We start from the raw sequence: 57,671 nt of genomic DNA, 5'->3' as shown, positions 1-57,671 counted from the left end.
CCTGCTCTCGGCAGATCCCGACTGCCGTACCAGGATCTTCTTCGGCGTCGGAGCCGGTGGGCTCTTCCGGCTGCGCGACGGCGTCTGGCAGGACCTCGAACCGGAGGCCCCGGACACCGGTGGTGCCGGGGACGTCATCGGCGAAGCCGTGGTCGGATGCGGCCCCCCGCCCACCGTGAGCGACCCCCGGAGAGGTTCCGAGAGCCGATCCGAGAGCGGCCCCGGAGGCGTCCGCTGCGGTGATTCCGGCAGTGAGGGCCTCACCATGGATCCGGGGACCACCGCACACCCGCCCTCGTACGCGGAGAGCCTGATGCCGTCGCCCGTGGAACCGTTCCGGTTCCGGGCCTCGGTGGCCCGGCCGGGCGACACGCTGTTGCTGTGCAGCACCGGGTTCGCCGAGCCGCTGCGCGGCGAGCCCGCGCTGGCCCGGGAGCTCGCCGAACGCTGGAGCGACGGCCCGGCACCCGGGCTCGCGACCTACCTCGCGGACACCCAGCTCAGAGTGAAGGGGTACTCCGACGACCGTACGAGTGTCGGCGTCTGGGAGGCGTAACCGCCCGCGTCATGGGTTGATGGATGCGGAATCCGGAAGCCGAAGCGCGGAAAGGGTACGCACCCATGGCCAAGCAGAACGTGTCGGAGCAGTTCGTCGACATCCTCGTCCGGGCGGGCGTCAAGCGTATGTACGGCGTCGTCGGCGACAGCCTCAACCCGGTCGTCGACGCCATCCGCCGCAACTCGGCCATCGACTGGATCCAGGTCAGGCACGAGGAGACCGCCGCGTTCGCCGCCGGGGCCGAGGCCCAGATCACCGGCTCTCTGGCGGCCTGTGCCGGATCCTGCGGCCCCGGAAATCTGCACCTCATCAACGGTCTCTACGACGCCCACCGCTCCATGGCACCGGTCCTCGCCCTCGCCTCGCACATTCCTTCGAGCGAGATCGGTCTCGGCTACTTCCAGGAGACCCATCCGGAGCTGCTCTTCCAGGAGTGCAGTCACTACAACGAGATGATCTCCAACCCGCAGCAGATGCCCCGGCTGCTCCAGACCGCCATTCAGCACGCGATCGGACGAGGCGGGGTCAGCGTCGTCACCATGCCGGGTGACATCGCATCGCAGCCTGCCCCGGAGAAGTCGATCGAGCACGCCCTGGTCACCTCGCGGCCGACGGTACGGCCCGGGGACGAGGAGATCGAGAAGCTCTGCAGGATGGTCGACGAGGCGAAACGTGTGACATTGTTCTGCGGCAGCGGCACCGCGGGCGCCCACGCCGAGGTGATGGAGTTCGCCGAACGGGTGAAGGCTCCGGTCGGGCACGCACTGCGCGGCAAGGAGTGGATCCAGTACGACAACCCGTACGACGTCGGAATGAGCGGGCTGCTCGGCTACGGCGCCGCCTACGAGGCGACGAACGAGTGCGATCTCCTCATCCTGCTCGGCACCGACTTCCCCTACAACGCCTTCCTCCCCACCGATGTGAAGATCGTCCAGGTCGATGTGCGCCCCGAACACCTCGGCCGCCGCTCCAAGCTGGATCTGGCGGTCTGGGGCGATGTCCGCGAGACCCTGCGCTGTCTGACCCCGCGCGTGCAGGCCAAGACCGACCGCAAATTCCTCGACCGGATGCTGAAGAAGCACGCCGACGCGCTGGAGGGCGTCGTCAAGGCGTATACCCGCAAGGTCGAGAAGCACATCCCGATCCATCCGGAGTACGTCGCCTCGGTGCTGGACGACCTGGCCGACGAGGACGCCGTGTTCACCGTCGACACCGGTATGTGCAACGTGTGGGCCGCGCGCTATCTCTCACCCAACGGCAAGCGCCGAGTCATCGGATCGTTCAGTCACGGCTCGATGGCCAACGCGCTGCCGCAGGCCATCGGTGCCCAGTTCGTCGACCGGAACCGGCAGGTGGTGTCGATGTCCGGCGACGGTGGATTCACCATGCTGATGGGGGACTTCCTCACCCTCGTGCAGTACGACCTCCCGGTGAAGGTCGTGATGTTCAACAACTCCTCCCTGAGCATGGTCGAGCTGGAGATGCTGGTCTCCGGTCTGCCCTCGTTCGGTACGACCAACAAGAACCCGGACTTCGCGGCGATCGCCCGAGCCGCCGGGGCGTACGGCGTACGGGTGGAGAAGCCCAAGCAGCTCGAAAGCGCCCTCAAGGACGCCTTCAAGCACAAGGGCCCGGCACTCGTCGACGTCGTCACCGACCCCAACGCGCTCTCCATCCCGCCGAAGATCAGTGCGGAGATGGTGACCGGCTTCGCGCTCTCCGCAAGCAAGATCGTGCTGGACGGGGGAGTGGGCCGGATGGTCCAGATGGCCCGCTCCAACCTGCGGAACGTGCCCCGCCCCTGATGAACGGACCCGCGGGCCGGGAGGGGGCGCGAGGGGGGTGGTATGTCACGCCTCACGCAGGGGTCAGCCGCACCGTCAGGATCTGGAACGGCCGCAGTGACAGTACGAGACCGCGCTCATCGGTGTCCGCCTCGTGCAGCGGCCGTTCCAGCAGGTCGGTGATCCGGGCCCGCACGACGGGGAACCCGACCCGCATCGTCGTACGGGCGCGCCCGCCCGCCGACTCGTACAGTCGCACGACGACGTCGCCGCTGCGGTCCTCGGCGAGCTTCACCGACTCCACCGTGACCGCCGGATGCCCGGTGCTGAGCAGTGACGGCAGCACGGGCGCCACCGCCGCTCGCAAGGGCAGATTGAGTGCCAGCCCCTCCTGCACCGCATCCGTGACCTCGCTGCCCGGGGCCAGCGCGTATCCGAACCGGTGCCTGCCCAGGTCGGCCTCCGGGTCCGGACTGCGCGGGGCACGGAGCAGCGTCAGCCGCACGGTCGTGCCGAGGCCCGCTGCGTGCGGGGTCCGGGTCACGTCGTGCCCGTACGTCGAGTCGTTGAGCAGGGCGATGCCGTAACCCGGCTCGGCGACCCGGAGCCAGCGATGGGCGCAGATTTCGAAGCGGGCCGCGTCCCAGCTGGTGTTGTCGTGCGTGGGCCGGTGGATGTGCCCGAACTGGATCTCGGCCGTGGACCGTTCGGCATGCACATCGAACGGGAACGACGCCTTGAGGACCTTCTCCGACTCCTGCCAGTCCACCTCCGTGTCGATGTCGATCCGTCGGCTGTCCGCGGTCAGTCGGATCTCCTGCACGAGGTGCGACGCCCCGAACGACCGCGTCACGCGGACGGCGGCTCGCAACGGCCCCTCCTCGATGAGTTCGACGGAGTCGGCCTCGGTGAGATCGGTGCGGGTGCGGCGGTAGTGCCGGTCGATGTCCCACGCGTCCCAGTGATTGGGGTGATCCGGGTGCAGCTGGAGGAGGTTGGCGCGATGGCCGGGGACGAGCACGTCCCGCCCCGCGCCGAGATCGCGCACGGCGGCGATCAGCCCGTCGCCGTCGACGACGACGCGCAGCAGTCCGTTGTCGAGCACGAAGCCCTTGCCTGCCGGGCCGCCCTTCGGCCTGTCTGCCGCCCCGTCGACCGGCCGATCCACCGGCCGGCCCGATGCCCCGTCCACCGGCCGATCCACCGGTCGGCCCCATGCCCCGTCCACCGGCTCGTTCGTCGGTTGCTGTGCCGTTTCGGTCGTCGGCCCGCTCCCGGGACCGGAATTCGTGGGCTCGTCCGCCCGCTCCGTCGCAGGCCCGCCCGTGTACCGGGTCGCCATGACCGCGTGCTCGGGAACTGCCGAGCCGTCCAGTCGGCCCGCGCCCAGGCCGGGGGCCTGCGCCAGCACCGCCGTGCGTCCGTCGCCCAGCGGCTGTGCGTACGCGCCCGAGGGCAGAACCGCACTCGCCTCCGCGTCCAGCTCCATCACCTGACTGCGCTGATAAGGAGAGCAGTTGAGCGCTACCAGGTCTCTTGTCCCACCCAATGCCGCCACCGCGTCCGCCACCACATCGGCAAGTTCCCTCCGCACCGATTCATAGGTCTCGCGCGCCTCGCGGTGCACCCAGGCGATCGACGAGCCGGGCAGGATGTCGTGGAACTGATGGAGCAGTACCGTCTTCCACAGCCGGTCCAGCGTCTCGTACGGGTAGCGGTGGCCGGGCGAACGCAGCGTCGCCGCCGTCGCCCACAACTCGGCCTCACGCAAGAGGTGTTCGCTGCGTCGATTGCCCTGTTTGGTCTTGGCCTGAGTGGTGTACGTGCCCCGGTGCAGCTCCAGATACAGCTCGCCCGACCAGACCGGCGCGTGCGCTCCGTACTCCGCCTCGGCCGTCGCGAAGAACGCCGACGGACTCTCGATCCCGACCCGGGGCGAACCCTCCAGATCTCTGAGTCTGCGCGCCTTCTCCAGCATCTCGCGCGTGGGACCGCCCCCGCCGTCGCCCCAGCCGAACGGCACGAGGGACCGGGTCGCGAGGCCCTTCTCCGCGAAGTTCTTCTCGGCGTGGGCGAGTTCGTGGCCATGGAGCTGTGCGTTGTAGGTGTCCACCGGCGGGAAGTGGGTGAAGACCCTGGTCCCGTCGATGCCCTCCCACCAGAAGGTGTGATGTGGCATTTCATTGCTCTGGTTCCAGGACAGTTTCTGGGTCAGGAACCACTTCACCCCCGCCAGTCTTGCCAGCTGAGGGAACGCGCCGGTGTGGCCGAACGAGTCCGGCAGCCAGATCTCCTCGGTATCCACCCCCAGCTCCTGTGCGAAGAACCGCTTGCCGTGCACGAGCTGCCGGGCCAGCGCCTCGCCGCCCGGCATATTCGCGTCGGACTCCACCCACATCGATCCGACGGGTGTCCACCGGCCTTCTGCCACGGCCTGCTTGACGCGCTCCCAGATGTGCGGCTGATGCTCCTTCACCCATGCGTACTGCTGAGCCTGTGACGCGGCGAAGACGAGCTCCGGATAGTCCTGGGCCAACGCGGTGACATTGGCGAAGGTGCGCGATGCCTTGCGCACCGTCTCGCGCAGCGGCCACAGCCAGGCCGAGTCGATGTGGGCATGACCGATGGCCGAGATCCGGTGCGCGCCGGCCGCCGCCGGACGGGACAGCGTCTCGGCCAGCTCCGCCCGGCCGGCCGGCGCCGTGCCCGTCACGTCGTGCAGATCCACCGCATCAAGCATGCGTTCGAGCGCCCGCAGGATCTCGTGCCGCCGGGAACGGTCCACGGGAAGCTCCCGCATCAGCTCGGTGAGCACCTCGATGTCCAGCACGAGATGCCAGACCTCCTCGTCGAGCACGGCGAGGTCCGCGGAGGTGAACCGGTACAGGGGCCGGTCGCCCGCCGTCGTCACGTCCCCGAGCGGCGACGGCACGAAACCGTGCTCCAGCACCGACGGGTTGGCCGCGGCCTCCAGCAGCAGTGAGACCGGTTCGCCGCCGATCGCCGGGGACGCGACCGTCAGATGCCGATTGCGCGGATGGACACCCTTGAGGGGGACCCCGGCCGCGTCGTACAGCATCCCCTCGGCCTGGAATCCGGGCCCTTGGCCGGAGAAGCCCGGGTCGACGACCACCTCGACCCGTCGCCCCGCCCATTCCCGGGGCACGCTTCCCTCCAACCGGAACCAGCTGGTGGACCACGGCTCCCCCCACTCCGTGCCGGTCCTGAACGGTTCGAACGTTCCTGCCAGTGCCTGATCCACCGGTACGGGCTCACCGGGGATGTGCCGCACGGACAGCGCGAGCGGGGTCCGGTCCGGGTACTGGGCGGGGCGGATGAACTGGTGAAGGGCCCGTTCGAGCCGGTCCTCCACCTGGGGGCGGTCGTCATGCATCACGGCTCCTCGGGATCGGTGCCTCGGGGTGTTCATGGCTCCACTTCCCCGAAGGGCGGGCAGGCACCCGTGCGAGCACGCCGACGGGGTGACGACTGATCAACTGCCCACGCACACACCCTTGGCGCCCCACAAGCAATGTGACATATTACTGCCGTGCTCATGAGACAGCCCTTGGATGTCGTCATCGTCGGGGCCGGAGTGGTCGGTGCCGCCTGCGCCTACTACGCCTCCCGGTCCGGACTGTCCGTAGCCGTCGTCGACCGCGGGCCGGTCGCCGGAGGCACCACCGGAGCCGGGGAGGGCAACCTCCTGGTCTCCGACAAAGTGCCCGGACCCGAACTCCAACTCGCCCTGCTTTCAGCAGCGTTGTGGGGCCAACTGGCGCAGGAACTGCCGCCGCGCATCGAGTACGAACTCAAGGGCGGCCTGGTCGTGGCGGCGTCCGAGGAATCCCTGGCCACCCTGTCGGCGACCGCGGACGGACAACGGGGAGCGGGGGTCGAGGCGTACCACGTCACATCCGATCGGCTCCGCGATGTCGAGCCACACCTCGCGCCGAGCCTTGCCGGAGGCTGTCACTACCCGCAGGACGCCCAGGTCCAACCCGCCCTGGCCGCAGCCGAGTTGCTGCGGGCAGCCGGTCGGGCCGGGGCGCGCCTGTGCCTGGGGCAGGAGGTCGTCGGGATACTCAGGGGCCGGGACGGGGCGGTGCGGGGGGTGCGCACCGCACGGGGCGAACTGATCGCCTCCGTCGTCGTCAACGCGGCGGGCACTTGGGGCGGTGAGCTCGCGGCGCTGGCGGGGGTGGACCTGCCGGTCCTGCCACGCAGGGGGTTCGTGCTCGTCACCGAGCCGTTGCCCCGGCTGATCCGGCACAAGGTCTATGCGGCGGAGTACGTGGCCGATGTGTCGAGCGGGTCCGCCGCGCTGCAGACCTCGCCCGTGGTGGAGGGGACGCCCTCGGGGCCGGTCCTGATCGGCGCCAGCCGCGAGCGGGTCGGCTTCGACCGGACGTTGTCAGTGCCGGTGGTCGCCCGGCTGGCTGCGCAAGCCGCGGCCCTGTTCCCGGTACTGGCGGACGTTCGGGTGTTGCGCGCCTACCACGGGTTCCGCCCCTATCTGCCCGATCACCTGCCCGCGATCGGCCCGGATCCCAGAGTGCCCGGCCTCTTCCACGCCTGTGGTCACGAAGGAGCCGGGATAGGCCTGGCCCCTGCGACCGGTCGGCTGATCGCCGACGCGATCCACGGGCGGCGGCCCGTACTCGATCTCGGTCCGTTCGCGCCCGACCGGTTCGACACCGCATGCCATGTCACATGACGGCAGAGGCGGCGCGGATGCTCCGGGAGGGGGCGCCGCGTCCTGCGCGAGCACCCGCGCGGCGCGGGGGAGGGCTCCCGGTGCGCGGGGAAGCCCACTGTGCGCCCGAAGAAGCCCCGTGTGCCCGAGGAAGAGAAAGCGTTCTGCCCCAGGAGAGGACCCTGTGAGACGCACCCGAGCGCGTACCCCGGCCGAACTTGTCGGGGCCGAGCCCGAACCGGAATTCCAGCTGACCTTCGACGGACGCCCGATCCGGGGACTGCCGGGTCAGAGCATCGCCGCCACACTGTGGTCGGCGGGCATCCTGACCTGGCGCACGACCCGGGTCCACGGTCGGCCGAGGGGAGCCTTCTGCGGCATCGGTGCCTGCTACGACTGTCTGGCCACCGTCAACGGCAGCCCCAACCAGCGCGCTTGCCTGCTTCCCGCCCGCCCGGGCGACGCCATCACCACGCAGGAGGGCGACGGCCATGCCTCGATCGATGGATGACCGCCGGCCGCGGGACGCGGACCGTGCCGAACTCGCCGTGGTGGGTGCGGGTCCGGCCGGCCTGGCCGCAGCAGTCATGGCGGCCGACCACGGCTTGGACGTGCTTCTGCTGGACGCGGCCGACACACCGGGCGGACAGTACTACCGCAGCCCGGCCGAGGGGCTCGGCGCCACTCGGCCCGATGCCCTCCACCACGGCTGGTCCGTCTTCGCCGGACTCGCCGCGCGGCTCGCGGCGCACCGCGCATCGGGCGCGATCAGGCATCTCGCCGGGCACCAGGTGTGGTCGGTCGAACGAGCGCGTGACGGCGACTGGATCCTGCATGCGGTCACCGGACCCGAGGGGGAGCGCCGGCATGCCGTCACGGGGCGCCGACTGCTGCTGGCGACGGGCGCCCATGAACGGCAACTTCCCTTTCCGGGCTGGACACTTCCGGGTGTCGTCGGTGCGGCCGGAGCCCAGGCCATGCTCAAGTCGGGCCTGACGCTGCCGGGCCGCCGGATCGTGGTCGCGGGGAGCGGACCGCTCCTGCAGGCCGTCGCACTGTCGCTGACGCGTGCCGGTGCGAGCGTTCCGGCACTGATCGAGGCGTCCGGTTACGCGGCCTATGCGCGCGCTCCCCACGTGCTGGCAGCCAACCCCGGCAAGGCGGCGGAGGGAGTCCGGTACGGTACGGCGCTGGCCCGCGCCGGGGTCCGGGTCCTGACGCACAGGGCGGTCACCGAAGTGCACGGCGACACGCGGGTGGAGGCAGTGACCGTCAGCCGCGTGAACCGTCGTTGGAGTCCCGTGCCCGGGACCGGACGCGAGATCCCCTGCGACGCACTCGCCGTGGGACACGGGCTCGTCCCTCAGCTGGAACTCGCCGTGGCGCTCGGCTGCACCACGCGCGTCTGTGCCGACGGTACGCATGCGGTCGCTCTCGACGCACAGCTCCGGACCACCGTGCCGGGGGTCTGGGCAGCCGGCGAGACCGGCGGCATCGGTGGCGTTGAACTCGCCCTGTGCGAAGGAGAGCTGGCGGCACTGTCGATCGTTCGCGAGGTACGGGGCGGGGTGCGGAGGGAAGCGGCGCGCAGGGCGATCGCCCTGCGCCGGTCCCGGAGTCGTCTGCGCGCCTTCGCCGCAGTGATGGGCGCCGTGCACCGGCCGGGGGAGGGGTGGAGCGAATGGCCGGCCGACGACACGGAGGTCTGCCGTTGCGAAGAGGTCACGGCGGGCCGGATCCGAACCGCTTGCGAGGAGCTCGGGGCCGGTGACGCCAGGACCGTCAAGCTGCTCACCCGTGCGGGAATGGGGTGGTGCCAGGGCCGGACCTGCGGATTCGCCGTTCGGGAACTCGCCACTGCGCACGGCACCGGACGCGGCGCCGGAGCAGAGCAGGACGGCCCCGACCGGCGCCCGCTGGCCTGTCCCGTGAAACTGTCCGCACTCGCCGATCTCGCCGACCCCGGGTAGGCCCGCGGCACCCCGACTCCCCCGGTACTGCCGGCACGCCCCTGCCACTCCACGGCACCGCGCGTCGCCGATCGCTGCCCACTCATTCACCACACCGTGACATGTCACACCCTTCAAGGAGACACGATGCAGACGAACGCTCACCCGCGCACACGACCCTGGCACGGCGTCATGGTCGCCACCCCTCTCACCCTGCGCGACGACTGCACGATCGACTACGACGCCTATGCCGAGCACGTCCGACAGCTCATCGCTGCGGGCTGCGACGGTGTGGTGCCCAACGGGTCACTGGGGGAGTACCAGACCTTGACCGACGGCGAACGCGAGCAGGTGGTCCGGGTGGCCGTCGAAGCAGCGGGCGACGGCAGCCGCGTCATGCCGGGCGTCTCCGCCTACGGCAGCGCGGAGTCACGGCGCTGGGCGGAACAGGCCGCGGAGGCGGGCGCCGGTTCCGTGCTGCTCCTGCCGCCCAACGGCTACCGCTGCGAGGACGCGGCGGTCCGCGCCCACTACACGGAGGTCGCCCGGGTCGGGGTTCCGGTCGTGGCGTACAACAACCCCTACGACACCAAGGTGGATCTGACCCCCGGCCTGCTCGCCGCGCTCCACCAGGACGGCAGCGTCGTGGCGGTCAAGGAGTTCAGCGGTGACGTCCGCCGGGCGTACGAGATCGCCGAACAGGCGCCCGGTCTCGATCTGCTCGTGGGTGCCGACGACGTGCTGCTGGAACTGGCACTCGCCGGGGCCGTCGGCTGGATCGCGGGCTGCCCGAACATGCTGCCGTCCTGCTGCGTAGAGCTGTACCGAGCCGCTGTGACAGGTGATATGGCAACAGCGCTGCCGCTGTACCGGGAACTGCACGCCCTGCTTCGGTGGGACTCGAAGCCGGAGTTCGTCCAGGCCATCAAGGCATCCATGGATGTCGCCGGACGGCACGGCGGGCGCACCCGTCCGCCGCGCCTTCCCCTGCCCGACGAGGACGCGGCCGCCGTACGTGCCGCGACGGAGAAGGCACTGGCCGCAGGCCACGGGTGACCGCACGATCGCCTGACCGTCGTTCCGTACGCGTACGCCGGATCGCCACCTGACCCGGCCACGTTCCGTACGCCGACGTCGGGCCGCGGCTCGCCCCGGCCCCGTTCTCTCCGCGTACTCCGCGTACTCCGCGTACTTCTCGTTCATCGTTTTCGTCGTGACGAACCAGGGAGAGCCTTGCAGACACGTCATATCTTCCATGCGGTCGACTCACACACCGAGGGCATGCCCACCCGCGTCATCACCGGCGGCATCGGCACCATTCCCGGCGCCACCATGGCCGAACGGCGCAGATACTTCCAGGAGCACCGGGACGCCGTGCGCACCCTGCTCATGTACGAACCGCGCGGCCACGCAGCCATGAGCGGCGCGATCCTTCAGCCGCCCACCAGGCCCGACGCGGACTTCGGCGTCCTCTACATAGAGGTCTCCGGCTTTCTGCCGATGTGCGGTCACGGAACCATAGGGGTCGCGACCGTTCTGGTGGAGACCGGCATGGTCGAGGTCACCGAACCCGTCACAACCGTGCGGCTGGACACCCCGGCCGGACTCGTCGGTGTCGACGTTCACGTGCGGGACGGCGCGGCGACGGCTGTCACCCTGACCAACGTGCCCGCGTTCAGCGTCGGTCTCGACCGGACGGTGGACGTACCCGGTTACGGAAAGGTGCGGTACGACCTCGCCTACGGTGGCAACTTCTACGCGATGGTGCAACTCTCCGACTTCGGGCTGCCCTTCGACCGGGCGCGCAAGGACGACATCCTGTCGGCCGGACTGGCTCTGATGGACGCGGTCAACGCCGCTGATCGGCCCGTCCATCCGGAGGATCCCGGGATTCATGGCCTCAAGCACGTGCAGTTCATCGCACCCGGTTCCGACGCGCGCCACTCCCGGCATGCGATGGCGATCCACCCCGGCTGGTTCGACCGGTCGCCCTGCGGAACAGGCACCTCGGCACGCATGGCGCAGTTGCACGCCCGTGGTGAACTCCCCCTGGACCGCGACTTCGTGAACGAGTCGTTCATCGGCACCTCGTTCACCGGGCGACTGGTCGAGCAGACCACCGTGGGCGGTCTGCCGGCCGTCGTCCCGACTGTCACGGGCCGCGCCTGGATCACCGGTACCGCACAATTCTTCCTGAACCCGTCCGATCCGTTCCCAGAAGGATTCCTGCTGTGAAGCTGCCCCTGCTCGGCGCCGACGACATCGAGGCCCTCGGACCCACCGGAGCCGTGAACGCCCTGGAGGCGGCGCTGAGCGGGGGATTCGATCCGGAGACGTCACCGGCCCGGCACCATGTCACGGTGCCCGGCGGTGAACTGCTGATCATGCCTGCCACCACGCAGCGGATGACCGGGGTGAAGATCGCCGGAGTCGCTCCCGGCAATCCGGCACGCGGCCTGCCCCGGATCACCGGAAGCTACTTGCTGCTCGACGGTTCCACCCTGCTGCCGATCGCCCTGCTCGACGGTGCCGCGCTCACCACGCTGCGCACACCGGCCGTGTCCGCACTCGCGATCCGACACCTCACCGAGCCCGTGCTGCGTCACGCGGTGCTCTTCGGAACCGGCCCCCAGGCGTACGGCCACCTTGCCGCGTTGCTCGCCGAACGGCAGGTCGAACGGCTCTCCGTGATCGGTCGTACCCCGCAACGCGTCGCCGCACTGGTCGAGCATGCCCGCCGACTCGGCGTGGACGCCCGTGCGGGCGGGGCGCACGGGGCGCAGGAGGTGGCCACGGCCGATCTTGTGCTCTGCTGCACCACCTCCGCCACCCCGCTCTTCGACGGCACCCTCGTGCCGGACGGGGCGACGGTCGTCGCAGTCGGCTCGCACACCCCGGATGCCAGGGAGGTCGACACCGCTCTGGTGTCACGCTCCGCCGTGTTCGTCGAATCGAGGGCGGCCGCCCTGGCGGAGGCGGGAGACCTGCTGATCCCGCTGGCGGAAGGAGCCTTCAGCGTCGAGGACATCGCCGCCAACCTCGCCGAGCTGGTGACCGGGGGCGAACTCGTCGGACGACCGGTCGGATGCGTGGGCCCACGGTTCTTCAAGAGCGTCGGCATGGGCTGGGAAGACCTCGCGGTCGCCGCTGCGGTGCACGGGGGGCCGACGCCCTGACCGAGTTGTCCACAGGCCGGGAACGACGGGCCCGAGCGGAAACGTGACATTGTATTCTGAGGGCCCGTACGGCGCTGGAGGAACACATATGGCCCGCCTGACGACGCTCAACGCCATCTCGGCGCAAGAGCATTTGCGCGACAGAGTGGCGAACGCCCTCCGAGCGGCCCTGATCGCCGGCGACCTCCGTCCGGGCATGATCTACTCCGCTCCCGCGCTCGCCGCCGAGTTCGGGGTGTCCGCCACCCCGGTGCGCGAGGCCATGCTCGACCTGGCGCGTGAGGGCCTGGTCGAAGCCGTCCGCAACAAGGGCTTTCGGATCACCGAGTTGACCGAGCAGGACCTGGACGACTTCACCGAACTCCGCGCCATGATCGAGGTACCCACCGTCGGCCGCATCGCCAGAATGGGCAGGACCAGGGAGCTGAAGGCACTACGGCCGCTCGCCCTGGCGATCGTCGACGCGGCGGCCGACCACGACATCATCGGCTACCTGGAGGCGGACCGTCGCTTCCATCTCGAACTGCTCGGGCTGGCCGGCAACCGCCGGCTGGTGGAGGAGGTCAGCAGCCTGCGCAAGCGATCGCGCCTCTTCGGGCTCAACCGGCTCGCCGCGACAGGGCAGTTGACCGTATCGGCCGAGGAGCACGTCCAACTGCTCGATCTCATGATCGCCGGTGACGCCCAGCGCGCCGAGACCTGCATGCTGACCCATATGTCACATGTCAGATCGCTCTGGGCCGAGGAGGAGGGCGGTGATCCCGGCGAGGGCGGCATCCGGATCAGAAGGGTGTCGATGCCGGTCGCCGAGGTCTGAACCGCCTGACCGGCTCCGGGGCCCCAGGTGGTCTCTCCGCCCCCCGGCCGACCCACGGCAGGGGCGGCCGTCGAAGGGGACCTCCCTGCTCAACCGTCCAGCAGGGAGCCCATCCACCCCTCGACTCCGTCGGCGGTGCGCGGCAGCGCGGACGACATGAGCCGGGCGCCGTCGGCCGTCATCACGAGGTCGTCCTCGATCCGCACCCCGATTCCACGCAGTGACGGGGGCAGGGTCTCGTCGTCGGGCTGAAGATAGAGCCCGGGTTCCACGGTCAGTACCTGGCCGACTTCCAGGCGCCCGTCCAGATAGCTGCCGGCCCGTGCGTGGGCGCAGTCGTGAAGGTCCATACCGAGCATGTGTCCGCTGCTGCAGAGCGTGTACCGGCGGTAGAGGCCGTTGTCGGATTCGAGTGCCTCATCGGCGGACATCGGCAGCACGCCCCATTCGTGCAGCCCTTCGGCGATGACCCGCATGGCGGCCAGATGGAAGTCACGGAACCGTGCCCCGGGGCGCAGGGCCGCGATGCCGGCCTCCTGAGCGGCCAGCACCAGTTCGTAGACGCTGCGCTGCACGGGGGAGAAGCGGCCGGACAGCGGCAGGGTACGGGTGATGTCGGCCGTGTAGAGCGAATCGGTCTCCACTCCGGCGTCCAGGAGAAGCAGTCGGTCGCTCTCCAGTGGCCCGTCATTGCGGATCCAGTGCAGGACGCAGGCGTGCGCACCGGCCGCGGCGATCGTGGAGTAGCCCGGACCGTTCCCCTCCAGCCGGGCCCGCAGATCGAAGACGCCCTCGATCCAGCGTTCTCCTCTCGGGTGTCGCAGCGCCTGTGGAAGGCTTCGCACCACATCCTCGAAGCCGGTCACCGTCGCATCGACGGCATGCTGCAACTGATCGATCTCCCAAGGGTCCTTGACGAGGCGGAGTTCGCTGAGCACTGCCGCCAGTCCGGCCGGGGCCGACCGCCGGGGCGCAAACGGACCACGGATGCACAGCAGTTCGTCGACGGACGGGTCTACGCCGCCCAGCACCCGTACCGGGGGTTGCCGCCCGGTCAGCAGCTTCTCCCACGCGTCCAGGTGCGCGCAGCGGATACCGGTCATCCGGGTCGCCTCCGCCAGGTCGGGCCTGCGCCCGACCCAGAACTCCCCGTACCGGCGGTCACGGTAGAACTCGTGGCCGGTGCGTGGTGACCGGGGCCGCAGGTACAGCACCGCCTCGTGCCGCTCGTCACCGTCGGGTTCGAGGACGAGGACATGGCCGGCCTGGTCCTCGCCGGTGAGGCCGGTGAGCCAGGCGTAGCCGGTGTGCGGACGGAACCGGTGGTCGGTGTCGTTGGAGCGGACTGCGAGCGCACCCGCCGGGATGATCAGGCGCTCGCCCGGGAAGCGGGCGGCGAGCCGGGCGCGGCGGGCGGGTGTGACGTCGTACGCGGCGACGCGGATGTCCGCCGGTAGCGGGGTGTCCGCCCATGCCGTGCCCATGAAGGCGTCCAGCGCAGGAGACACCGGCAGGTCATGACTGCTGGTGCGGGGTGCGGAGAGGGAACGGGGCACGGGCATGACTCCTCGGTGCTCTGTCGGTGGGCCACTGAAATCTGTTGCTGGGGCGACGAGTTGGCGCGGAGATGAATGTGCGTCAGAGGGCTTCCAGAGAACATGTGACATGTGCCATTGTACAGCGCGCAGCGAGGAAGAGGTCGTGTCCATGCCATGACCTATGGATGAACGCGGTCCGGCCTCACCCCCCCCGCGCATCCCCCACATCCGCGCGTCATCGCGCGGTCATCACTCCGCTGGGAGGCGGCACGTGAAGAACCGAACGGTTCGACAAAGACTGACGGGACTGTCAACTGCGGTCCTGGCGGCATGCCTGGGCGTGGGCCTGCTCTCCGCACCGGGCCAGGCTGTCGAGCGACACCCCACCGCATCGACAGCGACCGGCCACACCCGGACCGGCGACACCGGTCCGGGCCGTACGGGCAGCGGACCTGCCGCAGAGCCCGGCGGCCCCTCCGCCGAGGCGCAGACCGCACCCGTGGACGACGCCGACCACTTCGGCCGCAAGGCCCTCAAGGCCGCCGACCGCCCGCCGTTGTCCGCATCCAAGGACGCACTGCGGCGGGACTACGACGACCCCGGCGCCTCGCTCCCGAGCCACCTGGCGCCTTCGATGAAGGCCGACCTCAAGGCGAAGGCCAAGGCCGGCTCCAAGGCCCTGACCACGGCCGCGTGCAATGTCGGCGACTTCACCAGCCGCACCGGAAGCGACCTGGTCCAGCAGATCAAGTCATCGACGACCGACTGCGTCAACACGCTGTTCCGCGTCAAGGGCAACGACGGCAATCTGGCCTTCCGTGAGGCGCAGATGGTCACCGTCGCCAACGCCATGCGCGAGGGTTCGGCCGCCTACCCCGGCGACAGCAGTACCGGCATGCCCCAGCTGGTCCTCTATCTCCGAGCCGGGTACTACGTGCAGTATTACGACCCCGACACGGTGGGCAGCTACGGGCCGGAGCTGCGTACGGCCATCCAGGGCGCGCTCGACGCGTTCTTCGCCTCCTCGCACGCCTTCGACGTCACCGACGCCAACGGGGAGACCCTGTCCGAGGCCGTCATATTGATCGACAGCGCGGTCGAGAACGCCCGCTACCTGTCCGTCGTCAAGCGGCTGCTGGCCGACTACGACTCCTCGTACAACAGCTCCTGGTACATGGTCAACGCCGTGAACAGCGTGTACACGGTGTTCTTCCGCGGTCACCAGGTGCCGGAGTTCATCGCCGCGGTGGAGGCCGACCCCAGCCCGCTGGATGCCCTCAGCGACTTCGCTTCGCGCCATCTCGACCTGCTGGGCACCAAGCAGTCGTTCCTCGCCTCCAACGCGGGACTTGAGCTCGGCCGCTTCCTTCAGGAAGACTCCCTGCGCCCCAAGGCGAGCCCGTTGGCCGCCGGACTGCTCGGCAAGAGCTCCATCACCGGCCCCACCGCCCCGCTCTGGGTCGGCGTGGCGCAGATGGTCGAGGCCTACGACAAGGCGAACTGCTCGTACTACGGCACCTGTGACCTCGCTCAGCGCCTGAAGAGCGCGGTCCTCCCCGTCAGCCACACATGCAGCGACAGCATCCGCATCCTGGCGCAGCAGATGTCCGCCGAGGACCTCGAGGCGAGCTGTACCAGTCTGCGCAACCAGGACGCCTACTTCCATGACGTCGCGCGGGACAACGGTCCGGTCGAGGGCGACCGCAACACCACCATCGAAGTCGTGGTCTTCGACTCCAGCACCGACTACCAGACCTACGCCGGTGCGATCTACGGCATCAACACGAACAACGGCGGCATGTACCTGGAAGGCGACCCCGCCGCGGAAGGCAATCAGCCCCGGTTCATCGCGTACGAGGCCGAGTGGGTCCGCCCCGAGTTCCAGATCTGGAACCTGAACCACGAATACACGCACTACCTCGACGGCCGCTTCAACATGCACGGCGACTTCGAGGAGGGACTGACCACGCCGACCGTCTGGTGGGTCGAGGGCTTCGCGGAGTACGTCTCCTACTCGTACCGCAAGGTCGACTACGACGCCGCCGCAGCCCAGGCCGCGAACCACACCTACACCCTGCGGACCCTGTACGACACCACCTACGAGAACGCCGACCAGACCCGGGTCTACAACTGGGGTTATCTGGCCGTCCGTTACATGCTGGAGTCCCACCGCGGGGACATCGACACGCTCCTCGGCCTCTACCGCAAGGGTGACTGGAACGGGGCGCGCACCCTGCTCACATCGACCATCGGTGACCGTTACGAAACCGACTGGAACACCTGGCTGACCGCCTGTGCGAGCGGTGGCTGCAGTACCGGCACCAACCCGCCCACCGACCCCCCGGCCGAGTGCACCGGAAGCGACACGAGGGAGCTGGGCAAGAACTGCAAGCGCAGCGGTCTGACAGCCACCAAGGGCAACTACGCCTATATGTACCTGTACGTACCGGCCGGCACCACCTCGTTGGAGATCAGGGCAACGGGCGGCTCGGGCGACGCCGACCTCTACTACAGCGCGGACGGCTGGGCGATGACCGATCACTACACCAGCCGTGACAGCGGGGCCGGCAACGAGCACACGCTGACCATCGACCACCCGGCGGCCGGACCCCACTTCATCAGCATGTACGCCGTCGAGAACTTCGACGGCGTGACCGTCTCCACCAAGTACTGAGCATTCCGGACGCACGAAAACAGCCGGCCTGCGGAGGGATCCTCCTCCGCAGGCCGGCGCCGGCGAACCTCACCGGCTCACAGAAGCCGCAGCGTGCCGGGTGCCGTTTCGTCCGTCAGGATCTCCACGAGCAGATCGAACAGCGTCGGCCCCCGTCCGGCCAGGGCATCGTCCAGTCGCCTCTGGACCGAGGGCCTGTTGGCGGGGTGCACCCTGCTCAGGCTGTGCCGCAGATAGCGCGCTGTCTCCTCGTGTGCCAGGGCCTGCGCGGAGAGGGCGTGGTCCCGCCACTCGAAGACGAAGTCGCCGTCGTCCGGAGTGCCCATCCCGCCGCCGAGGCAGTCGGCGAGGGCATCGAAGTTGCGGCCGAAGTAACCGCCGGGGCCGTTCACCGCCTCGCCGATCACACTCCAGAACTGCTCCAGGCCGGTGACCCGGGAGCCGTCGATCACATAGGTCACGGTCATGGGTGGAGGGTACAAGCCCGGCTGCTTCGGCCGGCCCGTGATCCGCGCCGCAGGTGGGGGGCTACGGCGCGGATCGGTCCGGAGGGTTGAGCCTTCAGCAGCTCTGGTTGATCAGGTCGAATGTGGCGTAGTGGTCGCTGGTGTAGTAGTCCTCCCGTACCTTTTCGCCCGTGACGATCCGACGGGCGCCGCGGGTCGGGGAGCCGGGGGTGATGACCGTGTACTCGTGGTAGTAGCCGGTGCCCTGACTGGGCAGGACGCCTTCACGGTTCTGGAAGACGGCACCGTCCTGCGAGTACGGAAAGGGTCCGCCGGCGTCGATCAGGTCGAGGGTGTCGTGTGCCTGGGCAGGCAGTGCCGAGTAGCAGATGCTGCCGACCGAGGTGGTGGCGGCCGTGGCCGGGGAGGCGACCGGGCCGCCGACGAGGAGAACGGACAGAAGGGCGGCAGAGCCACCGAGCGTGGTGATCCGTGGGGGGATTCGCATAGCCACCATGATGACGCGCGTAGACATGGTGCCGTCAACGTCAACCGATGTGAATTTTTTGGGAGTTAACCGGAGAGGAGGAAATGTGACGCCGATGTGTCCGAAGGCTCGTGGGTCAACTCGGCCGAACCGTTCATTTATTGATGAGTCGACAAGCGTGGCAGCCGGTCTGTGGGGCATGCATCCCCGTGGAGGCGTTCCGTGAAGCCGTTAGGGCGAGAGGGAGCCGGAAGGTACGGGAAGGGGCCGGAAGGTACGGGAAGGGGCGAGCGGAACACGAGAAGCCGCAGGACGACAACGAGGCGCGACGACAAGGCGCGACAACGGGGCTCGACACAAGGGTGCGACGACAGGAAACGACAAGGGCGCGGGAAGACGAGACGGCGAGCAGGGGGATTCACTGTGCGTACGGGGGAAACGATGGAGCGTCGGGGCGAGGCCGATTTCGTGGTGGACGGGACGGCGCGCGCGCCGGGGGAGCAGGGACCGCAGCCGGTCCGGCTGCATCGCAGACTGGCCCACACCGATCTGGCGGGCGTCAGCGAAGTGCGCGGCGCGTTGCGGGAGTTCCTGCGATACCGATGGCGGACGGAGTCGGCCGAGGTGGCGGAACTGCTGCTCAGCGAGCTGGTGACCAACGCCCTGATCCATACGCGTCACGGCGCGGTCGTCACGGTGAGCGTGGCGCCCGCCAGACTGAGGGTGGAGGTGCGTGACTTCGTGTCCGGGCTGTCCTCGTCGTACGTACCGAACGCCGACGACGGTACGCACGGCCGAGGGCTGGTCCTGGTCCGGAATCTCGCGGATGCCTGGGGGGTCGGCGCGCAGGCGTTGGGCAAGGTCGTCTGGTTCGAACTGAACGGCGAAAGGCCCTGAGAGCCCGGGAGAACCGGGCCGTCAGGGCCTTTCGCGGCGGACGGATCAGCCGAACTGCTGCTCCAGGTCCTTCAGTTTCCGCTCCAGCGAATCGAGCCGGGGCAGTGCCTGGGTGTCGTCCTCGGCGGTGAGGTCGACGGTGATCGGCTCACCGGGGTTTCGGTCCGATGCCTCTCGGGCCGGACCTGTCACGGCCTGCAGGGAGGGCCGTGAAAGCAAGGGCAGTTGTCCCGGCTCGGATAGGGCAGGCTCCGCGGCGGGCTGAGCGGAGGCCGTCGCCGGGGCGATGGCCTGGACGTCCACCTGGGTCCCACCCCGGCCGACCCGACGCCAGGCCCGGTTCTGCCGGTTCAGCGCCTTGATGCGGGCCCGGTCCAGCTTGACCTGGTCCTTCCTGCGCAGACGGTTCTGCTCCTTCTCGCGCCGGTCCTCACGTACCTCCTCGACCGCCTCGTCCAGGGTGCGTACGCCCTCCAGCAGCATCAGCGACCAGGCGCCGAAGGTCTCCCGGGGGGCGCGCAGCCACCGTACGATCCGGATCTGCGGCAGTGGACGGGGGACCAGGCCCTGCTCGCGCAGCGCGGCCCGGCGGGTCTGCTTCAGCGCCCGGTCGAAGAGCACGGCCGCCGAGAGCGACATCCCCGCGAAGAACTGCGGCGCGCCGGCGTGGTCGATGCCGCGCGGCGCGTGCACCCAGTTGAACCAGGCGGCCGCGCCGGCGAACAGCCATACCAGCAGCCGGGAACCGAGCGCCGCGTCACCGTGACTGGCCTCGCGCACCGCGAGCACGGAACAGAACATGGCGGCCCCGTCCAGGCCGAACGGAACGAGATACTCCCAGCCACCGGAGAGGCCGAGGTTCTGCTCGCCGAACCCGACGAGCCCGTGGAAGGAGAGCGCGGCGGCGACCGCCGCGCAGCAGAACAGCAGGACGTACGAGGCGGTGGCATACAGCGCCTCCTTGCGTCTGCGACGCTCCTCGCTGCGTTCCCAGCTGTCGTCGGCAGCGGAATTCTCAGCGGCACGCTTGCCGCGTGCGACCACCGCCACCGCCGCCAGGACCCCCACGAGCAGCACGGCGCCCGGAAGCAGCCAATTCAGCGATATGTCGGTCAGTCTCATGCGCGGTCCCTTGCGTCGCGTAGGGCATTTCGGGCGCCATGATTGCCGAAACCCCGTCATGCTCAGGGGGTTTCGGGGCAAGAGAACGCCATTGGGTTGGCAGGGCATACGGATATCCGAGATCTGATCGAATATTCGTACGCGGCCAGTGATCTGCGTTCGAATAGTACTACTCGTACGAGGGGTGTGGATCAGTGAGCGGGCGTCAGTTTCCGTACCCGGTCCGCATCGCAGGTGCGGGGGCAGGTGACGCAGGTGTCCTCGGGGCGCAGCGTGTAGAAGAGGCAGCAGCTCGTCCGGTCGCGGGTGGGCAGTGATTCGCCGTTCGGACCGGTCAGCTCACGGAAGCCCGCCGATCCGACGTACGGCTCGGTGGTGCCGGGCAGGAGCTCCTCCAGCTCGGCCATCGCCCGTCGCTCCTCCCCGAGCAGATGGGCGATGTACCACAGGCCCTCGACGATCTCGTCCGTCGCCATCCCCCACAACGCCCTCCTGCCGCGCCGCATCCGCGGACCGAAGCCGTTCAGCACCGGGCCGATGTGCTCGGCCACCGACGCCAGTACCTCGGCCCGCAGCGCCGCCTCGTCGGGAACGACCCGGGCGCCCGGCAGTCCGGCCGCCGGGTCGTCGGGAAGGCAGGCGAACTCCCTCAGGCGCACCGTGAGATGGCCCAGCGCCCGCTGGAACGCCACATCCTCGACGGGGATCCGGGGGACGCGCCGGTGCAGGAACCACGGCACCGTCACCAGCAGGCAGGCGGGCCAGGCGTACCGGTGCAGCCCGAAGCCGGCGACCACGTCGGGGCGCGGCTGCTGCCCGTGGTCCCGCAGCACCTGCGCGTGGTCCCGGGCGAGGAAGGCGTCCAGCGCGGCGCCGCCCGCCGCGAGCTCATGAGCACCCACCCAGCCGGCACCGCGGGGAGCGGCCTCGTCGTCCGTCAGCACCTCTGCGCGCAGGCCGGGGAACACCTCGCTCAGGCGCGCGTACGCGCCCGTCACGGCGGACGCGGTGGTGCCGGGGAGAAGGGCGGGGAGTGTCATGCAGGGACCACCGAATCGCGATCGTTTGCAGGTAAGCCTTACCTTACCCGAACGGATCGATGTTTGAACTGCGGCCTGCTCCGCCTATGGTGCACAAGGGGCATGGCGCACGCGAGCCGCGCCCGCGGCAGGCCGGGGAGGTCCGAGTGGAGCAGGGCAGAGCGCGCGAACAGGCACGGCCGTCGTACTCGTCCGCCGCGTCCGCGACCGCCCCTTCGTCCGCGCAGGTGCCCGATGTGCGGGTGCCCGAGCAGGCGCGCGGCGAGCACACGCACTGCGAGCCGTCCGCCCCGCGGCCGGTGGTGCAGCGGCACTCCGTACGCGGTCAGATCCTGGACGCCCTGCGCGCCGCACTGGTGGACGGTCAGCTGGTCCCGGGGCAGGTCTACTCCGCACCCGCTCTGGGCGCCCGCTTCGGGGTCTCGGCGACGCCGGTGCGCGAGGCGATGCAGCAGTTGGCCATCGAGGGTGCCGTCGAGGTCGTACCGAACCGCGGCTTCCGTGTCTCCCTGCGGGGCCCGCGCGAGCTGGCGGAGCTGGCGGAGGTGCGGGCCCTGATCGAGGTCCCCGTCATGCTGAGGCTCGCCCGCACCGTGCCGCCGGCCCGTTGGTGCGCCCTGCGTCCGCTGGCCGAGGCCACCGTGGCGGCCGCCGCCGTCGGTGACCGGGCCGGCTACGCCGAGTCCGACCGCGCCTTCCACGGCGCCGTCCTCGCCCTCTGCGGCAACGAGCAGTTGGTGATGGTCGCCGACGACCTGCACCGCCGTTCCCAGTGGCCACTGGGGGACAACCCCACCACCCGCCGCGCCGACCTGCTGGCCGACGCCGCCGAGCACACCGCGCTGCTCGACGCGCTCATCGCCCAGGACCTGGTCGTCGTGCAGTCGCTGGTACGCGAACACTTCACCGGCGCCGAGAGCTGACGGCCTGGCACACGACGGCGAACGGGATCCCCGGCGCCGTGCGACTTCGCCGCCGCCGGCGTCGTCGGTCGACGACGCTCAGCGTCGCCTCCCTCCTGCGCATCGCCCCTCCTGCGCATCGCCCCCTCCTGCGCGTCGCCTGCCTCCTCCGCCTCGGATCCGAAGCCGCATGACGCCGCTCACCGATCCGCTCTCCCTCGTGCACCGGACCGTAACCGGACGGTGCCGCGGGCTCCGTCGGCCCCGCCGCGGGAACGGGTTACGCTACGCCTCTGATCACATGATCGTTCTTGGGGGCGGGAGTGGCAGGAAGCCGGGCGTCGAGACCGGTGTCCGGGCTGTTGATGGCGGCGGTGGCGCTGGGCACGGCCGGCTGTTCGCAGGCGGCCGGCCGGGGTGCGACCGTCCCGGCGGGCGAGAGTGCGTCGGCCACGTCCGTACAGCCGTCCGTGACACCGTCGCCGATGCCCACCGGCACCCCCGTCGCGACACCGGGACGCACGCCCGTCGCGAGGCCGTCCGAACCGGCCCCGGACGCCTCGCACACCGTCGCCGTCGTGGTACCACCGCCGCGGAGGGCCGCGCCGCCCAAGTCCCCGGTCCCGCCTCCGCGACGGGACAGCGGCAGATCACGGGACAATCCTCCCGCCGTGCCGCAGAACCCCGACCGGGGTCCCCACCCGCCGCCCGCCCCGGACCGCCCGTCCCCGACTCCGGAGTGGAGCGACGCCGGATGGAAGCCCGGTGATCCGGTCGTGGATCTCACCTGACGTGCGGCGCAGGAGCCGGGAACGCTCTGGCACCTCGCCCGGGCGGTGCCGCGGACTCAGTTCGCCTCGGCCGTCTCCTGGGGCGGCGGGTCCAGGTGCGGAGCCAGCCAGGTCGGTACGCCGCCGAGCAGCCGGAAGAGCCGGCCCGCCTCGGCGCGCAGCCGGGTCGCCGCCTCGGGCTCGGGCTCGGAGTCCGCGAGGGCGATGAGGGCCGGAGCCGTCCCGATCAGATAGCCCAGCTCCTCCCTGATCCGCAGGCACTCGGCGAAGCCGTGACGCGCCTCCGCCAGTTCGCCCTCGCGCAGGGCGAGCAGGGCGAGATGGCGCCAGGTCGAGGAGAGCAGCAGCGCGTCCCCCTGGGCGGTGGCACCGGCGTGGGCCCTGCGGTAGGCGGCCCGTGCGGCCTGCGGCGAGTCGGCGATGTTCTGCGCGATCAGACCTCGGCGGAAGTCCAGCAACGGGCGGCCCGGCGCGGACGGGGCGAGCAGCGCGGCGGCGCGGCTCAGGGCGACGCTGGCTTCGTCCGCCCGGTCCCGGACGCCCAGAAGTGTCGACGCGTACGCCAGATGGCCGCGTTCGCAGGCCGCCGCGCCGCGTTCGGCGTCGTCATGGGCCAGCGCCTCGGCGGTGCGCAGGGCGTCCTCGGCGTCGGTCCAGCCCTGCCCGGTGTACAGGCACCGTTCGGTGAGCAGCGCGGTCCGCTGGAGTGCCGCCGCCGGATCGGTGGCGGCGTCGTGTTCGAGCAGCGCGGCGGCGTCCGTCCAGCAGGCGCGTGACCGCAGGCGCCATACCGCTGTCTGGAGCGGCGGATCGTCATCGGCTGTCGTTCCGGAACCAGACATGGCGGTATGCGCCACATTGCCCTCCCCGAGCGCGCCATCGAGCTGTTGGGTCTGGCCGCATCTCAGCACGGAATGGCACGCCGGGCCAAGGGGTCGGATCAATGTCAGGTGAAAGATTTCACAAACGAGCCGACGCGCCCGCAGGGGTGGCGGCGCCCGGAAGTCAGCTCATGCGCAGGGCGAGGAAGAAATCGAGCTTGTCCTCCAGGCGCGAAAGGTCACGCCCCGTCAACTGCTCGATTCGCCCGACCCGGTAGCGCAATGTGTTGACGTGCAGATGGAGTCGGGCGGCGCAGCGCGTCCAGGAACCGTCGCAGTCCAGGAACGTCTCCAGCGTCGGGATCAGCTCCGCGCGATGGCGCCGGTCGTAGTCGCGCAGCGGGTCGAGCAGCCGTGCGGTGAACGCGCGGCGCACGTCGTCGGGGACGAACGGCAGCAGCAGTACGTGCGATGCCAGCTCGTGGTGCCCGGCCGCGCAGACCCGGCCGGGCCGGGCAGCGGCGACCCGGCGGGCGTGCCGTGCCTCCTCCAGTGCGCCGCGCAGTCCTTCGGGCGAATGCACGGCCGCGCTGACACCCAGTGTCAGCCGCCCGTCGTCGGCGAGGCCCGCGGAGAGCGGCTCGCGGACGGCGGCGAGCAGCACACCGGCGTGCAGCGCGGGGTCGGCCTCGGCGGGCGCGCCGGACGGCGCCGCGCCCGGCTCGCCGCCCGGTGCGGGCACGGTGACGGCGGGCAGCGGTACGAGCGCCACGGCCTCGTCGCCGGTGTGGGCGACCGCGATCCGGTCCGCGGAGTCGGGACCGGTGACCGCGGGGTCGACCAGGATCTCCTCCAGCAATGCCTGGGCCACCGGGCCGCCCGCGACGGCGGGGCCGGAGCCGGCCTGGCCGCCCGTGGCGGTGGAGCCCGCCGCGTCGCCCCAGTCGACGCGTGCCACCACGACCTGCCAGTGCGGCGCCGCCCCGAGCCCGGGGAGCAGCACCGGAGCGGCGACCCGCAGCCGGGCGGCGATCTCGGCCGGCGGCGCGCCCGTCTGGACCAGCTCCAGGACCTCCTGGGCCAGCCTGCGGCGTACCGTACGGGCCGCGTCGCGCCGGTCCCGTTCGACGGCGATCAACTGGGTGACGCCCTGGAGCAGGTCCAGCCGGGCGGGCGGCCAGTCGCTCGCGTCCGCCTCGACCGCGAGCAGCCAGTCGGAGAGCACCGACTCGCGCACATCCCGCGAGGCCGGCACCGCGCCCCGCCCGGTGTTCCGGATCGGGAAGAGCGAATACGTGATGCCGTCGACGGTGGTGCGGTGCGGGGCCCGGCGGCCGCCGCGGGTGGCGGCCAGATGGTGGCCGGCGAGCGCCGCGCCGACCGGCCCGGCCAGCGGCGCGTCTCCGGCGCCCGCGATCTGCCGCCCGGTGGGGGAGAGCACCCAGGCGCGCAGGTCGAGATCGGTGCCCAGCAGATCCAGCACCACCTCGGGGCCGCCGCCCGCCGGGCCCGAGGTCATGAGCCGGCGGTGGCGGTCCACGACGGCGGCGAGATCACCCGCTCGCTCGCCCGACACCTGGCGCACCACATGCTCGGTGATCGTTGCGAACGCGACGGTCTCATGGACGGCGAAGAGCGGCAGCCGGTGCCGTCCACAGGCCTCCACCAGATCGCCGGGGACGTCACCGAGCTCCGCCTCGCCGGCCGCGACCCCGGCGACCCCGGCGCCTGCCAGGATGCGTACGAACGGCTCCGAATCCGTCGCGTCCCGGCGCCAGGCAAGGCCCGTCAGGACCAGCTCGCCGCCCGACAGATAGCGGCTGGGATCCCGCAGGTCAGTGGTCATCACGCCACGGACGGAGCGGTCCAGCTCGTCCTCGCCGCCGAGCAGCCGCAGGCCCAGCGCGTCGGTCTCCAGCAGTGCGCGCAGCCGCATCTCGTCGCCGCCGATCTCTTTCGTTGGTGCGGGTGAAAACTGGGTATTGCGGTGAGGTCACCGATCCCCGCCATTCGTTCGAATCTACAAGACGGAGAGAGCGGCCAGCCAACTCCTTCATGGTTTCGGTGACTGCACCGGGTGGAGCACGGCTTGTGTACTTGGCCCCACACCGCGTCAACAACACATGAACGACCAGTCGAGGGCCGGCCGTCCCCAGCCCCAGCGAACGACCGATTGAGAAGAAGAGAGCCACTCATGGACTTCCTTCGCCCCGCCAGCTGGGAGGAGGCGCTCGCCGCCAAGGCCGAGCACCCGACGGCTGTGCCCATTGCGGGTGGCACCGATGTGATGGTCGAGATCAACTTCGACCACCGGCGGCCCGAGTACCTCCTGGACCTGAACCGCATCGGAGAGCTGTCCGAATGGGAGGTGGGCCGGGAGAGCGTACGGCTCGGCGCCTCCGTACCGTACAGCCAGATCATGGAGCACCTGCGCGCCGAGCTGCCCGGACTCGCGCTCGCCTCGCACACCGTCGCCTCGCCGCAGATCCGCAACCGCGGCGGCGTCGGCGGCAACCTGGGGACCGCCTCGCCCGCCGGTGACGCCCATCCCGCGCTGCTCGCGGCGGGCGCCGAGGTCGAGGCCGAATCCGTACGCGGGACGAGGATGATCCCGATCGACGCCTTCTACACCGGCGTCAAGCGCAACGCCCTCGCCCCGGACGAGCTGATCCGGGCCGTGCACATCAAGAAGGCCGACGGACCGCAGCAGTACTCCAAGGTCGGCACCCGCAACGCGATGGTCATCGCCGTCTGCGCCTTCGGCCTGGCCCTGCACCCCGAGACCCGCACGGTGCGCACCGGCATCGGCTCGGCCGCCCCCACACCCGTACGGGCGAAGGAGGCCGAGGAATTCCTGAACGCCGCGCTCGAAGAGGGCGGTTTCTGGGACAGCCGCACGATCATCACCCCGTCCATCGCCTCGCGGTTCGCCGCGCTCGCCGCCGGTGCCTGCAACCCGATCGACGATGTGCGCGGCACCGCGAGCTATCGCAGACACGCGGTGGGGATCATGGCCCGCCGCACCCTCGGCTGGACCTGGGAGTCGTACCGCGGCAACGGCCGCAGCACCGAAGGAGCTGCCTGATCATGCGCGTCAATTTCACGGTCAACGGCCGCAGGCACGAGGCGGACGACGTCTGGGAGGGCGAGTCCCTCCTCTACGTGCTGCGTGAGCGGATGGGCCTGCCGGGCTCGAAGAACGCCTGCGAGCAGGGCGAGTGCGGATCGTGCACGGTCCGTCTGGACGGTGTCCCGGTCTGCTCCTGTCTGGTCGCCGCGGGGCAGGTGGAGGGCCGCGAGGTCGTCACCGTGGAGGGCCTCGCCGACTTCGCGGCCCACCGTTCCCAGGAACACCCCGGCAGTGGCTGCGCCTCCGGCGCCTGCGGCACCGCACTCGACAAGGCGCGGCGGTGGGAGGCCGAGCCGACCGGCGAGGAGAGCCGGGACACCGGCGAACTCTCACCGATCCAGCAGGCGTTCATCGATGCCGGAGCCGTCCAGTGCGGCTTCTGCACCCCCGGCCTGCTGATCGCCGCCGACGAGCTGCTCGAACGCAACCCGGAGCCGTCCGACGCGGACATCCGCGAGGCGCTCTCCGGCAACCTCTGCCGCTGCACCGGCTACGAGAAGATCCTCGACGCGGTCCGCCTCGCGGCCGCCCGCGCGGAAGAAACGGTCTGACGATGGGCGTTACCGGCAACCCCACCAGCATCAACCAGGGCACCCGCACCAAGGGCGGCATCGGCGAGTCCACGCTGCGCCCCGACGGCATCCTCAAGGTCACCGGAGAGTTCGCGTACTCCTCCGACATGTGGCACGAGGACATGCTCTGGGGCCACACGCTGCGCTCCACGGTCGCGCACGCCGAGATCGTCTCCATCGACATCTCGGAGGCGCTCGCCACGTCCGGCGTCTACGCCGTACTCACCTACGACGACCTGCCGGCCTCGGTGAAGAACTACGGGCTGGAGATCCAGGACACCCCGGTCCTCGCCCACGGCAAGGTCCGCCATCACGGCGAACCGGTGGCGCTCGTCGCCGCCGACCACCCGGAGACGGCCCGTCGCGCCGCGGCGAAGATCAGGATCGACTACCGCGAGCTGCCCGTCGTCACCGACGAGGCCTCCGCCCTCGCACCCGACGCCCCTCTCGTCCACGAGGGCCGCGACGACCACCACGCGGGGCACGTACCGCACCCCAACATCGTCCACCGGCAGCCCATCGTGCGCGGCGACGCGGACGCGGCGGCGGCCCGTGCCGATGTCGTGGTCAGCGGCGAATACGTCTTCGGCATGCAGGACCAGGCCTTCCTCGGCCCCGAGTCCGGCCTGGCCGTGCCCGCCGAGGACGGCGGCGTCGACCTGTACGTCGCCACGCAGTGGCTCCACTCCGACCTGCGCCAGATCGCTCCCGTCCTCGGCCTGCCCGAGGACAAGGTCCGCATGACGCTCTCCGGAGTCGGCGGCGCCTTCGGCGGCCGCGAGGACCTGTCGATGCAGATCCACGCCTGTCTGCTGGCCCTGCGCACCGGCAAGCCGGTCAAGATCGTCTACAACCGGTTCGAGTCCTTCTTCGGCCATGTGCACCGGCACCCCGCCAAGCTCTGGTACGAGCACGGCGCGACGCGCGACGGCAAGCTGACCCATATGAAGTGCCGCATCGTGCTGGACGGCGGGGCATACGCTTCCGCCTCACCGGCCGTCGTCGGCAACGCCTCCTCGCTCAGCGTCGGCCCGTACGTCATCGACGACGTCGACATCGAGGCGATCGCGCTCTACACCAACAACCCGCCGTGCGGCGCCATGCGCGGCTTCGGCGCGGTCCAGGCCTGCTTCGCCTACGAGGCCCAGATGGACAAGCTGGCCGCCGAACTCTCCATGGATCCGGTCGAGTTCAGGCAGCTCAACGCCATGGAGCAGGGCACCCTCCTGCCGACCGGACAGGTCGTCGACTCGCCCGCCCCGGTCGCCGAGCTGCTGCGCCGGGTGAAGGCCAGGCCGCTGCCGCCCGAGCGCCAGTGGGAGGTGGCCGGCGAGCAGGCCGACGTACGGGCCCTGCCCGGCGGGCTGTCCAACACCACTCACGGCGAAGGCGTCGTACGCGGCGTCGGCTACGCGGTCGGCCTGAAGAACGTCGGCTTCTCCGAAGGCTTCGACGACTACTCCACCGCCCGCGTGCGCATGGAGGTCATCGGTGGCGAACCCGTCGCGACCGTGCACACCGCCATGGCCGAGGTCGGGCAGGGCGGCGTCACCGTCCACGCCCAGATCGCCCGGACCGAACTCGGCGTCGCCCAGGTCACCATCCACCCGGCCGACACACAGGTCGGCTCGGCCGGCTCCACCTCCGCCTCCCGGCAGACGTATGTCACCGGCGGCGCGGTGAAGCACTCCTGCGAGGCCGTGCGCGAGAAGGTCCTGGAGATCGGCCGTCGCAAGTTCGGTACGTATCACCCCGCGTGGGCCACCGCCGAACTGCTCCTGGAAGACGGCAAGGTCGTCACCGACGGCGGCGAGGTGCTGGCCGACCTGGTCGACGTGCTGGAGGACGAGGCGGTCGACATCGAGCTGGAGTGGCGCCACCGGCCCACCGAGGCGTTCGACCTCCGTACCGGACAGGGCAACGGCCACGTCCAGTACTCCTTCGCCGCCCACCGCGCGGTCGTCGAGGTCGACACCGAACTCGGTCTGGTCAAGGTCATCGAACTGGCCTGCGCCCAGGACGTCGGCAAGGCACTCAACCCGCTGTCGGTCGTGGGCCAGATCCAGGGCGGCACCATCCAGGGAATGGGTATCGCCGTCATGGAGGAGATCGTCGTCGACCCGAAGACCGCGAAGGTGCGCAACCCCTCCTTCACGGACTACCTGCTCCCCACCATCCTCGACACGCCGACCATCCCGGTCGATGTGCTCGAACTCGCCGACGACCACGCCCCGTACGGGCTGCGCGGCATCGGTGAGGCGCCCACCCTGTCGTCGACCCCGGCCGTCCTCGCGGCGATCCGGAACGCGACGGGCCTGGAGCTCAACAGGACACCGGTACGACCCGAGCACCTCACGGGCACCTGAGTCACAGCTCCCCTCGAACCCTCCGGGCGGTGCGCGCCTCCCAGGAACGTCACACTTCCGTCGCCCGTACCGCCCGGAGATCCCAAGTGCCATACCGCTCACGGCCGTTGTCCCATCGAGCAGTACCGCAGTACCTGCACATTCCACTCTGCATGAACAGTTCGCCTCGGGCCGTCCCCCGGGTCGTGCCGCCAGCGCAGTCATCCCAAATCCCGCATATCGATTCTTCATCGCGGGTGCCCCTGTGAACCTTGGGAGTCAGGCATCATGACCCAGCAGTCAGTGGAGTCCGAGACCACCGCGGAGGAAGCGGGCCACGGCTCGCGCGTCCCCGCCGGAAGATCTTGGCTCGACCGGTACTTTCACATATCCGAACGAGGATCCACCGTCGCGCGCGAAGTGCGCGGCGGCGTCACGACCTTCATGGCCATGGCGTACATCCTTCTGCTCAACCCGCTGATCCTGTCCGGCAAGGACGCCGCGGGCGACACACTGGGCCAGAAGGCCCTGATCACCGCCACCGCGTTCGCCGCCGCGCTCACCACGCTCCTGATGGGCTTCGTGGGCAAGGTGCCGCTGGCCCTCGCCGCGGGCCTGTCGGTCTCCGGTGTGATCTCCTCGCAGGTCGCCCCGGCGATGACATGGTCTCAGGCCATGGGCATGTGCGTGATGTACGGCGTAGTGATCATGCTTCTGGTCGTCACGGGCCTCCGTGAGATGATCATGAACGCGATCCCGCTCGCGCTCAAGCACGGCATCACGATGGGCATCGGCCTTTTCATCGCCCTGATCGGTCTCTACAAGTCCGGCTTCGTGCACACCGGCAAGGCCACCCCGCTCGCCCTGGGCCCCACCGGTGAACTCGCCGGCTGGCCGGTCCTGCTCTTCGCGGGCACCCTGCTCCTGATCTTCATGCTGCAGGCGCGCAACATCCCCGGCGCGATCCTGATCGGCATCATCACCGGCACGATCGTCGCGATGATCCTCAACGCGCTCGACGTGATCAAGCCCGAGCAGTGGGCCAACGGTGCCCCCGAACTGCACGGCGGCGCGGTCTCGACGCCCGACTTCTCGCTCTTCGGACACGTCGAGTTCGGCGGCTGGGGTTCCGTCGGCGCCATGACGGTCGGCATGATCGTCTTCACGCTGGTCCTCGCCGGGTTCTTCGACGCGATGGCCACCATCATCGGTGTCGGCACCGAGGCCGGGCTCGCCGACGACAAGGGCCGCATGCCGGGTCTGTCCAAGGCCCTGTTCATCGACGGCGCCGGCGGAGCCATCGGCGGCATCGCGGGCGGCTCCGGCCAGACCGTGTTCGTCGAGTCGGCCACCGGTGTCGGCGAAGGGGCCCGCACCGGCCTCGCCTCGGCCGTCACGGGACTGTTCTTCGCGGCCTGCCTGTTCTTCACGCCGGTCACCGCGATCGTCCCGCAGGAGGTGGCGTCCGCCGCGCTCGTCGTCATCGGGGCCATGATGATGATGAACGCCCGGCACGTCGACTGGGCCGACCGCGCCACCGCGATCCCGGTCTTCCTGACCGTGGTCCTGATGCCCTTCACGTACACCATCACCACCGGTGTCGCCGCGGGCGTCATCTCCTGGGTCGCCATCAAGATCGCCCAGGGCAGGGTCCGGGAGATCGGGGCCTTCATGTGGGGCCTGACGGTGATCTTCCTCGTGTACTTCGCACTGCATCCGATCGAGGGGTGGCTGGGCGTCCACTGACGCGTCGGCACAGCCCTTCACACAACCGCTGAGGAGACCGAAGATGCTGGACATCGCCGCAGAGCTCAATCGGTGGGTCGAGCAGGGACGAGAATTCGCCGTGGCCACCGTCGTGGCGGTCGGCGGGAGCGCGCCCCGGCAGCCGGGAGCCGCCCTCGCCGTCGACCGCGACGGCACGGCGATCGGATCGGTCTCCGGCGGGTGTGTGGAGGGCGCGGTGTACGAGCTGTGCGAGCAGGCCCTCGACGACGGCGAAACCGTGCGGGAGCAGTTCGGCTACAGCGACGAGGACGCCTTCGCGGTCGGTCTGACCTGCGGCGGCATCATCGACATCCTGGTGACACCGGTCCGTGCGGACGACCCCGCACGGACCGTGATCGCCGGAGCCCTCGCCGCCGCCGCGCGGGGGGAGGCGGCGGCGGTGGCCAGGGTCACCGAGGGGCCCGCGGAGCTCCTCGGCCGCCCTCTGCTCGTCCGCCCCGACGGATCGTACGAGGGAGGGCTCGGCGGGCATCCGGAGCTGGACCGCACCGCGGCGGCCGACGCCCGCGCGATGCTGGACGCCGGCCGCACCGGTTCCGTCACCATCGGTGCCGACGGTTCGCGCTGCGGACAGCCGCTCACCCTGCTCGTCGAATCGAGCGTCCCGCCGCCCCGGATGATCGTCTTCGGGGCCATCGACTTCGCCTCGGCGCTGGTCCGGGCGGGGAAGTTCCTCGGGTACCACGTCACATTGTGCGACGCCCGCCCCGTCTTCGCCACGCAGGCCCGCTTCCCCGAGGCCGACGAACTGGTCGTCGACTGGCCGCACCGCTATCTCGCGGCCACCGATGTCGACGCACGCACCGTCCTGTGCGTCCTCACCCATGACGCCAAGTTCGATGTCCCGCTGCTGGAACTGGCGTTGAGACTGCCGGTGGCGTACGTCGGCGCGATGGGCTCGCGCCGCACCCACCTGGAGCGCAACGACCGGCTGCGCGACATCGGCGTCACGGAGCTGGAACTGGCCAGGCTGCACTCGCCGATCGGCCTCGACCTCGGCGCCCGTACCCCCGAGGAGACCGCGCTGTCGATCGCCGCCGAGATCGTCGCCGACCGGCGCGGCGGCAGCGGCGTGCCGCTCAAGGGCGCGCACACTCCAATCCACCACGAAGGCGGCCGGCCGCCGAACGCAGTGATCACGTCCGTGGCCTGAACCGTGCCCTGAACCACGGCTGATCGCGGGCGGGTTGCCGCCACGGCGGCTTCACGCCAGGTGTGAACTCGTCCGTAGCCGTGCTTTTGCCGGTAGATCAGCTGCATGACATTCACACCCTCCTCCGCTTCCGGTCGGGCGAGACCCGCTCGTGCGGGTCGCCGGGCTCTGCTCATAGCGACTTCGGTCGCCCTGGTGAGCGGCGCGCTGCTTCCCGCGGCGGGCTCCGCCTCCGCCTCGGTCCCCGCCTCCTCCGCGGACCGGCCCGGGTCCCTCGGACGCCAGGCCGCCGCACCCGTCAAGGACGCCGTCAAGGAGTACGACATCACCCTGCTCACGGGCGATGTCGTGCACTACACGGACGGCGTCGGCAAGCAGGACACCGTCACCGTGGACCGCCCCGACGGCGCGGTCGGCGGCGTGCACGTCCAGCAGGCCGGTGACGATCTCTACGTCCTGCCCGACGAGGCCGGTTCCCTGCTCGCGGCGGGGAAGCTGGACCGCCGGCTGTTCAACGTCTCGGCCCTCGCCCGGATGGGGTACGACGACAAGAGATCGGGCGGCATCCCGGTGATCGCCACCTACCCGGCGAGCCGGGGCCGTTCACTGCCCGCCGCCCCGCGCGGCGCCAAGAAGATCCGCACCCTGGACAGCATTCACGGTGCCGCGCTGAAGGCCGGCAAGGACACCGTCCGGGCCTTCTGGAACGACATCGCCCGCACCTCCACGGCCCGTTCGCTGGACAACGGCATCGACAGACTCTGGCTCGACGGCCGGGTGGAAGCAGCGCTCAAGGACTCCGTTCCGCAGGTCAACGCCCCCCAGGCATGGGCCGAGGGATACGACGGCAAGGGTTCCAAGGTCGCCGTCCTGGACACCGGCATCGACGCCACCCACCCGGACGTCAAGGACCGCATCCTCGAAACCAAGAGCTTCGTGCCGGGCGAGGAGGTCGTCGACAAGAACGGCCACGGCACGCATGTCGCCTCCACGATCGCGGGCTCGGGCGCCGCGTCGGAGGGGGTCAACAAGGGCGTGGCGCCGGGCGCCGGGCTGATCATCGGCAAGGTGCTCGGCGACTCCGGATCCGGTGAGGACTCCGGCATCATCGAGGCCATGGAGTGGGCGAAGGCCGAAGGCGCCGACGTCGTCTCCATGAGCCTCGGTTCCAGCATCCCGGACGACGGCTCCGACCCGATGTCCCAGGCCGTCGACGCACTCTCCGCCGACGGCGGGCCGCTCTTCGTGATCGCCGCGGGCAACTCCTACGGCGCGGGCACCATCGGCTCGCCCGGCTCGGCACAGAAGGCCCTGACCGTCGCCGCCGTGGACAAGAAGGACAAGCGCGCGGACTTCTCCTCGATGGGCCCGCTCGTCAGGTCCTACGGTCTGAAGCCCGACCTGTCCGCACCGGGTGTGGACATCAACGCCGCGGCCTCGCAGTCGGTCCCGGGCGTGAACGGGATGTACCGGTCGATGTCCGGTACGTCGATGGCGACCCCGCACGTCGCGGGCGCCGCGGCGATTCTGAAGCAGCGTCACCCCGACTGGTCCGGTCAGCGGATCAAGGACGCGCTGATGAGCTCGTCGAAGAGGCTCGACGCCTACACCCCGTACGAGCAGGGGACCGGCCGGCTCGACGTGAAGGCGGCGGTCGACACCACGATCGAGGCCACCGGATCCGTCGAGGTCGCCTCCTACCAGTGGCCGCACTCCGCGTCCGACCCGGTCGCCCGGCGGACCATCACCTACCGCAACATCGGGTCGAAGGACGTCACGCTCGACCTGGCCATGGACACGGACGCCGAGGCCTACACCCTGTCGACGAAGCGGCTGACCGTCCCGGCCGGTTCCACCGCCGAGGCCGTGCTCTCGCTGGACCCGTCGAAGGTGGCGAACGACACCCGGTTCTCCGGTCAGGTCATCGCCACGGACGCGGCGGGCACCACCGTCGCGCACACCGGGTTCGCCCTGTACAAGGAGCAGGAGCTGTACGACCTGACGCTCCGGCTCCGTGACCGCGCGGGCAAGCCGATGGACGGGGTGGTCGTCCTCGCCGCGCTCGGCGACCGGGATCTGGGCCTGGTCCAGGTGTCCGGAGAGACCACGCTGCGGCTGCCGCCGGGCAATTACACCGCGTGGACGTCCGCCGACGTCGCCGGCGACCGCGCCGACTCGAAGGCCGTGGCCTTCCTCGCAGCCCCGGAGACCATCCTCGACAAGGCGACCACGGTCACCCTCGACGCTTCCAAGGCCCACAAGATCGGCGTGCGGACCCCGAAGGAGACCGAAACCCGGCAGCTGCGATATGACATGGCACGCACCGCGCCGGACGGCACCGTCCAGCGCGACGCGTACCAGATCCCGTTGATCTACGACCAGCTGTGGGCGAGCCCCACCAAGAAGGTCACGCAGGGCAGTTTCTCCTTCCTGACCCGCTGGCGGCAGGGCGAGAAGCAGATCGGCCTGACGGCCGACGGCCGGGACGTGCCGGTCACCGTGCAGCTCGGCTCGTTCGTCGCCGAGAACAGTGAGAAGAAGCCGGCCGGTGTCTTCGCGGGCAACGGTGCCGTGGCCGATTACGACGGCCTGAACGTCAAGGGCAAGGCCGTCGTGATCCGCCGCAGCGACACGGTCGCTCCCGCCGACCGGCTCGCCAACGCCGTGGCCGCGGGCGCCGAGGCGCTGTTCGTCGTCAACGACGGCGACGGCGTCCTGATGGAGAGCTACACCCCGTACGGGACCACGGGTGCCATCCCGGTCGCCTCGGTCCAGCGCCTGGCGGGCGAGGACCTGATCAAGGCCGTGCAGGCCGGCGGGAAGCTGACGATCGCTCAGCACAAGTTCGCCCGCTACGTGTATGACCTGGTCGACCGCCACGACGGTGCCGTCCCGGACCGTTCCCTGGAGTTCGCCCCTTCGGCGCGTCAGCTGGCGAAGGTGGAGAACACCTTCTACGGCCACAAGGACATGCTCGGCGGAGGCTACCGCTACGACATCCCGGACTACGGCCCGGGGATCGGCTTCGAGGAGTACGAGAAGTTCCCCGGCACCCGCGACGAGTGGGTCACCCCGCTCCCGGGTGCCTCCTTCTGGTACGAGAACCATTCGATCCTCGACGCCGACCGATCGGGCGGCGCGCAGGAGATGCGCAGCGGTGAGCTGGACTACACGGCGGGCCGTACCTACCCCGCCCAATGGTTCGCGCCGATCACCCGGCCACGTCTGGGCACCGGCTACTGGGGTCCGTTCCGTTCCGTCTACAACGACATCCAGTTCAACTTCACCCCGTGGACGGACTCGGGTGCGGGGCACTCGGGCTCGATGCCCGAGGACGAGTACGACACCACCACCACGGCCTTCTACCAGGGCGACACCCTGATCAAGAAGGTCAAGGGCCGGGCCGGATTCGCCTGGGACGTCTCGCCCGAGAAGCTGCCGTACCGCTTCGTGCTCGACTCCACCCGGGACGGTGACATGTGGAAGACCTCGACCCGCACCCACACCGAGTGGAACTTCGTCTCGGGCGCCATGGACGAGAACGGCCCGTACCAGGCCGACATCCCGATGCTGCAGCTGGACTACAAGGTCGACACCGACCTCGCCGGTGACGTCGAGGCCGGCAAGTGGACCGAGATCGGTCTCACCTCCGGTACGCAGGAGTGGCTGGAGGGCGCGGTGAAGGCCACCAAGGCCTCGCTGTCGGTCAGCTACGACGACGGCAGGACCTGGGAGGCGGTTCAGCTGCGCAAGGACGCGGCCGGTTCCTGGACCGCCAGGTTCAAGACGCCGAAGGCTGGCAGCTCCTTCGTTTCGCTGAAGGCGCACGCCGAGGCGGCCGACGGGCTGGGCGTCGACCAGGAGATCATCAGGGCGTTCGGCCTGAAGTGAGCCGCTGAGGTACGCCCTCGGGGCGTGCCACGCACTCCGACCGGGTGCGTGGCACGCCTCTTTCCATGCTTCGTGCATGACTGCACCGGAACGGGAAGCCGTTCGTGGTCCGCGACGGCGCCGGAGTGGCGCGCTCGATGGAGGTCGCGCGGGCGGCCGGGGCACACATGCTGTGGCGGGACACCCTGGTCCTGGGGCGCTCCGGGGAACGCGGCGGCAGCGTGCGGGCCACCACTCGGGTCACGTACGACGGGAAGGACCTGCTGGTCGAGGACCTGGGCCCGACCGAGCCGGAGATCCGCGAACTCCCCGGTATCCTCGGCCCCCATCGTGTCATCGGTTCGGTCACCTCGCTCGGCGCGGGCCGGCGGGCCCGCCCCACCCGTACCGCACGGAGCCGGCGGGACCGGGGCACGTTCAGGCGAGTCCTGCCATGAGTTCGGCGAAGGCGAGGGCGGAGGCGCGGGAGTCGCAGAGCCGATCCAGCCGCGCCAGCGCCAGTTTGCGGCGGAAGGGGCCGGTGCGGGAGTCGTCGCCGGCGTCGTGGAGCATCTCGGTCATCCAGCGTGAGAACTCCTGATAATTCCATGTGCGATGCAGGCAGGTGCGGGAGTAGGAATTCAGTCCGGACTCGTCTCCGTGGGCGATGAAGTCGCGTACGGCGCGCGCGAACACCTCGGCGTCGTACAGGGCGAGGTTCATTCCCTTGCCGCCCACGGGCGACACCACATGGGCCGCGTCGCCGGCCAGGAACAGCCTGCCGTAACGCATCGGCTCGTGGACGACGCTCCGCAGCGGAAAGTCGACCTTCTCGGTGATCGGGCCTGCCACCAGGCCGTCCTCGTCCAGCCGGGTCCGCAGGTGCTGCCATACCCGGTCGTCCGGCCAGTCGTCCGCCCGGTCGGTGGGCGCGCACTGCAGGTAGAAGCGGCTGGCGAGGGGACCGCGCGCGAAGTGTCCGGCGTAGCCATGACGGCTTATCGCCATCAGGGGGTGAGGCGGGGGCGCTACCTCGGCGAGTACGGTCAGCCAGGAGATCCCGTGATCGAACGGGTAGGCCGTCAGTTCCCCCTCGGGCACGGCGGCTCGGCTGGCCCCGTGGTCGCCGTCGCACCCGGCTACGAAATCGCATGCGATCTCGTGCACGGTCCCGTCCGGACTGCGGTAGCGGACAGTCGGACGCCGGCCGGTGAGCCCGTCCAAGGCCACTTCGGACGATTCGAAGCGCAGATCGCCACCGCCGTCGAGGAAGGTCGCGATCAAATTGGCAACGAGTACCTGCTGGGGGCACAGCAGCGCCTGAGGGCCGTCGTCGTCGGCGCCGAACCGCAGCAGGCGGCGCCGACCGTCCACCCGGACCTCCAGGACGTCGTCGGACGGGGCTCCGCCGAGGACACGGGCATCCAGCCCCCAGTCCTGGAACATGCGTACGGCGCGTGTCTCGACGATGCCGGCGCGCTGCCGCTGCTCCGCGTATGCACGGCTCTGCCGTTCCAGCACCACGCAGGGAATTCCGGCGCCGTGGAGCAGGTTGGCCACGGTCAGACCGGCCGGCCCCGCCCCCACGACCACTACGCAGGTCTCCTCCTGCACCGGCTGCGTCATGTCGGCTCCCTCTGCCTGGACAGCCCAAGAAAGACCCATCAACTTACGGCATTGATACGCCCGTTGCCAGAACGGCTGTCGTGCAGCGAACCGTGCGTGCCGTGGGCCGGATGGAAGCACACGTGGCCGTTGAGGCTGGTGGCCGGCCATGCATGAGGGGAGCCGGACAACGGCTCCGTGCGCCGAGGGACCTGTGAAACGTATTCCGGATGCGTCTGTCCTCTCGACCGAGATCCGGGGGAAGGGTAGTGCTGTCGCGCAGTGTGATCGACCGCCACGCGGAGGAGCACGATCGTGTCCTGGGAGCCGGAGTCCTCCTGCGTGGTGACAAGGACCAGGGACTGTTCGGGGGAGCGTGCGGGTACGAGAATCTGCTGGGTGACAGTGAGCTCGCCGACCAGTGGATGACGCAGTCGGTACGCGTCCGCTTCGCACGGCCCGGCATCCGGCCGCCGGGTACGGAGAGGTGCGCTCGTCGATCCTCGGCGACGCACTGTTCGGTGCCGGCAGCCGGAGACTGGCCGAGGCCCACGGCCGCGCCCACGTCTACGAGTTCGCCTGGCGTTCACTCGCCGTCGACGGCCGGCTCGGCGCCGCACACACGGTGGAGCTGCCCTTCGTGTTCGACCGGCTCGGCCTTCCGGCGCTGCGCGGGCAACGAGGACTGCCGGGGCCGGCCGAACCGCCCGCCGCGCTGGCCGAGGAGATGCATGCGACATGGGTCGCGTTCGCCCGGACCGGCGACCCCGGCTGGCCACCGTTCAGCCGGGAACGACGGATCCGCCGATTCGACAGCGGCGGGGGCAGCTGACCGGGGCGGTGAGGCGGATTTGAACGGTACTTTCTCCCAAGGGAGTTGCCGGTTCACCACACCACCGGTCGTGGCGGCCTCCTCACCGCCGTGACCGGCCGACCGCGCCGCGTGCCACCACCGCCGCACACAGCAGCGCGGGCAGCGCCGCGACCGCGAAACAGGCGGCCGGCGACAGCCGGTCCACCAGCGGCCCCACCAGCGCGGTGCCCAACGAGGACCCCGCGTTGACCGCTGTGTTGACCCACGCACCCGCCTGCGTGCGACTGCCCTCGCCCACGGACTCGTCGGCGGCGAGATACGCCGTGGTCAGGGCCGGTGCGACGAACACCCCGGCCGCCGCGACCGCCGCGACCAGCACGTACACATCGGGTGACAGGCCCGCCACGGCCATCGCCAGCCCGAGGCCGGCGGCCGGTACGGGCAGCCCCATCCGGTTCGACGCACGCCAGGAGACGGCACCGTGGGCGAGCCCGCCGACCGCGCTCCCGGCGGAGAGCGCGGCCATCACCCACGCCACCGCCGCGCCCCGGTGGTGCTGCTCGGTGAACGCCACCACCAGCAGATCCAGGGCCCCCAGACACAGCCCCACGGCGCCCGCCACCACCGCGGCGTGCCGCAGCCCGACGACGCCGAGCAGCCGCTGCGTTCGGGGTGCGCCCCGCGGAGCGACGGCCTTCGCGGCCGACGGCCTCGTGCCGACGTCGCGCACCACGGGCGAGGACACCAGCGCCAGGGTGCCCACCAGCACGAGTGCGGCACTGATCGCGACGCCCGCCGCGGGCACGGCGAACCCGATCACCACTCCCACCATCAACGGCCCGGTGACGAAGAGCAGTTCCTCCGCGACGCCGTCCAGGCTGTAGGCGCGCTGCAACAGTTCCCGTTCCGGTACGAGAGTGGTCCACAGGGTCCGCATCACCGGGCCCAGCGGCGGTGTGCAGGCGCCCGCCGTCACGGCGAGCGCCCCCAGCAGGAGCGAGGAGGTTCCCGGCCGCCAGGTGGCGTACGCCAGGGCGCCGAGCAGTGCCGCGTAGACACCGGCCATCGGGGGCAGGGCCCGGCGCGGCCCGTACCGGTCGATCAGCGCGGCGCGGGCGGGGGACAGGAAGACACTGGTGGCCCCGAACAGGGCCATGACGGTGCCCGCGACGGAGTAGGAGCTGGTGGTGTCCTTCACCGCCAGCATCAGGGAGAGGGAGACCATCCCGTACGAGAGCCGCCCCAGCAGTGCGGAACCGAACGTGCGGGAGGCATGACGGGTACGCAGGACGGCGGCGTACGAAGGGGCGCGCGAGGGCGCGGGCGAGGGTGAAAGCACGAGGGTATTCCTCAGTCGGGCAGCGCTGTGCACGGCACTGCGGGCATGCGGGGACTCCGAAGGGCCGCACCCGGTGGGACGGGGTGCGGTGCGGGCGGAGTCCTACGCACGGGAGAGGAACATGCCGGTCAACGTACCAGGGAGGGTCGAGGGCCGGAAAGGCTGTTCCAGGGGAGGGGCGATGGTCGAAATCCGCTGTGAGGTGTGACGTGGCGTCGGGTAGCGTCGGAGCCCATGTCACCCTTCCCTTCCCGCCATCGTCCCCCCTACGACGCGGACGAGCGGACCCAGCTCGTCGGCTGGCTCGACACGCAGCGCGCGGTCGCTCGCTGGAAGTGCGAAGGACTGACGGAGACGGACGCCCATCGCGCTGTCCTGCCGTCCTCGCCGCTCATGACGGTGGCGGGTGTCATGTCACACCTCCGTTGGGCCGAGCACCTCTGGTACGAGGTCGTCCTGCTGGGCCGCCCGGCCGTGGGGCCCGTGTTCGACGGGCCCGAGGACGCCGACATGATGGTCGAGGGCGTCCCGCTCGCAGAGCTCCTCGACGACTACGACCGGCAGATCGCGTTGTCGAACGAGATCATCGCGGCACGGTCGCTCGACGACGTGGGCCGGCACCCGGACTTCGACGCCTCGGCCGCGAGCCTGCGCTGGATCACGTTCCACATGATCGAGGAAACCGCCCGGCACGCGGGTCACCTGGACGCCATCAGAGAGATCCTGGACGGCAAGACGGGTCACTACTGACCGTGCTCGGCCGCTTCGCCGGCCCGTACCACTCGACGAGGTGCCGGATCTCGCCGCCCGCCCGGAATGCGGGTCTGATGGAATCGCGGCATGACAAAGCCGCCGAACCGGTTCCTCCGAGCACTGGATCGCTTCCACGCCGCCCACCCCTGGGACCACAACGCGCACTACCACCGGTGGATTCTGCGGCAGTTGCCCAGGGGGTGCGACAGGGCCCTCGACGTCGGCTCGGGCAGCGGAGATCTGGCCCGGCTCCTGGCGGAGCGCGCGAAGGCGGTGCACGGTATCGACTCCGACCCGGGCATCGTGGCACGGGCGCGTGAACTGACCGCCCCGCACGCCCCGGTGGCCTTCACCGTCGCGGACGCGCCGAGCGGGATACCACCAGGCCCGTACGACGTCATCACCTGCGTCGCCACGGTCCACCATCTGCCGTTCACCGAGGCGCTCACCCGGTTCCGGGGGCATCTGGCCCCCGGCGGAACTCTGGTGGTGGTCGGTCTGTTCCGGGAGTCGACCCCCGGTGACCGCCTACTGGCTCTCGCTTCCGTTCCGCTGAATGCCGCCATGGCCCTGATCAAGAACAAGGGGCGCAAGTCGTCCCGCCCCGACTCGATGACCGCCGTGACCCGGCCGGCGGAGATGACCTTCGCCGACATCGTTCGCGAGGCGCGTCGGGTGTTGCCCGGTGCCCGGCTGAGGCGCAGGCTGTTCTGGCGCTACACACTCGTATGGCGCGAAGGCTCCGGCGAGCGCCGACCGCAATGAGAGCCGGAAGCCGCACCGCACCGTGACGAGGAGAGGGAACGGACTGCGATGAGGAAGATCGTTCTGATGATGTCGATGTCCCTCGACGGCTTCATCGAGGGACCGGGCCGTGAGATCGACTGGCACCTCGTCGACGACGAACTGCACCGCCACTTCAATCAGCAGCTCAAGGCGATGGGCGGCTTCCTGGACGGCCGGGTGACCTATGAGCTGATGGCGGAGTTCTGGCCGACCGCCGACGCCGATCCCGCGAATGCCGGACCCGTCGCGGAATTCGCCGGCATCTGGCGGGACATGCCCAAGATCGTGTTCTCCCGGACGCTGGAGCGGGCCGACTGGAACACCACCATCATGCGTGCCGTCGACGTGGACGAGATCACGGCTCTCAAGGCACGGCCCGGTGGAGACCTGGCCGTCGGAGGTGCCGGTCTCGCGGCGTCGTTCATGCGTCACGACCTGATCGACGAGTACCACCTCTACGTCCATCCCGTTCGCATCGGGCGGGGCAAGCCCCTCTTCCCGGTGGAGGATGCCCGGACCCACCTCCGCCTGACCGGGAGCCGGACCTTCGGCAACGGGGTCGTGCTCCTGCGCTACGAGCGCCCCGCGGCTGCTCCACCGGAATGAACTCCACGGGTCGTGACGGCGTCCCCGCCGTTCCGCCGGGCGTTGAGGGGAGTTCTCACCGTATAACTGCCGCACCGTCGGGAGAGCCGACGAACCGAAGAACCGAAGAAGCGGCGAAAGGACTGGCGATGACACTGGGCGTCGAGGACCGCATGGCCATCACGGAACTGATCGGCCTGCACGGGCACCTGGTCGATGACGGTGAACTGGACCGGCTGCAAGAGCTGTTCACCGCCGATGTCGTCTACGACGCCACCGATCTGGGGCACGGGGCGTTGCATGGTCCGGCAGCCGTCCGGGACGCGGCACGGGCGATGAGGGAGCACGGCACCGTGGGGCACCACGTCACGAACATCGTCCTCACCGAGGTGAGCGACGGTCAGGTGCGCGCCCGGTCCAAGGGGATCGGGGCCAGGGCGGACGGCACGTGCGGAAGCGTGACGTACGAGGACCTGATCGTGCGCGGTGCGAAGGGGTGGCGCATCAGCCGCCGCAAGGTCGCCGTACGACGCAAGCCGTCCGACCGGGACCAGCCGCCCGCATGACATGTCACATGTGCTCGAACAGCGCGGGCCGACGCCGGGTGTGAGTAGTTGAGGTACAGGAAATCCCGGTGGGATTGAGCACGGTCGACCGGCACACCGGGCGCGGGCGCCGCCGGGGACGACGCCGCCCACCTCGCGGCCCCCAAGGGCGAAGGCGCCGGCCCGGCCATCCGTCCTCGTTGTTCCTGCTCGTCCTCGCGCTCCGCATCTGCCCTGCCTCTGCTGATCGCTTCGTCCGGCGCCGTACAAGGACGATAGCTGCTAAAAGTGACACTTAATTTCGAATCTGCAATATAAGTTCAGGAGCCATCAATCTGGACATTCAGGGGCGTATTCCAGTCAGGGGCTGTGAAGGCGGTGGTCATGTGCGGCAGCTTTACAGGATCGTCGTTCTGTAAAGCCGGGACGGAACGATGCAATGGCCGCACTGGGGGACATCGAAATGTTTGTTCAGTGCAACGCCACCCAGGTGGTTGCGGAGTGACCTCCCGGTTCGACCCGTGAATCAAGGAGAACCTGTGATCTCGAAAACGAAGAAGGTTGCGCGCTCCGTGGCCGTGGCGTTCGCCGCGGTCGCCACGTTCACCATGACCATGCCGACCGGCAACGCCTTCGCCATCGACCATGTCCCCTGTCGCGGTGGGGAGAATTTCCTGAAGATCTGGTCGCACAACGGCGGAAGTCAGAGTGTGGACTGCTACGCGAACGCTGGGAGGACCGACTTCGGTGGGTGGTGGATCGACAAGATCTCCACCGGGAACAACGACCTGATCTACTACGACGCCAATGGTGATTCGGTGAAGATCGAGCGTTGGCATGAGATTTCCTTCCCGAACCGTCAGCCGAAGGTGACCGCCATCGAAATTTTGTGACGAGTCGACAATTCGAAGAAGTGACGACGATTTGGCACGTCGGCTTCAAGAGATGGTCATTTCTGCGAACGGGCCATTCCTGAACATCGCCGTTTCCGGGGCGCGCACCGGTTTTCCATAGCGCGTGAAGCGGCCTCTGCCGGGGCCGCACCGCCGATGCAGGTCCGTCTTCCTGAACCGTTCCTACGGAGACATGCGTTCGTGCGCACCGGCCACGTGTCCTCGCGCCGTGTCCTCGCGCCGGTCCAAGGGCTCTCCCGTAGTTCCCGGTGGATCGGTGCGCCCCTCCCGGACCCGGCCGGCGGCGCCCTTCCCGCACCCGGCCGACGGCGTCCCTCCCGCGGCCGGGAGGGGCACCGTCAGCCGGGATCGGGCACCAGGCCGCGGGTCGCGCGGACCTCGGGGGCCGCGTCAGGCGTTCAGCATCCCCGACGTGTCGATGACCTGACGGATCGCCCGGCCGGAGGCCAGCTCCTCCATCGCCGCGTTGATGCCGGTCAGCGGCAGCGTGCCCGTGTGCATCTGCTCGACCGGCATCAGGCCCGCGCGCCACAGGTCCAGGAACCTCGGTATGTCACGGCGCGGGACCGCGTCGCCCATGTACGAGCCCAGCAGGGACTTGCCCTCGCCCGCGAACGCCAGGGCGGGGACCTCCAGGACCCGGTCGGGGGCGGGCAGGCCCACCGACACCACCTTGCCGCCCCGGGCCACGGCAGTCAGGCACGCGGCCGTCACCTTGGGGCTGCCCACCGCCTCCACCGCCAACTCCGCCCCGCCGCCGGTGAGTTCGCGGACCGCCTCGATCGCCTCGTCGGGGGCGTACGCATGCGTCGCCCCCAGCCGGACGGCCAGTTCGCGCTTCTCCCGGACCGGGTCGACCGCGATGATCGGATACGCGCCCGCGGCACGGGCGCCCAGGACCGCGGACAGGCCCACGCCGCCCAGGCCGTGGACGACCGTCGACTGCCCGGGGCGCAGGGCCGCCGTGTTGATCACGGCACCCGCGCCCGTCAGGACCGCGCAGCCGAACATCGACGCCACCGTGAACGGGATGTCCTTGGGGATCACCACCACCGATTCCTGGGCCAGCACCGCGTGTTCGGAGAACGCGGAGACGCCCAGCTGGTGGTGGACCGGGGCGCCGGAGGCGTCGGTCAGGAGCGAAGGGCCGTGCAGCAGCGCACCGGATCCGTTCGCCGCCGCCGCCCGGGCGCACAGGGCTGGCCGCCCCGCCGCGCAGTCGGCGCAGAAGCCGCAGCTGGGCACGAAGACCAGGGCCACATGGTCACCGGGGGAGACCCGGCCGACGCCCGGTCCGGTCTCCTGGACGACGCCCACCGCCTCGTGGCCCAGTGCCATCGGCAGCGGGCGGACCCGGTCGCCGTTGACCACCGACAGGTCCGAGTGGCAGAGCGAGGCGGCCGCGACACGGACCAGCACCTCACCCTCGCGCGGGGCGCCCAGCTCCAGTTCCTCCACCTCGACCGGGCGGGTCCCGGAGTAGGGGCGGGCCGTCGATGTCGCGCGCAGCACCACCGCACGGGTCTTCATGCGCGCACCTCCGGACGCGGGGCGCAGCGCAGCACGTCGCGGCTCTCCAGCAGCGGGACGACCTTGCCGAGCACGATCTCCTGGAAGTGCGGGGTGGCGCAGTGCGTGGTGAAGTCGGCCTCGGAGGCGTACTCCTCGTACAGCACGATCGCCCGCGGGTCCTCGGTGCCCTGGTGGACCCGGTAGGCGAGGTTGCCCGGTTCCTGGCGGGAGGCGGTGGCCATGGTGTCGAGCAGGGGGAGGACGGTGTTCTCCTCGCCCTCCCTGGTGCGGTAGCGGGCGACGACGACGTATGTCATGGGGGCTTACTCCTGGGGTGGTGCGGCGGGCCTCTTCAGGGCGGTGGGCGGGACCGGCGGCAGCTGGTCCCGGCGCAGGTGCCAGAGGCGGGGGTCGGACGTGGCGGCGGCGGCCGACCCGAGGGCCAGCGCGAGCGCCACGTCCGCGGGGGTCTCCACGAAACCCGCGGCGATGGACGGGGACATCGCGCGCTGTGCCTGCGCGCTCATCCGGGCGATGATCGGGGCGGGCATGATCTCGACCAGGTCCGGCGCCCCGCGCGAGATCGCGTCCGTGGAGCGGCGCAGATTGGACCGGTCGGTGACGAACACCTTCATCATCGTCAGCAGGCCGAGCGGGCGGCCCTTCTCTATCAAGGAGAGCCGGGTGCTGACCACGCCGTGCGCGCCCATGTTCTTGATGAACTCCAGCGCGCCCCGGTCCTGAGCCAGACCGGGGCTGCTGTCCACGTTCACGAACACGGTTTTCCCCGCCCGGCCCAGCGCCGGCACGACCTGGGGCAGCTGCCCCACCGCGAGCGAGGCGACGATGCACACCTTCGCCGGTGCGGTCAGGAACTGCCGCAGCGGCTGCGTGCCGACGACCGACGCGACGACCGGCACCTCGGCGAAGGCCGAGGCGAGCCGGGGGTCGAGCACGGCACCGGACCGGGACGGGGAGGGGGTCATGGCAAGTACCTGCCTGGGGAAGGAGGGTTCGCGGCTGCTGAGATCAGTTCAGCGGAGACGTACCGAATCGGCTGGGAAGACCCAGCTTGCCAGGGTTGAGAATGCCCTTCGGGTCCAGGGCCTTCTTCACCGCGACGAAGGTCGCGAAGCCCGCCCCGAGGGATTCCTCCAGGTAGGGGCCGCGCAGCAGACCGCAGCCGTGGTGGTGGCTGAGCGCCGCCGCGTGCTTGATGAGCACAGCGTTGGCCGCGTCCCACACCGCGCGGTACCAGTCGCGGCGCGACTCGGGAGCGACGTTTCCGCGGAGCGAGAAGTAGACGCAGGCGCCGTCGGTGTACGCGTGGGACTGGTGGGCCGAGGCGGCCAGGGTGCCGTCCACCGACTGGATCGCGGCGACCACCTCGTCGTAGATCACCGGCAGGTCGGTCCAGGACGCGGCCATCTCCAGGGTGTCGGCGACGAAGCCCGGACCGGGCTTGAAGCCGTCGGCGGACTTGCCGACCAGCATCCGCTCGTCCAGCCAGCGCTCGAAGACGGCCTGGCTGTCCAGCTCGGGGCCGTACTCCTCGCAGACCTCCTTCGCGACCTCGATCGAGGCGTCGACGATGGCCCGGTCGCCCTCGTCGGCGATCAGCAGCAGGTTGGTCTCCGGGTGGCCGAAGTGGGTGCCGGACTCCAGGGCGTCGTACAGCCGCAGCACGGCCGGGGTCGCACCGCGCTGCATGATCCGGCGGCAGGCGTCCAGGCCCTCGGCGAAGGTCTTGAAGCCGAACGCGACGGCGCTGGCGTACTCCGGCAGCGGGTGGACGCGCAGCCGCGCCGAGACGATCACACCGAGCGTGCCCTCGGAGCCGACGAACAGCTGGCGCAGGTCCGGACCGACCGCGGCTCGGGCGTAGTCGCCGTACGTGGCACGCGTACCGTCCGCGTGCACGACGTCGACGCCGACGACCATGTCCTCGATCTTGCCGTATCGCGTGGAGAGCTGGCCGGCGCCGCGGCAGGCGATCCAGCCGCCGACCGTGGACACGGCGAAGGCGGACGGCCAGTGGCCCGTGGTGACGCCGTACTCCTCCTGGAGCTGCTTCTCGAAGAGGTCGCCGAACATGCCGGCCTGGACGTCCACGATGTTGGACTCGGCGTCGAAGCCGGTGATGCGGTTCAGTCCGCAGACGTCCAGGACGACGCCGCCGAAGACGGGGAGCGCGGCGCCCGTGACGTTGGAACGTCCCGCGGACGGGGTGACCGGGATGCCGGCCTCGTGGCAGATCCGCAGCACGGCCGCGACCTGGTCGGCGTCGGCCGCCTCGACGACCACGGCGTCCGGCGTCGCCGGACGGCCCTCGGTCTCGCCGATCATCGAGCCGGCCCACCAGTCGCGGGTCCGGGTGACGACCTCCTCGCGCGAGGTGTGCACGGCGTGCGCGGCCTCGCGCAGCGCCTCGATCACGGCCCCGGGGACCTCGACCGGGTTCACCTGGAGGGCGGCCCCGCCGTCCCCGATCGGGGTGTTCTGCGCCCACTTGGCGAAGCTGGGAGCGCCGATCGTGTAGTTGCCCCGGTTGAACGGGTGGGTGATGGTCTGACGGCTGATCATGCTGCTGTCCCTTCGAGGAGTACGGACTTTTCGTGACGGACGGCTGCGAGGTACTCGGAGACCGAACGCTCCACCTCGGCCTCCGAGAGGTTCAGTTCCCGGCCGAGGATCGCGCCGACGGCCTCGGCGGCGTCGACGGACGCGTCCCGGGCGAACAGCCGGGCCCGCGTCCGGCGGGAGAGCACGTCGTCGACGGAGCGGGCCAGTTCGGCGCGGGCCGCGTAGACGACCTCGGCCTTGGTGTAGGGGAGTCCCGCGACGACCGGTTCGGCCAGTGCCGGGTCGTCCTGGATGAGGTCGCCGACGAAGCGGGCCTCCGTGCCGAAGCGCTCGCCGAGGTGCGCGGCGATGCCACCGGACGCGGCGACGGCCTCGGCGTCGTAACCGGCGCCGCCGAGCAGCGGAAGGTCGGTGGTGCGGCTCTTCCCCCTGCGGCCGAGGACCGTCATCACCTTGTCGATGACGAGCTCGCCCATGTGCCGGCTGGTGGTGAGCTTGCCGCCGGTCACCGTCACCATGCCGGTGCGGCCGACGGTGATGTGGTGGTCGCGGCGCATGTCGAGCGTCGCGCCCTCCTTGCCGCCGACCAGCGGGCGCAGACCGCCGATGGAGCCGACCACGTCGTCCGGGGTGAGCTTCCCCTCGAAGGCCGTGTTGGCGCCCTCCAGCAGGAAGTCCATCTCCTCGCGGGTGCAGTGCACGTCGTCGGGGGAGCCCTGGTAGTCCTCGTCGGTGGTGCCCAGCACGACGCTGTTGCCCCAGCGGGTGCAGGTCGCGCGGCGGGCCCGGCCGGGGATCGGCACGGTGACCGTGCAGTTGATCCGGACCTTGTCCCAGGGCACCACGATGTGGACGCCCTTGGCGGGCCTGACCTGCGGCCTGTGGCCGTCGTCCGCCTTCGCGTCGAGTTCGTCGGTCCACACCCCGGTGGCGTTGACGACGGCCCGCGCGCGGATGTCGAGGGTGTCGCCGTCCGCCGTGACCCGGGCGCCGGACACCTTGCCCATCTGCATCAGCAGGCCTTCGGCCCTGGCGCCGTTGAGGACCGTCACGCCGAGCGCGGCGGCGGTGCGGACGATGGTGAGGACGAGCCGGGCGTCATCGGTACGGGCGTCGAAGTACATCAGCCCGCCCTTGAGGTTCTCCGCGCGCAGCGTCGGCGCCTGCGCGAGGACCTCCGGCACGGTGAGCCGCTGGTGGAGCTTGCCGATCCGCCAGCCGCCGACCAGGTCGTACGTCCACAGCAGGCCCTCGAAACCCTTGGCGAGGCGGGCGTCGAAGATGCCCTCCTTCTCCAGGATCGGGAAGAGGAACGGCAGCCGGTGCACCAGATGCGGGGCGTTCTTGCGGAAGCGGTGGCGCTCCAGGAGCGAGTGGCGGACCAGGTTGACGTTGCCCTGCTCGATGTAGCGCAGGCCGCCGTGCACCATCTTCGAGGACTTCGACGACGTGCCGGAGGCGAAGTCGTCCTTCTCGATCAGTGCCGCGCGCAGACCGCGCGAGGCCGCGTCGAGCACGGCGTACGCCCCGGTGATGCCGCCGCCGATGACGAGCACGTCGTACGTGTCGTCGGCCAGCCGGCGCTTGAGGGCCGCCCGGTCGAGCAGCAGGGGCGTTCGGCGGGTCGCCGCGGCGCTGCGCCGCGGTTTCCGGGCGGGCATGGTGATCACAACATCAACTCCTGGTGTTTCGGTGCGGTGGCCGCGTGGTCGGGTACGGGCCACCGGTGCGACGGTCGAGGGGGCCGTCAGTGGGGGGTGTGAGGTTCGGGGTCCTTCAGGGGGAGGAGCGCGGGGTCGCCCAGGTAGGCGATCAGCACGTCGCGCCAGGCGGCGCGCTGTCCGGCGCGTTCGGCCGCCGTGATCGAGGGCTCGAAGATCCGGCCGTGCGGCTGGGCCTCGACCACCTCTTCGAGCGAGGACCACAGCCCCTGGGCGACGCCCGCCAGATAGGCGGTGCCGCGCAGGCTCGCGGTGGCGGAGTCGGAGACCCGCTCCAGCGGCAGACCGGTCAGATCGGCCTGGATCCGCATGAGGGGGTCGCTTCCGGAGACCCCGCCGCCGACCCGGAGCCGGGTGAACGGCGTGCCCATGGTGTCGGCGACGCCGTCGATCAGGTCGCACACGGAGTGCGCGATGCCCTCCAGCACGGCGCGCGCGAGGTCGGCGCGGGTGGTGGCCAGGGTGAGCCCGGTGAGGGAGGCGGTGGCCTCCGGGTGCCAGACCGGCGTACGGACCCCGGCGAGCGCCGGGACGAAACGTGGGGTGCGGCCCGGCCGGGTGGGGACCCGGCCCGCCTCCTCACCGAGCTCCTTCGGCGATGCGAACAGCCCCAGGTCGTCACAGAGCCAGCGCAGCGCCGAACCCGCCGTGGAGGTGTAGGCCTCCAGGCTGTAGTGGCTGATATCGCCCTGCCGCCGGCCGGGCTGGGCGAGCACCCCGGAGATGTCCGGCCGGGGCAGGGCGGGCGTGGTGCCGGTCGCCGCGTCGACGAAGGCGCCGGTCCCGTACACGCACATGCCCTGCCCGGCGGCGAGGCCGCCGAGCGCGACGAGTGCGGCGTGCTGGTCGCCCATGGAGGCGGCCAGCGGGACGGCGATGCCGAGGGCCGCCGGGTCGGTCGTACCGAATCCGGCGTCGTCGGAGCGGAGCTCCGGCAGCAGGTCGAGGGGGAAGCCGAGATGGTCGATCCACTCCTCGTCCCAGGCGTGCCGCTCCAGCAGATAGCCCCCGGTGGAAGCGGCGTTGGTCGGGGTGGTGGCGTGCACGGCGCCGCCGGTGAGGCGCCAGATCAGCCAGGTGTCGACGGTGCCGAAGAGCAGCCGGCCGTCTCGGTGTGCGGCGGCCACCTCGGGGTGTCCGGCGATCTGTCGGGCGGCCCAGAGGAACGGGGCGCGGGCGCCGACCGGCCGGCCCTGGCGGGCCAGCAGCGCGGCGTCCCACTCGGCCTCGTACGAGGTGAGCTCGTGTGCGTACCGCCGGTCCTGCCACACCACCGCGGGCAGCAGCGGCTGCCCGGTGACCCGGTCCCACAGCATCGCGGTGGCCCGCTGGGTGGAGAGCGCGACCGCGGTGATCTCGATGCCCTCCTCGCGGGCCCGGCCGACGGCCCGGCGCGCCACCTCGACGGTGGCGGTCCAGATCTCCATCGGGTCCTGCTCGACCGAGAGGTCGTCCGGATGGCTGACCCTGATCGACCGGTAGAACACCTCGTGCGCGGCGCCCGAGTCGAGAACGACTCCGGCCCTGGTGCCCGTGGTGCCCTCGTCGATGGACAGCACGCCGCGCCGTGGGGCGGCGCCGGGGAACGTCTGCGTCATTGCAGCCCTTTCATCGCGAGCATCGCGAGCTGTGCGGAGGGATACGACAGGGGGAGGGGACCATCGTGTGGTGCGACAGGCCCGGCGGCGCGTCAGCGCGCGGTCGCGGAACGGGCGGTTCGCTCCTCGGCGGCGTCACGGTCCTGCCCGACGGCCTCGTCGGGGGACGCGGCCTTCGTCGGGTCCCACTTGATCGCCAGACAGGTGATCAGTCCGAGCAGCGGTACGACGGAGAGCACCAGGAAGGTGTCGGCGAGTCCGAGCGAGTCCTTGATCTGCGGGAAGACGTACAGCCCGACGACACTGCCGAAGCTGCCGACCATCCCGGTGACCCCGGTGCCGAGCGCGCGGACGTCACTGCTGTACGAGAGCGCGGCGATGGACTTGCCGTTGGCGCCGGGGCCCGACGAGTGGCACAGGATGAACAGGACCGGCAGCAGGAACGCCACGGCCGTGGGCACCTTCTCGAAGGTCAGCCCCATCGCGAGCAGCGCGACGAAGACCCCCGCGAAACCGGCGGCGGAGCTGAGCCGGAGCCCGAGCCGGCGGCCGAAGTACGCGGACAGCAGGCCGCCCGCGATACCGAAGGCGTTGAAGACCATCGAGCCGATGGTGGCCTTCTCGAAGCTCTCGCCGAAGATCGTCAGGCTGATCAGCGGGAGATACCAGCCGACTGCGAAGTACTGCATCGACTGTCCGAGCGAGATCACGGAGGAGAGGATCGTGCGCGGCAGGTACTCGCCCTTGAAGAGCAGCCCGGCCTGGCGGAAGCCGATGGCGGGTGCCTCGGTGGCGGCGCGGGTCGCCTCGTCGGGCCTGCCGGCGACGGCCTCGATCCGGTAGATCTTGTCCAGGTTGACGACGGCCTCGTCCAGCCGGCCCTTGCTCGCCAGCCAGGTGGGGCTCTCCTTGAGCATCAGCCACTGGCCCACGAGCAGCGCGGCGGCGACGACCGCGGCCGAGCCGACCGACCAGCGCCAGATGTCCGCGCCGACGTCCAGATTGAAGAAGAGCAGGGCGAGTGCGAGGTTGCTGGTGGTGGCGACGTACCAGACGGCCTGCCACAGATTCAGCCGGCCGCCCAGCTTCGCGGGCGTGTACTCGGCGAGCAGCGCCATCGCGACCGCGAAGTCGATGCCGTATGCGACACCCACCAGTACCCGGCCGAGCCAGACGACGGTGAAGTCACCGGCGAAGGCGGCGAGCAGGGCGCCCCCGATGGCGAACACCTTCGCGATGAGCAGCGGGGGAACGCGGCCGATCCGGGTGGCGAGCCAGCCGCCGAACGGATTGAAGATGATCGCCAGGGCCGGAGCGGTGGCCGTGAGGATCGAGACCTGGGTGCTGGTCAGCTCCATCTGGGACGTCATCGGTCCCAGACCGGCGCTCAGCGCGGCATTCGAATAGGCGTCGAGAAACAGCCCGCCGAACACGAGAAACCAGATGACTTGCGCCCGGCCGGTGATCTTTCCCAGCCCATCGATGAGCGCAACGACGTCGGCGACGCCTTTGACGCTCGGACGTTGTGCCATGAATCCGCCTTCGAGGAAGACCCATCGGCGGCACGGGGAGCACAAAAAAACAGGCATGACGAAACCACCGACAGGTGGTCTATGTCTGTGCCTGTCAAAACACTGCGGAAAGCGCCGCAGCACGTGAACTGCAAAGAATGCGAACTACGCAGTGAGGTTAAGAACGAGTCAGGAGAAACGTCAAGGGTTTCCGGCAGGTTACCTAAACGTGACGCGGGGCTGAGGGCTGTCTCGTAACCCCTGGTGGGTGCGCGACGGGAGGCGGGCGCCGGTACGCGGCAAGGCGGGGTGGTGCCTGGTCCGCACCTCCCCGCCGTCACGAAGTCCGTCAGCGGCCGGCCTGCAGCGCCGCCCAGGTGGCCGGCCCCGCGATGCCGTCGGCCGTGAGTCCCCGGCTCGTCTGGTAGCCGCGCAGCGCTGTCGCCGTCGCCGGGCCGAAGCTCCCGTCGATGTCCACGGTCGATCCGAGCGCCGCGGTCAGTGAGCGCTGGAGCCTCTTGACCGCCTCGCCCGATTCGCCCTGCTGGAGTGTCGTCGCCGCACCGGCCGACAGCAGCGCGGTCCAGGTCCTGGCTCCGACGACACCGTCGGCGTCCAGCCCATGGGCGGCCTGATACGCCGTCACCGCGCTCTGCGTGGCGGGGCCGAAGCTGCCGTCCACCGCGCCCGCCGGGTGTCCCTGCTCTCCCAGCAGCCGCTGAACGGCCTCGACCTGGGCACCCGTCGAGCCGCTGCGCTGGGTCGCGTACGCGGTGAAGCTCAGTCCGTCCCTGCTGTCGCCGCCACCGGTGGACCCGCCGACCAACTCCATGTAGCGCGTCCAGTCCCAGTACGGCCCGGGGTCGGTGTGGTCGTTGCCCGGTGCCTCGCTGTGCCCGATGATGTGCGCCCGGTCCTTCGGGATCCCGTACCGGTCGCACAGGTACTTGGTCAGGGCCGCCGACGAGCGGTACATCGTGTCCGTGAACCAGGACGGGTCGTCGATGAACCCCTCGTGCTCGATGCCGAGCGCCGAGGCGTTCGCGCTCCGCGCGTGGTACGCGGTGTCGCTGTCACGCACCATCTGGGTGATCTGACCGTCGGAGGAGCGCACCACGTAGTGCGCGCTCACCTCCGCCACCGGGTCCTGGAACCAGCTGATCGAGCCCGCGTACGAGCCCTGCGTGACATGGATGATCACCTTGTCGATCTTCGCCGAGCGGCCGACGGTGAAGTTGTTCGCGTCGGCCGGCACCCACAGCGCCGACGGATAGTCGGGGCTCTGGGTGCGCACCTCGGTGGCGGTGAGCGAACCCTTCTGGGGCGAGACGGGGCGGCCCGTCACCCAGATCCGCTCGCCGCCGGGGACGACGGCGTCGAGCCCGTCGGCCAGGAGGGTGTACACGGTGTCCGCGTAGAGGGCCGAGGCGGGCCCCTGCGTGCCGCTGTACCGGGCTACGGCCGGGTACCAGGCGTTGATGTCGTCGCGCTCCCGGGCGTCGAGGCCCAGAGAGTCCGCGTAGCCCCGCAGCACCGCGGCGCCGCCCAGGATGTTGGCCGCGGTGTCGCCGCGGAGGGCGGCCGCCGGCTTGCCGGTGAGAGCGGCGGCCCGCTCCAGCGTCCGGTTCAGGGGGTTGCTCACCAGATGCATCACTCCGTAGCCGTTCGCCTGGCTGGGGCGCCCGGAGTGGCCGTCGAGACGGGTCTCGCCGTATCCGACGGCGGCGAGCAGATCACGCGGTACGTCGTACTTCGCGGCCGCGCGTGCGAACGCCCGGTTCATGGGACGGTCGTCGGGCTGAGCGGCGAAGGCCGGGGTGCCTGCCGCGGCCAGCGCCGTGACGGTGAGGGCCGCTAGGACGGATGCGCGTGCCCTTGTGTGGACGGCTGCTCGTCTGGGCATACCTGCTCCTGCTCTGTGGGGGAGAAGAACGGCCCCCGGGCCCGAGTGGGGTGGGCCGAGGGGCCGAAGCCCGCACAGCGTATCGATGTGTTCAGGGCATGACAATCATTTGTGGGTGTGTCGAACTTCCTTTCACCCGGACGGAGTTGGACCGCACGCCGGGGCCCGCCCGACGACCCGGGCCGGTGCGTTGTCCTACCAGCGATCGCGGTGGATGACGTCCGCCACGGGACGACGGCCGACCGGACCGAAGTTGCCCTGCGGCCGGCCGGCCGGCTGACCGGAACGGCGGCGAAGGTGTGCATGTCCTCGGGAATGCCGAGGGCCTCCTTCCACTCCTGCTCCGGCATCAGGTGCCAGATGGTGATGTTCGCCACGAGCCCCGGGGCGCGGGCGGCGAGCAGGATGTTCCGCACACCCGGATGGACGCAGGAGCCCTCGGCGAGCGCCTGGAAGCGTGTCCCGGTGTTCGTCATGTGCGCGGTACCGGCCGGACCGAGCGCCTGCGCGGAGGCCAGGAGCCCCTCCTCGTCCAGACGCGGCTCCGGGAACCGGTAGCAGGGCACGATCAGCGCGGGTGTATCGGCGAAGTGGTCTCGCTGGTACTCGATCGCGGCGACCATCCGGCCGTACGCCGCGTCGTCCATGCCCTTGGGCGCGTACTTCCCGGTCGTCGCCATGGTGGTCGGCCCGGGAACGACGCGAGGGTGGGGCCGACCGGCGGCCGGCCGGCCCCACCCCACGGCCCGCGGCGTTCGCGCGGGCCCGGCGGTCAGTGCCCGTTGTTGCTCCGGGCGTTGACGTCCACCCGCACGACCTGCGGGTCGTGGTCGCTCGCCTGGTCGGCGAACTCCGCGTTGATGTGCACCACGTCGTAGTCGAAGCGACGGATGCCGGGGCTGGTCAGGATGTGGTCCAGCGTCTGCGAGTTGCCCTCGTACACATAGCTGTACTGCTCGCTCGCGGGCAGCGTGGTGATCAGCGGCTTGAGCACCTTGCCGCTGGTCAGCGCGTCCATCGTCGAGGAGAAGGCGAAGTCGTTCAGGTCGCCGAGCGTGATGACGCGGGCCGAATCGTCCGCGGCCAGCAACGACTTGACGAAGGTGTTCACCTCCGTCGCCTGCTTCACACGCTTCGTCTCGGAGCTGCGCTTCGGCTCCTGGTAGCGGCCGTGCAGGGGCTGGTCGCCGCCCTTGGACGTGAAGTGGTTGCCGATGACGAAGACCGGCTTTCCGTGGAAGCGGAACTCTCCGACGAGCGGCTTGCGGCTGTCCGCCCACGCGTCGCTGGTCGGGGTGATACGGCCGGGCGACGCCGAGAGGGTCACTCCCTTCTTCGTCTTCACCGCGGTCACGGCGGTGGTCGCGTCGCCGCCCGCGCGGTCCACGAAGTCGACCCTCTCGGGGTTGAAGAGGAAGACGTTGCGGATGTTGCCGCCGGGTTCGCCGCCGTCCTTGTTGTTCTCGGGGGCGATGTACCGCCACGCGTACCGGGGACCGCCCGCGGCGACGATCGCGTCGGTGAACCGCTTCAGCGTCGCCTCGGAGCCGACCGTGCCGTCGTTCACCGCACCGTTGTCGTCCTGGATCTCCTCCAGCGACACGATGTCCGGGGAGGAAAGGTTGACCGCGACGCCCTTGGCGAGGGTGTCGAACTTGGCCTGCTCGTCCAGCGCGTCCAGGTTCTCCACGTTGTACGTGGCGACGGCGAGCTCGTTGCCCTTCTGCTTCCGGGTGACCTCGCGCTGCAGGTGGTTGTCGGTGAGCGTGCCGAGTTCGGTGGCCTGGAGGTTGTAACCGCCGAACGACGCGTAGTCCATGACACCGGTGGTCGCGCCGGACAGCACGTCGCCCACGTCGGCGACGGGGACCGGCTCGGCCGGGTGGAGCGACATCACCTTGATACGGCCGGTGTTCTGGTCGTTGTACGAGGAGTACAGCGTGCCGCCCCGCCCGGTCCGGTTCTCGTCCGGCTTGACGGTCACCCAGACCTCGTCGTACGCGGTCGTCGCACCCGTCACCCGCGTGTCGGAGATCTGGACGCGGGTGCCTTCGAGCGACTCGTAGAGGTCGAGGGCGTACGCCGAGGGGTCGAGGGCCAGCGAATCGATCGAACCGCCGGCCGCCGAAGGGGCGTAGGTGTCCGGTACCGAGGCCGCGTCGAGCACGACCGGGGCCGGCAACGCGTTGCCCGAGGACAGGACCGTCGTCTTCGGAGCGGTGATCTCGGTGATCGACTGGGTGGTCGTCGACGGGTAGTACTCGTCCACCTTGCCGCTGACCAGCACCGAGTCGCCCACGGCGACCTCCGGAGCGGTGGAGCCGGTGAAGACGAACACGCCTTCGCTGGTACGGGGGTCCGCGTCCGGCGCGGTGTCCTGGATCCAGAAGCCGCGGGAACCGGTGGTCCGTACGCCGGTGACGATGCCGGGGACACCGGTCACCTGCCGACCCTTCAGCGGAGACACCCGGGTGGTGCCCTGGATGTCGTGGATCCGGACGGTGCCGGGTTCGGTCGGGCCGCCGGGGTCCACCGGGCCGGAGCCGCCGGATGTCTCGCCGGCCGAGTTGACCGGCGTCGGGGCACCGGCGGTGAAGTCGGCGGCGTTGTCATCGGTGTCGGCGAGGGACGCACCGCGGGCCACCGAGAAGGTGTTGGACGCCCCCGCGGCCGGACCGCTGCCCTCCCGTACGACCGCGGAGCCGTAGCCGACGAGGTCCACGATCCGGGTGTCGGCCGCGCAGTCGGCAGCAGTCTTGCAGGTCAGCGGGGTCGTGCCGGAGACGAGCGCGACGGTTCCGCCGCCGGCCGCCATGGCGACCGTGCCGGTGGCGTCCGGCGTCGGCAGCGCGACGGTGCCGCCGGTGCCCGCGGCCTCGGCGACGAGATAGCGGCCACCGGGGGCGATGGAACCGGTCAGCGCGGAGACCTGCCACAGCGATCCG

At 70.4% G+C, this 57,671-nt stretch carries 44 protein-coding genes and 2 pseudogenes (2 of these 46 running past the window's edge); 25 read left to right on the top strand and 21 right to left on the bottom strand.

Annotation, left to right across the window (positions count from 1 at the left end):
- Both ACIQCZ_RS14820 and ACIQCZ_RS14815 read left to right on the top strand, forming a co-directional pair.
- Positions 1–556: the final stretch of a protein phosphatase 2C domain-containing protein gene (locus ACIQCZ_RS14820; RefSeq protein ID WP_402282500.1), read on the top strand. It extends 962 nt beyond the left edge of the window; only the last 556 of its 1,518 coding nucleotides appear in the window; its start codon lies beyond the left edge, outside the window; it ends in the stop codon at positions 554–556.
- Positions 557–621: 65 nt separating this feature from the next.
- Positions 622–2,364 (top strand): pyruvate dehydrogenase, encoded by a 1,743-nt coding sequence (locus tag ACIQCZ_RS14815; RefSeq protein WP_402282498.1) that lies wholly within the window; start codon positions 622–624, stop codon positions 2,362–2,364.
- Between the two features lie 52 nt (positions 2,365–2,416).
- Here the strand turns inward: ACIQCZ_RS14815 and ACIQCZ_RS14810 are convergent, their stop codons facing one another.
- Entirely contained in the window at positions 2,417–5,737 is a 3,321-nt protein-coding gene (locus tag ACIQCZ_RS14810; protein ID WP_402282496.1) for an alpha-mannosidase, read from the bottom strand.
- A 162-nt stretch (positions 5,738–5,899) separates the two neighbouring features.
- Here ACIQCZ_RS14810 and ACIQCZ_RS14805 point away from each other — a divergent pair, with 162 nt between their 5' ends.
- The 7 genes from ACIQCZ_RS14805 (at position 5,900) to ACIQCZ_RS14775 (ending at position 12,981) form a co-directional block, all read left to right on the top strand.
- The gene (locus ACIQCZ_RS14805) at positions 5,900–7,060 is read left to right on the top strand and encodes an NAD(P)/FAD-dependent oxidoreductase (protein WP_402282494.1); all 1,161 of its coding nucleotides are present in this window, start codon (positions 5,900–5,902) and stop codon (positions 7,058–7,060) included.
- A 163-nt stretch (positions 7,061–7,223) separates the two neighbouring features.
- Positions 7,224–7,550, top strand: a complete 327-nt coding sequence (locus ACIQCZ_RS14800) for a (2Fe-2S)-binding protein (RefSeq protein WP_402282492.1) — start codon at positions 7,224–7,226, stop codon at positions 7,548–7,550.
- Positions 7,543–9,009 (top strand): NAD(P)/FAD-dependent oxidoreductase, encoded by a 1,467-nt coding sequence (locus tag ACIQCZ_RS14795; protein WP_402282491.1) that lies wholly within the window; start codon positions 7,543–7,545, stop codon positions 9,007–9,009. Before ACIQCZ_RS14800 ends, ACIQCZ_RS14795 begins: the two co-directional genes overlap by 8 nt.
- Before the next feature lie 126 nt (positions 9,010–9,135).
- Positions 9,136–10,044, top strand: coding sequence for a dihydrodipicolinate synthase family protein (locus ACIQCZ_RS14790; protein ID WP_402282490.1), 909 nt, complete (start codon positions 9,136–9,138; stop codon positions 10,042–10,044).
- Between the two features lie 177 nt (positions 10,045–10,221).
- Positions 10,222–11,223, top strand: coding sequence for a proline racemase family protein (locus ACIQCZ_RS14785; protein WP_402282488.1), 1,002 nt, complete (start codon positions 10,222–10,224; stop codon positions 11,221–11,223).
- Positions 11,220–12,164 (top strand): ornithine cyclodeaminase family protein, encoded by a 945-nt coding sequence (locus tag ACIQCZ_RS14780; protein WP_402282487.1) that lies wholly within the window; start codon positions 11,220–11,222, stop codon positions 12,162–12,164. Before ACIQCZ_RS14785 ends, ACIQCZ_RS14780 begins: the two co-directional genes overlap by 4 nt.
- 88 nt (positions 12,165–12,252) lie before the next feature.
- Complete coding sequence (locus ACIQCZ_RS14775; protein WP_402282486.1) at positions 12,253–12,981, top strand: GntR family transcriptional regulator; 729 nt, start codon at positions 12,253–12,255, stop codon at positions 12,979–12,981.
- A gap of 89 nt (positions 12,982–13,070) precedes the next feature.
- Here the strand turns inward: ACIQCZ_RS14775 and ACIQCZ_RS14770 are convergent, their stop codons facing one another.
- Positions 13,071–14,543 carry an aminopeptidase P family protein gene (locus ACIQCZ_RS14770; protein ID WP_402282484.1) on the bottom strand — a complete coding sequence of 491 codons (1,473 nt, stop codon included), beginning with the start codon at positions 14,541–14,543 and terminating at the stop codon, positions 13,071–13,073.
- Positions 14,544–14,790: 247 nt separating this feature from the next.
- On the opposite strand from ACIQCZ_RS14770, the gene ACIQCZ_RS14765 reads away from it, so the two are divergent.
- Positions 14,791–17,193 carry a M9 family metallopeptidase gene (locus tag ACIQCZ_RS14765; RefSeq protein WP_402282483.1) on the top strand — a complete coding sequence of 801 codons (2,403 nt, stop codon included), beginning with the start codon at positions 14,791–14,793 and terminating at the stop codon, positions 17,191–17,193.
- 77 nt (positions 17,194–17,270) lie between these two features.
- Here ACIQCZ_RS14765 and ACIQCZ_RS14760 read toward each other — a convergent pair whose 3' ends face one another.
- Both ACIQCZ_RS14760 and ACIQCZ_RS14755 read right to left on the bottom strand, forming a co-directional pair.
- The gene (locus ACIQCZ_RS14760; protein WP_402282482.1) at positions 17,271–17,660 is read right to left on the bottom strand and encodes a barstar family protein; all 390 of its coding nucleotides are present in this window, start codon (positions 17,658–17,660) and stop codon (positions 17,271–17,273) included.
- A gap of 94 nt (positions 17,661–17,754) precedes the next feature.
- Positions 17,755–18,147: a ribonuclease domain-containing protein gene (locus ACIQCZ_RS14755; protein ID WP_402282480.1), complete on the bottom strand. Its 393-nt coding sequence runs from the start codon at positions 18,145–18,147 to the stop codon at positions 17,755–17,757.
- Between the two features lie 513 nt (positions 18,148–18,660).
- On the opposite strand from ACIQCZ_RS14755, the gene ACIQCZ_RS14750 reads away from it, so the two are divergent.
- Positions 18,661–19,023 carry an ATP-binding protein gene (locus tag ACIQCZ_RS14750; protein ID WP_402282925.1) on the top strand — a complete coding sequence of 121 codons (363 nt, stop codon included), beginning with the start codon at positions 18,661–18,663 and terminating at the stop codon, positions 19,021–19,023.
- A gap of 45 nt (positions 19,024–19,068) precedes the next feature.
- Here ACIQCZ_RS14750 and ACIQCZ_RS14745 read toward each other — a convergent pair whose 3' ends face one another.
- Positions 19,069–20,145: a DUF2637 domain-containing protein gene (locus ACIQCZ_RS14745; protein ID WP_402282478.1), complete on the bottom strand. Its 1,077-nt coding sequence runs from the start codon at positions 20,143–20,145 to the stop codon at positions 19,069–19,071.
- 191 nt (positions 20,146–20,336) lie between these two features.
- The gene (locus ACIQCZ_RS14740) at positions 20,337–21,185 is read right to left on the bottom strand and encodes a (2Fe-2S)-binding protein (protein WP_402282477.1); all 849 of its coding nucleotides are present in this window, start codon (positions 21,183–21,185) and stop codon (positions 20,337–20,339) included.
- Between the two features lie 146 nt (positions 21,186–21,331).
- Here ACIQCZ_RS14740 and ACIQCZ_RS14735 point away from each other — a divergent pair, with 146 nt between their 5' ends.
- Positions 21,332–22,108: a GntR family transcriptional regulator gene (locus ACIQCZ_RS14735; RefSeq protein WP_402282475.1), complete on the top strand. Its 777-nt coding sequence runs from the start codon at positions 21,332–21,334 to the stop codon at positions 22,106–22,108.
- Positions 22,109–22,367: 259 nt separating this feature from the next.
- Here the strand turns inward: ACIQCZ_RS14735 and ACIQCZ_RS14730 are convergent, their stop codons facing one another.
- From ACIQCZ_RS14730 to ACIQCZ_RS14720, 3 genes are all read right to left on the bottom strand, one after another.
- Positions 22,368–22,700 carry a hypothetical protein gene (locus tag ACIQCZ_RS14730; protein ID WP_402282473.1) on the bottom strand — a complete coding sequence of 111 codons (333 nt, stop codon included), beginning with the start codon at positions 22,698–22,700 and terminating at the stop codon, positions 22,368–22,370.
- A gap of 234 nt (positions 22,701–22,934) precedes the next feature.
- Positions 22,935–23,720 carry a hypothetical protein gene (locus ACIQCZ_RS14725; RefSeq protein ID WP_402282471.1) on the bottom strand — a complete coding sequence of 262 codons (786 nt, stop codon included), beginning with the start codon at positions 23,718–23,720 and terminating at the stop codon, positions 22,935–22,937.
- A gap of 163 nt (positions 23,721–23,883) precedes the next feature.
- Positions 23,884–25,635 (bottom strand): PucR family transcriptional regulator, encoded by a 1,752-nt coding sequence (locus tag ACIQCZ_RS14720; RefSeq protein WP_402282470.1) that lies wholly within the window; start codon positions 25,633–25,635, stop codon positions 23,884–23,886.
- A gap of 258 nt (positions 25,636–25,893) precedes the next feature.
- Here ACIQCZ_RS14720 and ACIQCZ_RS14715 point away from each other — a divergent pair, with 258 nt between their 5' ends.
- From ACIQCZ_RS14715 to ACIQCZ_RS14685, 7 genes and pseudogenes are all read left to right on the top strand, one after another.
- On the top strand, positions 25,894–26,784 hold the full coding sequence (locus tag ACIQCZ_RS14715; protein ID WP_402282468.1) for an FAD binding domain-containing protein: 891 nt from the start codon (positions 25,894–25,896) through the stop codon (positions 26,782–26,784).
- A gap of 2 nt (positions 26,785–26,786) precedes the next feature.
- Positions 26,787–27,380, top strand: coding sequence for a (2Fe-2S)-binding protein (locus tag ACIQCZ_RS14710; RefSeq protein ID WP_376271737.1), 594 nt, complete (start codon positions 26,787–26,789; stop codon positions 27,378–27,380).
- 2 nt (positions 27,381–27,382) lie between these two features.
- Positions 27,383–29,767 carry a xanthine dehydrogenase family protein molybdopterin-binding subunit gene (locus ACIQCZ_RS14705; RefSeq protein ID WP_402282466.1) on the top strand — a complete coding sequence of 795 codons (2,385 nt, stop codon included), beginning with the start codon at positions 27,383–27,385 and terminating at the stop codon, positions 29,765–29,767.
- 267 nt (positions 29,768–30,034) lie between these two features.
- Entirely contained in the window at positions 30,035–31,492 is a 1,458-nt protein-coding gene (locus ACIQCZ_RS14700; protein WP_402282464.1) for an NCS2 family permease, read from the top strand.
- 43 nt (positions 31,493–31,535) lie between these two features.
- Positions 31,536–32,687: an XdhC family protein gene (locus ACIQCZ_RS14695; protein ID WP_402282462.1), complete on the top strand. Its 1,152-nt coding sequence runs from the start codon at positions 31,536–31,538 to the stop codon at positions 32,685–32,687.
- Positions 32,688–32,792: 105 nt separating this feature from the next.
- Positions 32,793–36,578 carry a S8 family serine peptidase gene (locus tag ACIQCZ_RS14690; protein ID WP_402282460.1) on the top strand — a complete coding sequence of 1,262 codons (3,786 nt, stop codon included), beginning with the start codon at positions 32,793–32,795 and terminating at the stop codon, positions 36,576–36,578.
- 89 nt (positions 36,579–36,667) lie between these two features.
- Positions 36,668–36,990, top strand: a pseudogene (locus ACIQCZ_RS14685) (urease accessory protein UreD); the annotation flags it as partial.
- 5 nt (positions 36,991–36,995) lie between these two features.
- Here the strand turns inward: ACIQCZ_RS14685 and ACIQCZ_RS14680 are convergent.
- Complete coding sequence (locus ACIQCZ_RS14680) at positions 36,996–38,183, bottom strand: 4-hydroxybenzoate 3-monooxygenase (RefSeq protein WP_402282459.1); 1,188 nt, start codon at positions 38,181–38,183, stop codon at positions 36,996–36,998.
- A 400-nt stretch (positions 38,184–38,583) separates the two neighbouring features.
- Between ACIQCZ_RS14680 and ACIQCZ_RS14675 the strand changes: the two genes are divergently transcribed.
- Positions 38,584–38,994 carry a hypothetical protein gene (locus tag ACIQCZ_RS14675; RefSeq protein WP_402282457.1) on the top strand — a complete coding sequence of 137 codons (411 nt, stop codon included), beginning with the start codon at positions 38,584–38,586 and terminating at the stop codon, positions 38,992–38,994.
- Positions 38,995–39,076: 82 nt separating this feature from the next.
- Here the strand turns inward: ACIQCZ_RS14675 and ACIQCZ_RS14670 are convergent, their stop codons facing one another.
- Positions 39,077–40,315, bottom strand: a complete 1,239-nt coding sequence (locus tag ACIQCZ_RS14670) for an MFS transporter (RefSeq protein ID WP_402282455.1) — start codon at positions 40,313–40,315, stop codon at positions 39,077–39,079.
- A gap of 234 nt (positions 40,316–40,549) precedes the next feature.
- Between ACIQCZ_RS14670 and ACIQCZ_RS14665 the strand changes: the two genes are divergently transcribed.
- The 5 genes from ACIQCZ_RS14665 (at position 40,550) to ACIQCZ_RS14645 (ending at position 43,877) form a co-directional block, all read left to right on the top strand.
- A complete protein-coding gene (locus ACIQCZ_RS14665; RefSeq protein WP_402282453.1) occupies positions 40,550–41,065 on the top strand; it encodes a DinB family protein in 516 nt (171 codons plus the stop codon).
- Positions 41,066–41,155: 90 nt separating this feature from the next.
- On the top strand, positions 41,156–41,833 hold the full coding sequence (locus ACIQCZ_RS14660) for a class I SAM-dependent methyltransferase (RefSeq protein ID WP_402282452.1): 678 nt from the start codon (positions 41,156–41,158) through the stop codon (positions 41,831–41,833).
- A 48-nt stretch (positions 41,834–41,881) separates the two neighbouring features.
- Entirely contained in the window at positions 41,882–42,460 is a 579-nt protein-coding gene (locus ACIQCZ_RS14655; RefSeq protein ID WP_402282450.1) for a dihydrofolate reductase family protein, read from the top strand.
- Between the two features lie 128 nt (positions 42,461–42,588).
- Positions 42,589–43,005, top strand: coding sequence for a nuclear transport factor 2 family protein (locus tag ACIQCZ_RS14650; protein WP_402282449.1), 417 nt, complete (start codon positions 42,589–42,591; stop codon positions 43,003–43,005).
- A 518-nt stretch (positions 43,006–43,523) separates the two neighbouring features.
- Entirely contained in the window at positions 43,524–43,877 is a 354-nt protein-coding gene (locus ACIQCZ_RS14645) for a beta/gamma crystallin domain-containing protein (protein ID WP_402282448.1), read from the top strand.
- Between the two features lie 411 nt (positions 43,878–44,288).
- On the opposite strand, the gene ACIQCZ_RS14640 is transcribed toward ACIQCZ_RS14645, so the two are convergent.
- From ACIQCZ_RS14640 to ACIQCZ_RS14595, 10 genes and pseudogenes are all read right to left on the bottom strand, one after another.
- Positions 44,289–45,428 carry a zinc-binding dehydrogenase gene (locus tag ACIQCZ_RS14640; protein WP_402282446.1) on the bottom strand — a complete coding sequence of 380 codons (1,140 nt, stop codon included), beginning with the start codon at positions 45,426–45,428 and terminating at the stop codon, positions 44,289–44,291.
- Positions 45,425–45,727 (bottom strand): putative quinol monooxygenase, encoded by a 303-nt coding sequence (locus tag ACIQCZ_RS14635; protein WP_376292493.1) that lies wholly within the window; start codon positions 45,725–45,727, stop codon positions 45,425–45,427. Before ACIQCZ_RS14635 ends, ACIQCZ_RS14640 begins: the two co-directional genes overlap by 4 nt.
- Positions 45,728–45,733: 6 nt before the next feature.
- Entirely contained in the window at positions 45,734–46,396 is a 663-nt protein-coding gene (locus ACIQCZ_RS14630; RefSeq protein ID WP_351073683.1) for a glycerol-3-phosphate responsive antiterminator, read from the bottom strand.
- Between the two features lie 43 nt (positions 46,397–46,439).
- Positions 46,440–47,993, bottom strand: a complete 1,554-nt coding sequence (locus ACIQCZ_RS14625; RefSeq protein WP_402282444.1) for an FAD-binding oxidoreductase — start codon at positions 47,991–47,993, stop codon at positions 46,440–46,442.
- Positions 47,990–49,663: an FAD-dependent oxidoreductase gene (locus tag ACIQCZ_RS14620; RefSeq protein WP_402282443.1), complete on the bottom strand. Its 1,674-nt coding sequence runs from the start codon at positions 49,661–49,663 to the stop codon at positions 47,990–47,992. The genes ACIQCZ_RS14625 and ACIQCZ_RS14620 overlap by 4 nt, the downstream gene beginning before the upstream one ends.
- Before the next feature lie 77 nt (positions 49,664–49,740).
- Entirely contained in the window at positions 49,741–51,312 is a 1,572-nt protein-coding gene (locus tag ACIQCZ_RS14615) for an FGGY family carbohydrate kinase (RefSeq protein WP_402282441.1), read from the bottom strand.
- 92 nt (positions 51,313–51,404) lie between these two features.
- A complete protein-coding gene (locus ACIQCZ_RS14610; protein WP_402282439.1) occupies positions 51,405–52,844 on the bottom strand; it encodes an MFS transporter in 1,440 nt (479 codons plus the stop codon).
- 328 nt (positions 52,845–53,172) lie between these two features.
- A complete protein-coding gene (locus ACIQCZ_RS14605) occupies positions 53,173–54,726 on the bottom strand; it encodes a peptidoglycan-binding protein (RefSeq protein WP_402282438.1) in 1,554 nt (517 codons plus the stop codon).
- Positions 54,727–54,921: 195 nt separating this feature from the next.
- Positions 54,922–55,406: pseudogene (locus ACIQCZ_RS14600) on the bottom strand (nitroreductase); the annotation flags it as partial.
- A gap of 92 nt (positions 55,407–55,498) precedes the next feature.
- Positions 55,499–57,671 carry the 3' portion of an endonuclease/exonuclease/phosphatase family protein gene (locus ACIQCZ_RS14595; protein ID WP_402282436.1) on the bottom strand. Its footprint extends 245 nt past the window's final position, so 2,173 of the gene's 2,418 nt are visible here — the last part of the coding sequence; its start codon lies off the right edge, out of view; its stop codon occupies positions 55,499–55,501.

The organism is Streptomyces sp. NPDC093149 (assembly GCF_044754145.1).
In the GTDB taxonomy this organism is placed as follows: Bacteria; Actinomycetota; Actinomycetes; order Streptomycetales; family Streptomycetaceae; genus Streptomyces.
The sequence above is the reverse complement of the archived record's forward strand: the minus strand, read 5'-3'. Positions and strand labels throughout refer to the sequence as shown.

Bases quoted from the DNA above. Each gene is read 5' to 3' on its own strand.
- ACIQCZ_RS14815 (WP_402282498.1), top strand. From the start codon at position 622: ATGGCCAAGCAGAACGTGTCGGAGCAGTTCGTCGACATCCTCGTCCGG.
- ACIQCZ_RS14810 (WP_402282496.1), bottom strand. From the start codon at position 5,737: ATGCATGACGACCGCCCCCAGGTGGAGGACCGGCTCGAACGGGCCCTT.
- ACIQCZ_RS14805 (WP_402282494.1), top strand. From the start codon at position 5,900: ATGAGACAGCCCTTGGATGTCGTCATCGTCGGGGCCGGAGTGGTCGGT.
- ACIQCZ_RS14795 (WP_402282491.1), top strand. From the start codon at position 7,543: ATGGATGACCGCCGGCCGCGGGACGCGGACCGTGCCGAACTCGCCGTG.
- ACIQCZ_RS14790 (WP_402282490.1), top strand. From the start codon at position 9,136: ATGCAGACGAACGCTCACCCGCGCACACGACCCTGGCACGGCGTCATG.
- ACIQCZ_RS14775 (WP_402282486.1), top strand. From the start codon at position 12,253: ATGGCCCGCCTGACGACGCTCAACGCCATCTCGGCGCAAGAGCATTTG.
- ACIQCZ_RS14770 (WP_402282484.1), bottom strand. From the start codon at position 14,543: ATGCCCGTGCCCCGTTCCCTCTCCGCACCCCGCACCAGCAGTCATGAC.
- ACIQCZ_RS14760 (WP_402282482.1), bottom strand. From the start codon at position 17,660: ATGACCGTGACCTATGTGATCGACGGCTCCCGGGTCACCGGCCTGGAG.
- ACIQCZ_RS14755 (WP_402282480.1), bottom strand. From the start codon at position 18,147: ATGCGAATCCCCCCACGGATCACCACGCTCGGTGGCTCTGCCGCCCTT.
- ACIQCZ_RS14745 (WP_402282478.1), bottom strand. From the start codon at position 20,145: ATGAGACTGACCGACATATCGCTGAATTGGCTGCTTCCGGGCGCCGTG.
- ACIQCZ_RS14740 (WP_402282477.1), bottom strand. From the start codon at position 21,185: ATGACACTCCCCGCCCTTCTCCCCGGCACCACCGCGTCCGCCGTGACG.
- ACIQCZ_RS14725 (WP_402282471.1), bottom strand. From the start codon at position 23,720: ATGTCTGGTTCCGGAACGACAGCCGATGACGATCCGCCGCTCCAGACA.
- ACIQCZ_RS14720 (WP_402282470.1), bottom strand. From the start codon at position 25,635: ATGCGGCTGCGCGCACTGCTGGAGACCGACGCGCTGGGCCTGCGGCTG.
- ACIQCZ_RS14715 (WP_402282468.1), top strand. From the start codon at position 25,894: ATGGACTTCCTTCGCCCCGCCAGCTGGGAGGAGGCGCTCGCCGCCAAG.
- ACIQCZ_RS14710 (WP_376271737.1), top strand. From the start codon at position 26,787: ATGCGCGTCAATTTCACGGTCAACGGCCGCAGGCACGAGGCGGACGAC.
- ACIQCZ_RS14705 (WP_402282466.1), top strand. From the start codon at position 27,383: ATGGGCGTTACCGGCAACCCCACCAGCATCAACCAGGGCACCCGCACC.
- ACIQCZ_RS14700 (WP_402282464.1), top strand. From the start codon at position 30,035: ATGACCCAGCAGTCAGTGGAGTCCGAGACCACCGCGGAGGAAGCGGGC.
- ACIQCZ_RS14695 (WP_402282462.1), top strand. From the start codon at position 31,536: ATGCTGGACATCGCCGCAGAGCTCAATCGGTGGGTCGAGCAGGGACGA.
- ACIQCZ_RS14690 (WP_402282460.1), top strand. From the start codon at position 32,793: ATGACATTCACACCCTCCTCCGCTTCCGGTCGGGCGAGACCCGCTCGT.
- ACIQCZ_RS14680 (WP_402282459.1), bottom strand. From the start codon at position 38,183: ATGACGCAGCCGGTGCAGGAGGAGACCTGCGTAGTGGTCGTGGGGGCG.
- ACIQCZ_RS14665 (WP_402282453.1), top strand. From the start codon at position 40,550: ATGTCACCCTTCCCTTCCCGCCATCGTCCCCCCTACGACGCGGACGAG.
- ACIQCZ_RS14660 (WP_402282452.1), top strand. From the start codon at position 41,156: ATGACAAAGCCGCCGAACCGGTTCCTCCGAGCACTGGATCGCTTCCAC.
- ACIQCZ_RS14655 (WP_402282450.1), top strand. From the start codon at position 41,882: ATGAGGAAGATCGTTCTGATGATGTCGATGTCCCTCGACGGCTTCATC.
- ACIQCZ_RS14650 (WP_402282449.1), top strand. From the start codon at position 42,589: ATGACACTGGGCGTCGAGGACCGCATGGCCATCACGGAACTGATCGGC.
- ACIQCZ_RS14640 (WP_402282446.1), bottom strand. From the start codon at position 45,428: ATGAAGACCCGTGCGGTGGTGCTGCGCGCGACATCGACGGCCCGCCCC.
- ACIQCZ_RS14635 (WP_376292493.1), bottom strand. From the start codon at position 45,727: ATGACATACGTCGTCGTCGCCCGCTACCGCACCAGGGAGGGCGAGGAG.
- ACIQCZ_RS14630 (WP_351073683.1), bottom strand. From the start codon at position 46,396: ATGACCCCCTCCCCGTCCCGGTCCGGTGCCGTGCTCGACCCCCGGCTC.
- ACIQCZ_RS14625 (WP_402282444.1), bottom strand. From the start codon at position 47,993: ATGATCAGCCGTCAGACCATCACCCACCCGTTCAACCGGGGCAACTAC.
- ACIQCZ_RS14615 (WP_402282441.1), bottom strand. From the start codon at position 51,312: ATGACGCAGACGTTCCCCGGCGCCGCCCCACGGCGCGGCGTGCTGTCC.
- ACIQCZ_RS14610 (WP_402282439.1), bottom strand. From the start codon at position 52,844: ATGGCACAACGTCCGAGCGTCAAAGGCGTCGCCGACGTCGTTGCGCTC.
- ACIQCZ_RS14605 (WP_402282438.1), bottom strand. From the start codon at position 54,726: ATGCCCAGACGAGCAGCCGTCCACACAAGGGCACGCGCATCCGTCCTA.